Raw genomic sequence first — 56,338 nt, 5'->3', positions numbered from 1 at the left:
AGCTGCCTACCTAAACTCTATCGGCACCGTCAGTACCATATCGACGGGCTGCCCGCCGCGCTTGCCTGGTGTGAAGGGGAGCAACCGGCTCACCGCCGCTACTGCCGCGGCATCGTAGGCCGGGTTTAGGCCCCGGCCCAGCACTACGCCGATGCCAGATAAGGCCCCGGATGCCAATACCGTAAACTGCACCAGTACCGACCCACGCTTCCGTGGGCCGGCGGGCCTTTTCAGGTTCTTGCTTATAACTGTGTACATGGCCTGCGTCCCGCCTAGAAAGCTGGGCATCGTTTCCACCCGTACATACTTGCCCGTAGTAAGCGCCACCGAATCGGGGGCAGCGGAAGTTGGCGGGGTAGGCTTCCTGTCTGTTGGCTGCCGGTTTGTTTTCGGGGGCAATGGCACTATGGGCGCGGCCGGTCGGGCATCCCAGCGGTTGTAGGAGTTCTGTGCTATGGCCGCTGCCGGGAGTAGCAGCCAAACAAGCAGCAGGAGCGGGTGTTGGGTTCTCATGCCAGGGAAGATACGAAGTTGGGCGGAGCACTGCTTCCCACAACCCGCCGTACCTTTCCCTGCTCAATCTGACCCCTGCATGGACCTTTCTTTCTTCACCGATAAACTCACGGCCGGCCTCGCCGACCTGCGCTACGGGCAGGAGCCGATCAGCCTCTACGAGCCCATCCGCTACATCATGGGCCTCGGCGGCAAGCGCATCCGGCCGGTACTCACGCTGATGGGCGCCCACCTGTTCACCGACGAGCTGGCGGCCGTGGTGAAGCCCGCGCTGGCCACCGAGGTATTCCACAACTTCACCCTGCTCCACGACGACCTGATGGACCAGGCCCCGCTACGCCGCGGCCAGCCCACGGTACACGAAAAATGGAACCCCAACGTGGCCATCCTGAGTGGTGATGTGATGCTGGTGCGGGCCTACGAGCTGCTGTTTGATGTGCCGCCGGCCCTGCTGGCCCCGCTGCTGCGCCGGTTCTCGCAAACGGCCGCCGAAGTCTGCGAGGGCCAGCAGTGGGACATGGAGTTTGAGACCCGCACCGACGTCAGCATCGCGCAGTACCTGGATATGATCCGGCTGAAGACGGCCGTGCTGCTGGGCTTTGCGTTGGAGCTGGGCGCCCGGCTTGGGGGCGCTTCGGAGGAGGATGCCGACCACCTGCGCCAGTTCGGGGTGGACGTCGGCCTGGCTTTTCAGCTGCGCGACGACCTACTCGACGTGTACGGCGACGCGGCCACCTTCGGCAAGCGCGTGGGCGGCGACATTCTAGCCGACAAAAAGACCTTCCTGCTACTCACTGCCCAGGCCCAGGCTGGCCCCGCCCAGCAGGCCGTGCTGGCCCAACACATCAGTCAGCCGGTACCCGATGAGGAGGCCAAAATAGCGGCCGTGCGCGCCATCTACGACGAGCTCGAAATCCGCCCCCAGACCGAGGCGCTTATCAACGATTACTTCGTGGACGCCCTCCAGCACCTGGAGCGTGTGGCAGCCCCCGAATCGCGCAAAAAGCCCCTGCACCAACTGGCCCTGCAGCTACTGGAGCGCGAGCAGTAACAAGGAATAGCCGAAAACTAGTAAGGAAACCCGGTGTCATGCTTCATCTGGCGTCCGCGCAGCGGAGTGGAGTCGAAGCATCTCTACCGCTTCGTGGCAATGGCAATCCAACGACAGGGTTAGCCTTGCAGTAGAGATGCTTCGACTGCGGCTCCGCCTTTGCTCAGCATGACACCGTTCTTTTTCCAACCCTCCCATCCATCATCCAATCCTTTTCCATCACCCCTAATTCCCCTAAATGGAAATTTCCGCCACCCTGGTGCTGGCCGTGCTCACGGCCGGCATCTCCCTCTACGCTTGGTCGAACCCGGAATTCCTGGAATCCTGGATTCTGGAGCCCTACGTGGTGCAGCGCCGCAACGAGTGGTACCGCTTCCTCACCTCGGGCTTCCTGCACGCCGATTTCACGCACCTGCTCTTTAATATGATTGCCTTCTACTCGTTCAGCCGGGTAGTCGAAACCATTTTCGGGTACGCCTTCGGGCCCACGATGGGGCTGCTGTGGTATCTGCTGCTGTACCTGGGCGGCATTGTTGTGTCCGATATCCCCACGTACCTGCGTCACCGCAACGACCCCGGCTACCGCTCGCTCGGAGCCTCGGGCGGCGTGTCGGCGGTGGTGTTCTCGGCCATTCTGTTCAACCCGGCGGCCGGCCTCTACATCTTCCCCATTCCCTTCGAAATCCCGGGCTTCATCTTTGGCTTCCTTTACCTGGGCTACTCCTACTACATGAGCCAGCGCCAGGGCGACAACATCAACCACGACGCCCACTTTTACGGCGCGCTCTACGGCGTTGTGCTCACGCTGATACTAATTCCGCGAGCGGCTGGTATTTTCCTGGAGCAAATCCAGTTATATGTAGGTAAATACTTGTGAATCAAGTAGTTAATATATATTATCGTGACTTTTAGATATCTATTTTGAGTTCATTGCGTAAAGGGGCCCATAACTCTCCAAACCTAACCTTTCCCTGCCATGAACGCCCTCAACACGCTTACCAAACGCCTGCCCGGTGCCGGCCTGCTTCTTTCGCTACTCACGGTTTCGCTGCTCACCTCGTGCAGCCGCTTCAACAACGACGGCAGTCTGGCCACCTGGGGCTATATCATTCTCGCCCTCGACGTATTCGTGCTCTTCGACATCTTCCGCCAAGACTGGGGAATCGGCAAGAAAATCCTGTGGGCCGCCATCGTATTCCTCTTCCCGTTGGGTGGTCTGATTCTCTACTTCCTGTTCGCGGGTCGTGGCAAGTCAAGCACCTAAGCTGCCCGGTTACTCATCAGCCAGCAAGCAAAAAGCCCCGCTGTACTTCGGTACAGCGGGGCTTTTTGCTTTAAGTGATATAGGGTGTGCGGGGCCTACTTGCCGCCTAGTAGCCGTCGCTTTTCCATGCGGGCCACGTGCTGCAGAACCGCGCCGGTGTTCGTGATTTCAGTGGCCTGCCAGTGGTCGCCGCGCCGGAGCATCTTCACTTCGAGCACCAGCGTGGTGTCGTAGCGGGGCTGGGTGAACTCCAGGCCCACTAGGGCCTGCTCCCCCTCTTCGCGCGAGTAGGCGATACCCCGGAACTTGCTGTTCTCGCCCACCACTTTGCCGGCCAGCCCCATCATCGATACATTGACGAGCCGCTTGGGGGCGGCGGCGCTGGCCGCTTCCACCGAGCCGGTTTCTACGTAGCGCTGCACCTCCTTTTGGGCCGCCTTGGCCAGCTGGGGCTTGAGTAGGCGCAGGGCGCCGGTCAGGGCCATGCCGCCGGGGTTAAGCACGCCCAGCGCCGAGCCGTTGTCGGCAACGTCGTCCACGAGACTGTTCGTCACGCTGCTCACGTTCACGTACTGCCCGAAGGCTTCCGGATCGTGGTTGTCGATGGCATTGTAGGCCTGCATGAGCGAGTACTCGGGCGCGGTGCGCACCTTGTAGTAGTAGAGGTAGGCCCCGACGCCCACGGCCACGAGCACAATCAGAATAAGGACTTTTTTCATGGGAGGAGGAAGTTGAGATTCGGTTGGGAGAGGGTGTTTAAGAAAGTAAAAGTAGCCCGATTTATCCATGCGCCGGCGCGGCCTGCGTAAGCAACGGGGCCAGCGCACCGCTGCGCCTGCTACGCTCACGCCTATGTTGCCTGAATCTACCCGCTTTCCCGAAGTACACGGCCATCGCGGCTGCCGGGGGCTGCGGCCCGAAAATACAGTGCCTGCCTTCCGCGAAGCCCTGCGCCTGGGCGTCGATGCCGTGGAGCTGGACGTGGTGATTTCTGCCGACCGGCAGGTGGTGGTTTCGCACGAGCCCTGGATGTCGGCCGCCATCTGCCGGCTGCCTTCCGGGGCCCCCATCCGGCCCGCCGAAGCCCGGCAGCACAACCTCTACCAGCTGCCCTACGCTCGCATCCGGGAGTACGATTGCGGCCGCACGCGCCATCCCGGTTTTCCGGAGCAGCAGCCCGCGCCGGCCGCCAAGCCGCTGCTGCGCGAAGTGGTAGCCGACCTCGAAATTCTGACCCAGCAGCTGGGCCGGCCGCCAGTGAAATACAGCATCGAAATCAAGAGCGAGCCGGCCCACGAAGGCCAGTTTCAGCCACCGCCCGCCGAGCTACTGGCGCTGGTGCTGGCCGAACTGCAAGCCCTGCAAATCCTGCCTCGCACCACGCTACTCTGCTTCGATAAACGCATCCTGCAGCTGGCCCGATTCGAGGCGCCCACGCTGCCCCTGTGCCTGCTCATCGAAGATGAATTACCCCTGGCCGCGCACCTAACGGCGCTGGGTTTTACCCCGGCCGTAGTCGGCCCCAACTTCCGGTTGCTGACGCCCGCGCTGGCTGCCGCGCTGGCCACGCAGCACATCCGGCTGGTGCCCTGGACCGTGAACGAGCCGACCGATATGCGGGCCGTGCTGGCGTTGAATCCCTGGGCCATTACCACCGATTATCCCAACCGGCTGCTGGCCCTGCGTTAGGCTTTTGTACCCCGCTGTATCATTCCTAGCGTTACTATGGGCGTTGTCAGATGTGTTACACAATAACTGTAACGTAACGAATGTAACGTAACAGAGGGGTGTGTTACAGTGTCCGATAGTTGTATCAAAATGTATAGTTGTTACGTAATGTTTCACTGTAACACAAGAACGTATCCGCGGACTTTGGTTACGTAAGATGTATTGTCCATATTTACGTACTCAACCCCGTTACACTCATTGATTATGTCACATCAGGGCGAAATGCTTCAGGAGGCCATTAAAAGCAGCGGAATCTCTATTACGCGGATAGTGGACGACTTAGGTATTACACGTCCGACGATGTATCGTAAATTCAAGGAGCAGGAACTGGATTACACCTTTGTAAAGCGTGTCGGTGATATTATCGGACACAACTTTGCAGACGAATTTACAACGCCGTCGTCGCCTGATTTATCGTTTACTGTTACACCTGTATCAAAAAGTTCGAACAGTTCAGCTGACAGCAGTGCAACACTCCGAACAGCTGTTACGGTGTCGTCCGACGCGGACAGTCTAAAACAGCTGATGACGCTTCAGCAGAAGTATATCGCCCTGCTGGAAGACTACAACGAGCTGCTGTTGAAAGTGTACGGTCCGAAATAGAACAGAATTGTTCCACGTGAAACATATTTGTTTCCGCTCCTTTCGGCCCTGCCGATACAGCTTTCGTCTGGCAGGAGCCGATCCTTTAGCCCACGCGTTCCTGGCGCCGAATGTTACTGTCCGTTGACCGGGCATAAGTGCCTGCTGGGGCGCTCATCTGTAAGCTTGGCAGAGGGGACTTCCGGTGGGCATTGTAACCCCCGGATAGTGGGGTAGGGGAAGGGCCGGACGGTGCTAGCTTTGCGGCCACACTCCCGTTCCTAACCGTCGGCCCATGCCTCCATTTGTGCTTCCCCAATACCGTCCTGTCTCTTACTCACGCGTCACGCTCACCGAGCTGATGATTCCATCGTATGCCAACTTCGGCGGCAAAATTCACGGAGGCATTTTGCTCTCGCTCATGGACAAGGTTGCCTACGCAGCATCCTCTAAGCATGCCGGTACCTACTGCGTAACTGTGAGCGTAGACGGGGTGAATTTCATGCAGCCCGTGGAGGTCGGTGAGTTGGTGTCGCTGCTGGCATCGGTGAACTACGTGGGTCGCACTTCCCTGCTGGTAGGCATTAAGGTGACGGCCGAAGATGTGCGCACCGGCCTGGTCAAACATACCAACACGAGCTACTTCACCATGGTGGCCAAAGACGACGAAGGCCAGCCTACTCAGGTGCCCGGTCTGGAGCTGGAAACCCGCGATGATGTGCGCCGCTTCCAGGAAGCCATCAAGCGCCGGCAGTTTCAACAACAGTACCGCGAACAGTTCGATAATGCCCGCAGCAGCCTGAACGTGGATGCCCAACTGGCCCTGCTGGAAGGCGAGCGTTGCCGCGTTATATACTAGCCAGTAAGCAGAGCTAAGAATTGACGTTTACAGTCTGCCTCCTGCGCCTGATGACACCGACCAGAACCTGCGCTTGAATCCGCATGCTGTGAGTGCGCCAATCTGGTGCCTCACCCGGCGCTGAGCGGTTGCCATCGGACGACACTGGGAGCGACTGATTGATTTGCTTGGTGCGCGGGGTGGGGGCGAGCCTCGCCCCGCCGTTGCCCGATTTTCGCTGGACTACACCGGCATGGATGGTCGAACTGCCTGCAGTATAAGCGGGGCCTTGCCCTCACCCGCTGGTCAACGATTGTCGTTGAACGATACCGGGCACGACTGATTCCACGGCAACCGCTCAACGGCGGGCGGGGACAAGCCCCGCTGCCTACGCCGTCTATGCGGGTGATGGGTTCGCGCTTCGTTTGCAGTAGCCGGCGTCTCTACAGGAAAACGACTTCCTTGATGATATCCTCACCGACTTCGGCGTTGAGGTTCGCCAAGACCTTGGTCTTGGCCATAACCAGTTCGTGCTTGAGAGGTGCCGACGAAAGGCGAACGAACAGCTTGTTGTTGCTCACGTAGAGCTGCTGGGTTTTCAGGGCCACAGCCTTGCCCATTACCTTCTCCCAGCTGGCCACCACCGTTACTTCGTTCAGCTTACCCTGCAGGCGGTAAACGCGGAGCATGGCGGTGATGCTGTCCTTGAGCGGGACGATATCGGCCTTGCGGGTATTCTCTGGGGTATAGGGTTTTTTGTAGGCCATTCGGGTAAGTTAACGCGCGCGAAAAGTGTCCCGCTTGCCAACTAAACAAAGGTACCCCGCCCAACGGCTACAACCGCGCCACGGTGCCGGCTTCTACCCGGAACCGGCGGATATCTTCCGACAGCTCGGCCAGTACCCGGTCAGTGCGTTCGAGGTGGGTATCGGTCAGGAATATCTGGCCGAAGGTATGGTTGGCCACCAGCTGCATGAGCCGGGTGATGCGCTTCTCGTCGAGGCGGTCGAAGATGTCGTCGAGCAGCAGCAGGGGCTTCTGGTGCTGGCGCTCGGCCAGCAGCTCGAACTGGGCCAGCTTAAGGGCAATAACGAACGACTTCTGCTGGCCCTGCGAGCCGTAGCCCTTCACTGGCTTGTCATCCATCAGGAACGTGAAGTCGTCGCGGTGGGGGCCGGTGGTGGTGCGCTGCAGCGTCAGGTCGCGGCGCTCCTGCAGGCGCAGCAGCTTGCCGAAGTCGGCACCGGGCAGCTCACTCTTATACGTAAGCGTGACTTGCTCCTGGCCGTCGGCGAGCTGAGTGTAGTGGCGCTGAAACAGCGGCTCGAACCCAACCAGAAATTCCTGGCGGCGCTGTACCATCTGTTCGCCCAGCGGAGCCAGCTGCTCATCAATCGTCAGCAGGTAGTCGCGGTCGTAGCCGGCCTGGCGGTCGGCGGCGAGCTTGAGCAGGGCGTTGCGCTGCTTAAGCAGCTGGGTATAGCGAATGAGCAGCTCCAGGTACGCGTGGTCGAGTTGCGACATGAGGCTGTCGAAATACTTGCGCCGCTCCTCGCTGCCCTGCCGGATCAGGTCGGTGTCGTAGGGGGAGATAAGCACCACCGGGTAACGGCCGATATGGTCGGACACCCGCTCGTAAGCCTGCTTGTCATGGGTGATGGTTTTCTTCTGGCCCGTGCGCAGGCTGCACTGAATGGTTTCGGCCGGGGCTTCATCGGGCCGGTCGGCAAACCGGCCGCGCACTACGAAGAATTCCTCGCCCTGCTTGATGCTCTGGGCATCGGCCTGGGTGAAGGCGCTCTTCGTCAGCGAGAGGTAGTGGATGGCATCGAGCAAGTTGGTTTTGCCGCTGCCATTGTTGCCGATGAAGCAGTTGATATGCGGGGAAAAGGCAAGCTGGGCTTCTTCGTAGTTCTTAAAGAAGAGCAGGTGGAGGTTCTCCAGATTCATGCGAGGGGTTCGGACATTGCCATCCTTTTACGTACTTTCGCCTCCCAAACGCGAACAATCGAAACGAAGATGGCGGAGACGAAAGTACAGGCTGCTACCAAGGGTTCCAATTCGGCGAAGAAAACGTCGGCTACCAAGGCAACGGCCAAGGGCAAGGCCACGGTAGAAACTGCCGAGCAACCTCAGAATGTGAAACCGGCCGCCAACAAGGCCGCGAAAGCTGCCACCGATGAGCCCAAGGCTTCGTCGCCGGCTAAGCCTGAGTACTCGAAGGAGACGTACCTGACCTGGTACGAGCAAATGGTGCTCATGCGCAAGTTCGAGGAGAAGGCTGGCCAGCTCTACGGGCAGCAGAAGATTAAAGGCTTCTGCCACCTCTACATCGGCCAGGAGGCCTGCGTAGCCGGCACGGTATCGGCCCTGACCAAGGACGACAAGCACATCACCGCCTACCGCGACCACGCCCACCCGCTGGCGCTGGGCACCTCGCCCAACGCCGTAATGGCCGAGCTGTACGCTAAGGCTACCGGTTGCTCGAAGGGCAAGGGCGGCTCGATGCACATCTTCGATAAGGAAGTGAACTTCATCGGCGGCCACGGCATCGTGGGTGCGCAGGTGCCCATGGGGGCCGGCATTGCTTTCGCCGAGAAATACAACAAGACCGGCAACCTCTGCGTGTGCTCGATGGGCGACGGCGCCGTGCGCCAGGGCGCCCTGCACGAGGCCTTCAATATGGCCATGCTCTGGAAGCTGCCCGTGATATTCGTGATTGAGAACAACGGCTACGCCATGGGCACCTCGGTGCAGCGCACGTCCAACGTCACGGAGCTCTACACGCTCGGCGAGTCGTACGACATGCCTTCCGAGCCGGTGAACGCCATGAACGTGGAAGACGTGCACGAGGCTGTGTCGCGCGCCGCCGAGCGCGCCCGCGCCGGCGAAGGCCCCACGTTGCTCGAGTTCAAAACCTACCGCTACAAGGGCCACTCGATGAGCGACCCGGCCAAGTACCGCACCAAGGACGAGCTGGAGGATTACCGCACGCGCGACTCCATCGAGGCCGTGCGCCACACCATCCTCACCCACAACATGGCCACCGAGGCCGATCTGGAAGCCATCGACGAGAAGATCAAGGCCCAGGTGCTGGAGTCGGTGGAGTTTGCCGAGAAGTCGGACTACCCGACCGCCGACGAGCTTTACCACGATGTGTACGTGCAACAGGACTACCCCTACATCCGCGACTAATCAACCGGACGATTTTTCGACCGCATTCAGCGGCCCCTTTTTCGAGCAACCCCATGTCCAAGATTCCTTTTACGGGTAAAAGCCAGCAGGCCCGCCAGCAGCAGGTCGTCAGCACCGACCCGCTCGCCCCCGCGCAAGCCTACAACCCCGAGCACCCACTGATGGAAGACCCCGACGCGCTGGCCATGCGGCTGGTTGAGTCGGAAGATTTTGTGCGCCGCAATAAGAACGTGCTGCTGGGGTTGCTGGCTGTTGTGGTGCTGGCCGTAGTGGGTGGTTTCGGCTACTACATGTGGCGTAACTCGCAAAACGAAAAGGGGCAGGCGGCCATGTTCCAGGCCGTGAGCTACTGGGAAGCCGACTCGCTGCAGAAGGCTTTGAAAGGTGATGGCCGCAACCTGGGTCTGGAGCGCGTGGCTTCGGAGTACGGTGGCTCCGATGCGGGCAACCTCGCCAGCTTCTACGCTGGTGTGGCTGCCCTCAAGGATGGCAAGTACAAGGCCGCCATTGACTACCTCGAAGATTTCAGCGCCGACGACTACCTGGTGCAGGCCCGTGCATACTCGCTGATCGGTGATGCCCACCTGGAGCTCAACCAACCCAAAGAGGCCGCCGACTACTACAACAAGGCCGCCAACTACAACGCCAACGAGTACTTCTCGCCCGCTTACCTGCTCAAGGAAGGCACGGCCCGCGAAGCGGCCAAGGATTACGCCGGCGCTATTACCGCCTACGACAAAATCCTGACGGCCTACCCCGCCGCCGCCGAAGCCAATGAGGCCAAGCAGTATAAGTCCCGCGCCGAAGGTTTGAGCGTTAAGTAACTGACCGTAAACGGCTTAAAGCAAAAGAGGCAGCCAATTGGCTGCCTCTTTTGCTTTACTGCCAGAAAGCCAAGGAGTTACTAGTGCTCCAACACCAGGCTCCGGCCCGGAAGGCTGCGTTAAGCGGGCCCGCGTATCTTTGCGGCCCATTACACCTTTAGGTTTACTCCGCGCTGCATGGCTACTTCCCTCAAAAATCTGAGCGACTACACCTCCGACCACTTTGTTGATATCTCCGAGAAGCGCTTCGGGCTGGTAGTGGCCGAATGGAACCGCGAAATCACGGATACGCTGGCCCAAGGTGCCTATGACACCTTGCTCAAGCACGGCGCCAAGCCCGAGCACATCTTCCGCAATACCGTGCCCGGCAGCTTCGAGCTGACACTGGGCGCCCAGCTACTGGCCCAGCACGACGAAATTGACGCCGTTATTTGCCTGGGCGTGGTTATCCAGGGCGAAACCAAGCACGACGACTATATCTGCCACGCCGTGGCCAGCGGCATTACCAACGTGGGCCTCAAGTTCAACAAACCCGTCATTTTTGGGCTCGTAACCACCAACACCCTGGAGCAGGCCTGGGACCGGGCCGGCGGCAAGCACGGCAACAAGGGCGTGGAGGGTGCGGTAGCCGCCATCCACATGCTCGGCTTCTAAGGCGAAGGGTTGAGAAGGCGCTGCTTCAAAGGCAATGCGGGCTAATCTGGTGGGCGTGGGCTGCTTTGGGGTAAGGCATTGTCAGTTAGACAGGGGTGGTGCGCATCCGCCGACAAACTCGTAGCTTTGCGGCCGATTACCGGTGCCGGTTACGAATGGCTGATTCCACTTCGGATCCTGGCGGGCAGTCGGACAAACTAATTTTATTGTGCTGCTGTTCAGTCTGCTCGATAGAATGGGCTGCTCCGGCAACCAGCCGGTATCATCCGCCACGTGCATCCCAATCCCACCTTTCTCACTATATCTTCCTGCAACGTCATGAGTGAAGCACCCCTACGCTATTCCAGGGAAGAACTGGCCGAGTTCGAGCAGATCATCCAAGATAAGCTTACCGCTGCCCGCAAGGAACTATCCTTCATTAAAGAAACCCTGAGCCGCAAAAACGATTCGGGTACCGATAACACGGCTTCGTCGTCGAAGGTGTTGGAAGACGGTGCCGATACGGCCGAGAAGGAGAGTATGAACCAGTTGGCTTCACGCCAGATGAAGTTCATCCAGCAGCTCGAAAACGCGCTGGTTCGCATCAAAAACGGCACCTACGGCGTGTGCATCGGTACGGGTAAGCTCATCCAGAAGGAGCGCCTGCGCGCCGTACCCCACACCCAGCATTCGATTGAGGCCAAAATGGCCCGTCGCGACTAAACTGGCGCTTAGGGCTTGGTTGGTTGTGCTTAGTTGAGGAAGAGGTTCTCTCCCCCAGGCACCAGCAACCAAGCCCTAAGCACTAAATACCCGGTAGCCCGGACCAGCTGCCTGAACTCCGCCCGGCGCGGGGTCAGGCGGTTGGTCCGGGCACTGTTTTCCCTGGGGCGTCGTTTATAAGCCCTCCCCGAATCATTCATCTGTACCGTAGCGATACGGCACGCACGCATTACCACCATGGGTAAGAAACACAACTCCGACGACGCGCCCAAGGGCCGCGGCCGCTTCTCCAGCTCCAGCCGGCCTACGGGCCGTGATGCGGGCAGCAAATTTATTCAGCCCGGCCAGGAGCGGGCCAACCGCGAGCAGAGCCGCGGTGGTGCCGGCCGCGACGACTCGCGGCGCGGCGGCGACCGGCCGGCCTTTGGCGGACGGCCTTCGGAGGGAGGCTATGGCGGCCCGCGCAAGTTCGGCAACGGCGGCGGCAACGGCGGCGGCAGCTTCGGTGGCCCCCGCAAGTTTGGCAACAGTGGTGGCGGCAGCTTTGGTGGCCGCGACGAGCGCCCGGCCCGCGACAGCCGATTTGGCAGTGACTCGCGCAATGCCGGCCGCGGCGACGACCGTCGCGACCAGCGTGAGGAACGCCGCGACGAGCGCCCCGTACGCAACTTCGAGGCCAAGCAAACCTGGAAGGGCCAGCCTTACCGCCGGGAAGATGGGGAGCAGTCGGTGCCCCGGGGCCAGCCGGGCGAGCGGAACCGCCGCTTCATCAAGGCCAACCCCAACGCCGCCGACGAGCCGCGCCCGGAGGCCCCGCGCCCCCGGCCCCAGGAAGACCAGATGGGCTCGCGCGAGTACGGCCCCGACCGCCCGGTGCGGCCGGCCCGCGCTTTCAACCCCGACCGCCGGCCCGAGGACCTCGCGCCCCAACACCCCGATTTCTCCGACGACAAAACCTACCGTGCTACCCGCCGGGCCGATGAGGCCAGCGGCCGGGAACAGCGCGATGCCGACGACCGCAAGCCTTCGGGCTTCGGGGGCGGTGCCAGCGGCGAGCGGCGCAGCAGCTTCGGCCGCGACGACCAGCGCGACGGCCGTCGTGCTGAGCGGCCCGCCCGCCGCGGCGATACGGATGCCCCGCGCGGCGCCTTCGGGCGCGACGAGCGGCGGGCGCCCCGCGAGGAGCGGCCCCGCCGCGCCTACGACGAGCGCCCGAACCGCCCCGAGTCGGCTGCCCCGGCCGCCGACTCGAACCAGGCTGGCAAGCGCAAGCGTGGCGAAGTAACCGGCGAAGCGCCCGACTACAAGAACCTGCGCCATTACGACGAGGATAAAAACCGGGGCAACAAGCGCCGCCGTGAGCAGGAGGAAGACCCGGCTGATGGCACGGTGCGCCTCAACCGCTACATTGCCAACGCCGGCGTGTGCTCGCGCCGCGACGCTGATGGGCTGATTGCAGCCGGTGAGATAAAGGTGAACGGGGAGGTTATGACGGAGATGGGCTATCAGGTGCAGCCTTCCGACACGGTGCAGTACGGCAAAACCAACCTCAGCCGCGAAAAGCAGGTGTACCTGCTGCTCAACAAGCCCAAGGACTTCCTGACTACCACCGACGACCCTGAAGGCCGTCGCACGGTGATGGAACTCATCAAGAGCGCCTCGAAGGAGCGCGTATTCCCGGTTGGTCGCCTCGACCGCAACACCACCGGCCTGTTGCTGTTCACCAACGACGGCGAAGTGGCTCAGAAACTCTCGCACCCCTCGCACCGCAACAAGAAAATTTACCAGGTGGAGCTCGACAAGCCCCTGACGGAAGAGGACCTGCGCCAGATTGCGGCCGGTGTGGAGCTGGAAGACGGTAAAGCTGAGGTAGACGACGTGGCCGTAGTGGCCGGTAACCCGCACTTCGTGGGCGTGGAAATCCATATTGGCCGTAACCGTATCGTGCGCCGCATTTTCGAGCATTTGGGCTACGACGTGGTAGCGCTGGATCGGGTACAGTATGCCGGCCTCACCAAGAAGGATTTGCCCCGCGGCAAGTGGCGCTTCCTCAACGAGAAGGAAGTTATCCGCCTCAAGTATTTCATGTAGGCAAGCAACCCCGGGAGCCTAAACTGGCTCCCGGAGTTATCAACTGCCAGAAAGAACATCATTCAGCGTGAAGCGAAGAACCCCGCTCGGCGCCGTTGCCAGAACACACCAACGGCTTCAGGCGAAACGACTTGCTTCACGCTGAATGACGTTTTTTGGCCGTTCGCTATTTTTGGCTTTCAGCTACCAACCTTTTACTTCTCCCATTGCGCACGCTCGCCCTCGATATTGGCAATACGGCCGTGAAATACGGTTGTTTTGAGCGGGATGAGCTGCTGGAATGGGCTAGCGGACAGACGTCGGCGCAGGTGCGGGCAGCTGTGTTGCGCCTGCACCCCGAGCACGTAGTGGTGGCATCGGTAGCCGGGCCGACGGCCGTTTGGGCCGCCGAGCTACGGGCGCTGGTGCCGGGCCGAGTGCTGGAGTTTGTGCCCGCCACCACACCACTGCCCCTGACCAACGCCTACGCGACACCCCAGACCCTGGGGGCCGATAGGCTGGCGGCGGCCGTGGGAGCCGCCTGGCTGCTGCCGGGCCGCGATGTGGTGATTGTGGACGCCGGTACGGCCATCAAGTTTGATGTAGTGGAAGGGGGGCAGGTGTTCCGGGGCGGCAGTATTGCACCGGGGCTGGCTATGCGGTTTAAGGCGCTGCACGCGTTTACCGGGCGGCTGCCACTGGTGGCCCCGCTGCCTGAGGTTGCCGACGAGATACCCCTGACCGGTACCGACACCGAAAGTGCCATCCGCAGTGGGGTACTGAACGGGGCCGCGGCCGAGGTAGCGGGTCTGCTGGCTGCTTACACTGCCCGTTACCCGAAGCTGGCCGTAGTGCTGGCCGGCGGCGACGCCCCATTTTTTCGTGCCCGCCTGAAAGGGGCTATCTTTGTTGTTCCGGAGTTGGTTTTAATTGGGCTCCACCGAATTTTAGTACACCATGTCGCAACTTAATTTTGCTGGTCTGGCCGGCGGTCTTTCGCTGCTGGGCCTGCTGGCTGCCACGCCGGGGGCGCTGGGCCAGAATCAGGGCTTGGGCAATTCGCCTTATTCGCGCCTGGGGCTGGGCGACGCCAGCATGAACCTGGGGGGCGTGCGGCAGATGGGCATGGGCGGTACGGGTTTGGCAGCGCCTAACAGTACCAACATCAACGAGCTAAACCCGGCGTTGCTCTACTACACCGGCCGCACTACGTTTGAGGCAGGCTACACTGGCCAGTTTAAAACCCTGCGCAGCGATGCTAGCAGCCAGCGCACTGGAACCGGCACGCTGGGCTATGTGGCCCTGGCCGTACCCATCAGCCGCACCTGGGCCGGTGCCATCGGCCTCAAGCCCTATACCACCGTCGATTACGAATCGAAAACGGTGGACAGCGGCATCGTCAACGCTACCGACCCGACGGCGCAGCTGGAACGCCAGTACAAGGGCAATGGCGGTTTGGCCGAGGCCTACATGAGCCATGCAGTGCGGCTGCGCAAAAATCTGGTATTGGGCGTATCAGCGGCTTATGTGTTTGGTAGCATCAACCAGGAAGCCAGCACCCGCGTGGGTACCGAAACCCTGCCCTTGGCCAGCGCCAGCCGTTCTATTTATGAGCAGCAGGTGCATTATTCCGATTTTGCCTTCCGCTCGGGCCTGCACTACCGCGGCAAGCTCACCGAAAAGCTCAACTACAACATAGGCGGGGTGTACAGCTTCCGCAGCAAGCTCAACGGCGACCGAAGCCGCAACATTCTGCGTGAAGACGCGAGTGGGGCGCTGATTAATGCTACCGCACTCAGCAGCGACGAAAAGGGCAAAGCACAGGTGCCTGCCCTGACGCAGTTGGGCGTCAGCTTCGACAACAACCGCAACTGGAGCCTGAACCTCGATGGCGGCCTGCAGCAATGGTCGCAGTTCAAGTCCTTCGACGAGCAGGGAGGTCTGTCGGGCATTCTGCTCAGCAACACCTACCGCGGGTCGGTGGGTGGCGAGCTGACGCCCGATCCTACGTCGGTCGACCACTATTTTAAGCGCATTACGTACCGCGCCGGCCTTAGCGTAGCGCAGCTGCCCTACCGCCCCGGCGGCAACGTGCTGCTCGACCGGGCCGTGAGCTGGGGCTTTGCCCTGCCGCTGCCCTCGGCCTCGGCCCTCGATGCTACTACTATCAGCCTGGGCTTTACGTATGGGCGGCGCGGCAACACCGACGTGCTCCGGCTCGCCGATGATGTTACGGAGCGCAATGTGCAGGAAAGCTACCTGCGGATGCAGCTGGGCGTAACGCTCAACAACCGCTGGTTTATCAAGCGTCGGATTGAGTAACTGGGGAAAGGAGCGGGGGGTGAAGGATGGAGGACGCCGGATGAATTTTCCTGTCGGTAGGCTTTTGTCCTTTACCCCCCGCTCCTTTTTCCAATTTCCTCCAGATATGAAGTCAGCAGAATGGATACCGGGGTGGCTGGTGCTGAGTACGGCACTGCTGGCTGCCGGCTGCCACAAAGCCGAGGAGGCCCCGACCAAGGTTATCGACTACCAGGGCCCCACCGTGGAAACCCGCAACGTGCTGCTTTTGTACAGCGACTCGGCCCGGTTGCGGGTGCGCCTGAAAGCCCCCTTGGAGCAGGGCTTCGAGTCGGGCGACCGGGTGTATCCCGAGGGGGTGGCGCTGACGTTTATGGATCAGGAGGGCAGGGCGGTAGCGAACACGATTACCGGCAAGTACGGCCGCTACCAGCGCAACCAGAACCTTTTTACTATTCGCGGCGACGTGCGCGTAACCAATGTGCCCAAGCAGCAGCGCATGAATACTGAGGAGGCCTTCTACGACCAAAACAAGGCCAGCATCTATACCAAGCCCGAAACTGCCATCAAGGTGACGACGCCCACCGAGGTGCTGACCGGGCGGGGCCTGACGGCCAACCAGGATTTTTCGCGCTACCGCATCCTAACGCCCACCGGCGTGTTTACGATGCAGGAGGACGCTCCGGCTCCCGCCGCCACTGTTCCGCTTTCCACCGACCCCGCCCCGCAGCCATGAAACGATTCTGGGACCCAGGTATCAGCCAGACCATTCTGTTCGTCTTCGGCGCGTTTACGTTCGTAGTGGCCGCGTTCCGCACGCTGGCTACCGGCGGCCTCGACGGCCTCTACGACAACTACTGGCTGTTTATGGTGTCGTTCGGCTGTATCATCTGGCTGCGCTACCTGCGCCAGCGTCAGAAGGAAGCTGACCTGCGGGCCGAGGACGCGCGGCTGGCCGAAATCAAGAAAGTAAACCGCAAAGTCGGCAAGCCGAACAACAAGCCCAAGAGGCGCAAATAGCGGCCCGGGGCCCGTTGTACCGGGCCGGGGCATTGCGCTTTACCTATCTGACAGAGAATGTACCAAATGACCAGCATTTTTGGTTATTTTGCGCTTCATTCACCATTTTCTACCCGCGCTTTTTTTCAAGTTCATGGCATTAATTAATACAATCCGCGAAAAATCGGGCTGGGCCGTTGGCGCTATCGTCATCGGACTGCTCCTGTTTATGGTGGGCGGCGACCTGTTTACGGGGCAGAACAGCTTCTTCGGCCGCAACGACCGCTCGGTGGGTGAAATTGCGGGGCAGAAAATCGACTACGACGAATTCAACGCTACCCTGGAGCAGGCCAAGCAGTCCTTCATCCAGCAGCAGGGCCGCCAGCCCGACGAGCAGGCCATGGGTTACCTGCGCGAGCAGGCCTGGAACCAGCTGCTCTACCGCATTGCCTTCCAGAAGCAGTTCGATAAGCTCGGCCTCACCGTTTCGGACGACGAGCTGACCGATATGGTGCAGGGTACCAATGTGCATCCCAGCATCCGCCAAGCATTCACCGACTCGACCGGCCAGTTTGATGTGCTGAAGGTGAAGGAGTACCTGCGCAACCTCGACAAGATGGACCCGCAGGCACAGGCTGCCTTCGCCTCGTTCGAGCAGAACCTGCGCCCCGAGCGCTTGGGTCAGAAATACACGAACCTGCTCAAAATGAGCACCTACGTAACTTCGGTGGAAGCCAAGCGCTTCAACGAGGGCCTGCAAGCCCAGGTGGGGCTGCGTTACCTGTACGTGCCCTACTTCGCCCTCTCCGACTCGAGCGTGAAAGTGACCGACGAGCAGCTGCAGGCCTACATCGATAAAAACCAGGGCCGCTTTAAAGTGGAAGACGGCCGCAGCCTGGAGTACGTGACCATCCCGGTAACGGCTTCGGTGGAAGACAGCACTGAAATCGGCAAAACGGTGAACGAGCTGGCTACCCAGTTCGCTTCGGCCCCCGCCGACTCGGTGTTTGTAAAGCTCAACTCCGACAACGCCACCGCCCCGGCCTACCTTTCGGCCGCCGATATGCCCGAGAAGTTACGCGAGCAACTGCCGCTGCAGGAAGGCAAAGTGTACGGCCCCTACGCCGAAAACGGCACCTACTCGCTCTATAAGGTAACGGGCCAGAAAACCGGTGCCCAAGCTGCGGCCCGCGCCAGCCACATCCTCATCAAGACCGACGGCGCTACGCCCGAAGCCGAGGCTGCTGCCAAGGCCAAGGCTACGGAAGTGCTCGGTAAGATTAAAGGCGGCGCGAACTTCGCCGATATGGCCCGCCAGTACGGCTCGGACGGCACCACCGCTACTGGCGGCGACCTGGGCTGGTTCCAGCAGGGCCGCATGGTACCTGAGTTCGAAAAGGCCGTGTTCGGCGCTTCGGCGCTCGGCCTGCTGCCCAACCTCGTGAAAACCTCGTTTGGCTACCACATCATCAAGGTAACCGCCGTGCCCACCAAGCAAACCTACCGCGTGGCTACCGTGCAGAAAACCATTCAGCCCACCGAAAGCACCCGCGACGCAGCCTATAACAAGGCCCAGGAGTTGAAAGGCCAGTCGGCCGACCTGGAGTCGTTCCGCAAGGCAGTAGCCGCCGATAAGAACCTGCAGAAAGCCGAAGCCAAGAACCTCGGCCGCGGCGACCAGGCCGTAAACAACCTGCAGGAAGCCCGCGCCCTGGTGCGCTGGGCCTACGGTGCCGACGACTCGGAAGGCCCCGGTGCCAAAGCCGTGGGCGACGTATCGCGCGTGTTCGAAATCGGCGACACTTATGTGGTGGCCGTGCTGACCGGCGAACGGAGCAAGGGTACGGCCGACCTGGCCAGCATCAAGCCCGAGATTACCGCCCTGGTGCGCAACGAGCTGAAGGCTGAGCAGATCAAGCAGAAACTGAGCGGTGCCAAGGGCACGCTCGAGCAGATGGCCCAGGCCTACGGCCCCACCGCCCAGGTAAAAACCGCCGACAACGTGGTACTGGGTCAGGGCATGATTGCCGGCGTTGGCAGCGAGCCTACCGCCGTTGGTCGCGCCTTTGGTTTGAAAGTAGGCCAGAAGTCGGCCCCGATTGCCGGCGAGCAGGGCGTGTTTGTGGTAGAGCCCACCAGCATGCAGCCTGCCCCGCCAACGACTGATGTAGCCGCCGCCCGCCAGCAGCTCACGGCCCAGCGCGTGGCCCGCACCGACGGCCTCATCTTCGAGGCCCTCAAGCAGCACGCCGACGTTAAAGACAACCGCGCCAAGTTCTTTTAAAGCGTAGAACATAGGTGACGGAGCAGCGCGAACTGCTTGTCATCCTGACGAAGGAAGGACCTTATCCTGCAAGACCGACCAGAATGCTGGTTTAGTTTTGCAGGATAAGGTCCTTCCTTCGTCAGGATGACAGTATCTTTAAGCTAGTACCCAGCGCAATTCTCAAGCCCGTACACCCTTCTGGTTCAACTGGCTCGCCCTCTCCTTTTTCGGAGAAGGGGCCGGGGGGGAGGTACCACGTGAGAACAACTATCCGAAATTCAGTTCCGGCACTTTCCCGCCGTCTCAACTCGTTAGCTCTGCATGAAGAATCAGTTGCGTGGAATGATACGCCGAGCCGGCCTGCTGGCGCTGCTGACGGCCGCCGCCCCGGCCGCCCGGGCCCAGGCGCCGGCCGAAGACAGTAGCATTCAGCTGGCCCGCGAGTACGAGCGCAAGGGCGAGCACGAGAAGGCCGCCTACCTGTTCGGCCGCCTGCGCACCGATGAGCAGACGGCCCCCAACGTGCTGCCCGACTACCTGGCCGCCCTGCAGGGCCTCAAGCGCACCAAGGACGCCGAGAAGCTGGTGAAGCGCGCCATCAAGCAGCGCCCCCAGGACCAGCCGCTGGGCGTGACGCTGGGCCTGATTTCGGCCACTGCCGGCGACTCGGCGGCGGCGGGCAAGCAGTGGGAGCGGGTCGTGCAGCAGCTCAACCCCGACCAGGTGGTGCCCGTGGCTACCAGCTTTCAGCAGGCCAACCTGCCCGCCTGGACCACCCGCACCTACCTGCGCGGGCGGCAGCTGGCGGGCAACGAAACCGAGTACGCACCCCAGCTCATCCAGCTCTATACCCGGCAGGGCCAGACCGATAAGGTGCTGGTGGAAACCCTGCGCCTGGTGCGCGATGATGAGCAGCAGCTGCCCTTCGTGCGCAACATGCTCCAGAACAATCTGCAGGACGAGGCGGCCTTCGCCACCCTCGAAAAGGAGCTGCTGACGCTGGTGCAGCGCAACCCCGACCGCGCTGTATACAGCGAGCTGCTGCTGTGGCTGCAGGTGCAGCGCCGCGACTTTACCGGGGCCCTGGTGCAGGCCAAGGCCCTCGACCGGCGGGCCCGCACCCAAGGCCGCCGGGTGCTGGAGGTGGCCGAAATTGCCCGCCGTAACAAAGACTACGAAAGTGCCATCGAGGGCTTCGAGTACGTTACCCGCGAGTACGCCGGCCAGCCCTTTTATGCCCTGGCCCGCCAGCGCCTCGTGCAGGCCCGCGAAGACCAGGTGCGCACCACCTACCCGGTAAACCAAGCCCAGCTGCGGGGTCTGCTGAAAGAGTACGAGCAGGTGCTCACCGACCTGGGCCGCACGCCCGAAACGGCCCCCGTGCTGCGCAGCATGGCCGCGCTGCTGGCCTTCCAGCTGGGCGAGCAGGCGCCGGCCATGAAGCTGCTGGAGGAGGTAATTGCCCTGCCCCGCGCCAGCAGTGATGTGGTGGACCAGGCCAAAATTGACCTGGCCGACATTTACGTGCTGCGGGCCGAGCCTTGGGAAGCCACTCTCCTGTACTCGCAGGTCGAGAAGTCGCACAAGGACACGCCGCTGGGCTACGACGCCAAGCTGCGCAACGCCCGCCTCAGCTATTTCGCCGGCGACTTCAAGCTGGCCAAGTCGCACCTCGACATCCTCAAGCAGGCTACCACCCGCGAAATTGCCAACGACGCCATGCAGCTCAGCCTGCTCATCACCGACAACACTGCCCAGGACACGGCTGGCGTGGCCCTGCGCGACTACGCTACTATCGAGCAGCTGGTGTTCCAGAACAAGCTGCCCGAGGCCCTGCGCGGCCTCGACGCGCTGCTGGTAAAATACTCCGGCCACGCCCTGCAGGATGAGGCCTGGTACCTGAAGGCCCAGCTGCTGCGCCGCACCAGCGACTACGCCGGAGCCCTCAGCACCCTGGAGCGCATTACCAGCAACCCGAAATACGATGTGCTCAGCGACGACGCCCTGTTTCTGGCCGCCAGCATTCAGCAGGAAAACCTGCAGGACCGCGAAAAGGCCCAGCAGCTTTATCAGCAGCTCATCACCAAATACCCCGGCAGCATCTACGTGGCCGAAGCCCGCAAGCGCTTCCGCCAGCTGCGGGGCGATGCGCTGTAAGACTAGGAATTCGACCGGATTCGTGCTACTCTGTGGTCGTTTGGGTACTTTTGAAGAAGGCCTGCTTTCACGGTCTGTTTATTACCCGCTGCAACGATGCTAGAGAAACGATGGATTCGCAAGCCGGCACCCGAGGCGGCGCAGGTGGCGCACCTGACCGAGGCGTTGCGCGTGAACGAGGCCATTGTGCGGCTGCTGTGCCAGCGTGAAATCGGTACTTTCGAGCTGGCCCGGGCCTACTTCCGGCCCGACCTTACCCAGCTGCACGACCCGCTGCTGATGCGCGACATGGACCGCGCCGTGGCCCGCCTCGTGCAGGCGCTGCATGGGGGCGAGCGGGTACTGGTGTATGGCGACTACGACGTGGACGGCACAACCTCGGTGGCGCTGGTCTATAGCTACCTGCTCCGGTTTTTCGGGCCGGCTCGCATCGAGTACTACATTCCCGACCGCTACAAGGAGGGCTACGGCGTGTCGGAGGCGGGTATTGATTTCGCGAAGGAGAACGACTTCCAGCTCATCATTGCCCTCGACTGCGGGGTGAAATCGGTGGACAAGGTGGCCTACGCTAATGAACTGGGCGTGGACTTTATCATCTGCGACCACCACTTGCCGGGCGCCGAGCTGCCGGCTGCCGTGGCCGTGCTCGACCCCAAGCGGGCCGACTGCGAATACCCGTTCAAGGAGCTGTGCGGCTGCGGCGTGGGCTTCAAGCTGATGCAGGCCTTCACCGAGCACCAGGGCCTGCCCGAAGACGACCTCTACGAGTTGCTGGACCTGGTAGCCGTGAGCATCGCGGCCGACATTGTGCCCATTTACGGCGAGAACCGCACGCTGGCTTTCCACGGCCTGCGCCTGCTCAATGACCGCGCCCGGGCCCAGCGGCCCGGTTTCGAGGCCCTGCGCGAGCTGGCTGGTCTGGGCAACACCGAGCTGAGCATCACCAGCCTGGTATTCGGCTTCTCGCCCCGCATCAATGCCGCCGGCCGCATGGGCGACGCCAAGCGCGCCGTGGCCATGCTGCTGGCCGACAGCGCCGAACAGGCCAAGGAAAAGGCCGGCGTAGTCGACAAGACCAATCAGGAACGCCGCGGCGTCGATACCATCGTTGCGAGGGAGGCACTGGCCATGATTGAGGACGATGCTGCGCTGCAAACCGCCAGCAGCACCGTGCTTTTCAAGCCGGACTGGCACAAGGGCGTGGTGGGCATTGTGGCCTCGCGCTGCATCGACAAGTATTACCGGCCTACCATCATCCTCACCGAGAGCAACGGCAAAGCCACTGGCTCGGCCCGCTCGGTGGTGGGCTTTGATGTGCACCAGGCCATTGAGGAGTGCGCCGAACTGCTCGACCAATATGGGGGCCACATGTACGCCGCCGGCCTCACCATGCCGCTCGAAAACGTGACGCTGTTCCAGGAGAAGTTCGAACGCATTGTGGCCGGCCGCATCCGGCCCGAGCAGCTCATTCCGCCCGTCGATATCGACTGCACCATTGCCCTCAGCGACATTACGCCCTCATTCTACAAGCTGCTGAGCCAGATGGAACCCTTTGGCCCCGGCAACGCCAACCCGGTGTTCGCCTCCGAAAACGTAACCGCCGCCCCCGACTCGGCGCGCATCGTGGGCAACTCCCACCTCAAAATCGCCCTCACCCAGGACGGGGGCCGCCACCGCCTCGAAGCCATTGGCTTCGGCATGGGCGACCATCTGGAGCGCATCCAGGGGGGCGAGCCGTTCAGCGCCTGCTACAACGTGGAAATCAATGAGTACCGCGGTGTGAAGTCCTTGCAACTGAAGTTGAAGGATATCCGCTGGGAAAGCGATTTGGTGGCTGAAGTGGCCAGTAGTCAGGAAGCTGGTTGAATTGACGAAACGAGGCGGCCGAACGACTACTCTGGAGCGTTGCTGCAGGTTAGTCGTTCGGCCGCCTCATTTTGCTGGGCCAAGCAGTACGTGAGTGAAAATGGCCTACTCAGGCGGCTAGCTGCGCAGGTCCTACTTTATCGTGGTGGGTAGGACGTATTGGGTCTTCTTCCAGCGCAAATAAGTATCAGGCAGATACTCGCCATATTCAACGGCCTGAGCGGATGCCGCGCCGGCTGCTTTGCCGGTGCTGTAGTCCAGCCGTAGATAGGTGAGCTGTCCATTCACGGTGCGCTGCTGCATGCTTTTCGTGCCGTAGGTATAGGCGATGAATGCTTCTTCGATATTCCCATTGAAGAAAAATACCCGCTTAATTTCCCAGAGAGGTCGTTTAGTGTCTCCTGCGGCGTAGCCCGTGAGGCGTTGCCGCCGCTTGCCTGCCCGCGGGGTCTGGGTTTTAATGCGGCTGGTCTGGGACTCAAGTCGCGCCCGAAACGCGGTGGCTGCCTGCAGCAACGAGTCGCGGGCAGCGGTGGTGCGGGGGGCATCCGTAACCACCTGAGCAGAAGAATGAAACGACCCCAATAGGAGCAGCCCGAAGAGTAGAGCTTTGGAAATCATAGATAAATGGAGAAAAAGGGCGGCAGATAAATGCGAACTGCGCCGCTACAAAAAAAGCGCCGTTTCTGCCCATGCCAGCGGCTCGCAACTGGCAGAATCAGCCAATTTATTGACAGATAAATAGATAAAAAACGCTATAACTGAATTTTATCCCTACCTCACCGCCGTACCCACCATACCCAGGCTATCAGCACCAGCTGCAGTGGTAGGCGCAGCCAGAGCGCCCATTCGGGAACAGTTAGGCCGGCGCCGTGGCTTTGCAGCATGTACACGTTGGCCGGAAACACGGCTACGAGCAGCGCTATGAGGCCCCAGGCGGCCCAGCGGCGGGTAGCGGGCACCAGCAAACCCAGCGCCCCGGCTATTTCAGCGGCGCCGCTAAGCTGCACCAGCAGCAGCGGGTGGGGCAGGTAAGGCGGCACGATGCGCACGAACCCGTCGGGCCGTAAAAAGTGCATAATACCCGCCGTGAGGAAAAACAGGGCCAGCAGCAGACGGCCGGTTTCTTTTAGATTCATATGTTGGAGCTACAAGCTGTCAGCCACAAGCGGCAAGCGAGGAAGGGTGTAAAGGAACGTCATTCAGAGCAAAGCGAAGAATGACGTTCCTACACTACGTACCTTCGTCAGGGCGTTAGCCTATCACTCTATTTGCTATATGAAATTCCTTCCCCTGGCCCTTGGCCTGACCCTAACGGCTGCCACTGCGGCCCTGGCCCAGCAGCCCGCCGGGTACCGCGTCAACCTCGATTTCGCTCACGTAGCCAACGACCGGGTGAAAGTGGTTATCCAGACGCCCATTATGCAGGAGGAGCAGGCCACATACGTGATGCCCTCGGTGGTGCCCGGCTCGTACTCCAAAAAGGACTATGGCCGCTTCATCACCAGCTTCAAGGCCTTCGATAAGAACGGCAAGGTCCTGAAAGTACGTAACGACGGCCCCAACCTGTTCGTCATCAGCAACGCCCGGCAACTGGCCCGCCTCGAATATCTGGTCGATGACACCTGGGATGCCAAGCAGGACGACCAGTTCATCTTCCAGCCCGGCGGCACCAACATCGACGCCGGTCGCAACCTCACACTCAATCACTACGGTTTCTACGGCTACTTCGAGGGCTACAAGCTGCAGCCCTACGAGGTAACCGTTGACAAGCCCGCCGATCTGTATGGCGCCACCGCGCTGCCCGTGCGCCGCGTGTCGGCCACCCGCGACGTGCTCACGGCGCCCGACTACGTGACGCTGGCCGACGGCCCCGTATTCTACGCCCGGCCCGATACGGCCAGCTTCAGTACCGGCGGGGCCCGCATTTCGGTGGCGGTGCTGTCGGAAACCGGGGCCGTGAAGGCGGCCGACCTGAGCCGGATGCTGCGGCCGATGTCGGAGGCGCTGACCACGTATTTTGGCCAGATGCCGGTGCCGCGCTACCAGTTTCTGTTCTACTTCCCCAGCCTGAATTCGCCGCTCAGCAGCGAAAAGGGCGGCTACGGCGCCATGGAGCACAGCTACTCCTCGCTCTACTTCCTGCCCGAAATACCCGACCCCGCCCGGCTGCAGAGCATGGTGCTGGAGGTGGCCTCGCACGAGTTTCTGCACATGCTGGCCCCGCTCAACATCCACTCGCGCGAAATCGGCGACTTCGACTTCCGCAACCCCAAAATGTCGCAGCACCTGTGGCTGTACGAGGGCATAACCGAGTACGTAGCCCAGCAGGTGCAGGTGCAGGCCGGCCTGATTTCGCCCGCTGAGTTTCAGGCGCGCATGAAGGGCAAAATTGATAAGGCCGACACCTACGGCCCGCCGGTTTCGTTTACCGAGATGAGCAAGCGCATCTTGGAGCCGCCCTACAAGGACATGTATGAAAACGTGTACAACAAAGGCGCACTGCTGGGCTTGCTGCTTGATATCCGGTTGCGCGAGCTGAGCCAGGGCCGCCAGAGCCTGCGCGACGTGCTGCTGGCCCTGCGTGAGAAGTACGGCCCCACCCGCTCGTTCGACGACGACGCGCTCATCCCCGAAATCGTGGCCCTCACCAACCCCGAAATCGGCACGTTCTTCCGCCGCTACGTGCAGGGCGCCGAGCCGCTGCCGCTGGCCGAGTACTTCGGCAAGATGGGCTGGCGCTACCAGCCCACGGCCCCGGCGCGCATCCAGGCGTTCGGCAAGCTCGGTTTCGCCTACGACCAGAGCCTGGACCAGTTCCGGGCCGCCCAAACCCAGGCCGACCAGAACGTCTTTGGCGTAGCCGAGGGTGACGTTATTGTGGCCGTGGACGGTCAGGCCCTGACCATGCAGAACGCCGAGCAGCTGCTGCGCCCCTTGGTAGAGCCCGCCACGGCGGCCGCCGTGCGCCTCAAGTTTCGGCAGGGCAAAGGCCCGGTGCAGGAGCGCGAGGCCGTGCCGCGCGAGTTCGAGGTAGAAGTGAAAAACCTGGTCGAAACTGTGCCAACCGCCACGCCCGCCCAGCAGCAGCTCCAGAACGCGCTGCTGAAAGGGTAAGGAGAAGAACCTGTCATCCTGAGCGGAGCGAAGGATCTTCGCGCGTAAGAACGGCACTCGTTGCTGCGACTTGTTCTAGCGTGAGAGGATCCTTCGCTCCGCTCAGGATGACAGTACCTTTGCCTATTCTCCTCATCATCCGTTCACACATTCCTCCCCCGATGATACTCCGCGCTGAACACCTGGTAAAGAAGTACAAGGCCCGCACGGTGGTCAACGACATGAGCCTGCACGTAGAGCAGGGCGAAATTGTGGGGCTGCTCGGGCCCAACGGGGCGGGCAAAACCACCTCGTTCTACATGACGGTGGGCATGGTGAAGCCCAACGCGGGCAAGGTATTTCTGGATGACCGCGACATCACCAAGCTGCCCATTTACCAGCGCGCCCGCCTCGGTATCGGCTACCTGGCCCAGGAGGCGTCGGTGTTCCGCGACCTGACGGTGGAGGAAAATGTGCTGTCGGTGCTTCAGATGACTGACATGCCCAAGCAGGCCCAGCGCGACAAGGTGGAGGAGTTGCTCAACGAATTCAGCCTGACCCATGTGCGCAAAAACCTGGGCCGGGTACTGAGCGGCGGCGAGCGGCGGCGCACCGAAATTGCCCGCGCTCTGGCCGTCGACCCCAAGTTTGTGCTGCTCGACGAGCCCTTCGCCGGCGTCGACCCGATTGCGGTGGAGGAAATACAGGGCATCGTGTCCAAGCTCAAGCACAAGAACATCGGCATTCTTATCACCGACCACAACGTGCAAGAAACCCTGAGTATCGTCGACCGCGCCTACCTGCTCTTCGAAGGGAAGCTACTGAAAGCCGGCACCGCCGAAGAATTAGCCGCCGACGAAATGGTGCGCCGCGTGTACCTGGGCAAGCATTTTGAGTTGAAGCGGAAAGTCTGATCAATAGAGCTTAGTGCGTCGGTGCTAGTGCTTAGGATTTGGGGGAACGTCATGCAGAGCGAAGCGAAGAATCTCGCGTGCAATGGTATAACCTGATAGCAGGAATACTGTGGCATGCGAGATTCTTCGCTTCGCGCTGAATGACGTTCTTTGCTGACAACTAGCAACTGACAACTAGCAACTGACAACTAGCCGCCAACTACTATCAACTAGGCTCTAATAACGAAGCACTAAGCACAACCAATGATTGGCACTGTTCTGACCTGGGCCGTGCAGCGCCGGCTGGCCAGCATCGAGCATTTCCGTCGCCACCCCCACGAGGTGCAGCAGCAGTTGCGCCAGGACCTGTTGCGCACGGCCCGCGCCACCGACTGGGGCCGCCGCTACGGCTACGCCGACGCGCCCTCGGCCCGCGAGTTTGCCCAGCGTGTACCCGTGAGCAGCTATGAGGAGCTGTATCCGCAGCTGGAGCGGGTGCTGCTGGGCGAGGCCGATGTGCTCTGGCCCGGCCGGGTGCAGTGGTTTGCCAAGAGCAGTGGTACCACCAATGCCCGCAGCAAGTACATCCCCGTCACCCGCGAGTCGCTGCACGAGGGCCACTACCGCGCCGGCCGCGACATGACGGCCCTGGCCACCCTGCACTACCCCGACTACGATGTATTGGGGGGCAAAACCCTGTCGCTTGGTGGCACCCACGGCCCCAATCCGCTCCGTCCCGAAGCCCCCGATTCGCGGGCCGGCGACGTGTCGGCCGTTATTATGCAGAACCTGCCCGCCTGGGCCGAATTCATCCGGACCCCGCCGCTGGAGCTGGCGTTGCTGGATGAGTGGGAGGAGAAGATTGAGCGCATTGCCCGCCACGTACTAACGGCCGATGTGCGGGTGCTGGCTGGCGTGCCTACCTGGATAATTGTGCTGCTGCGCCGGGTGCAGCAGCTGGCCGGCACCACCAATTTGCACGCCATCTGGCCCCGGCTGGGCCTGTTTCTGCACGGCGCGGTGGCCTTCGGACCTTATCGGGAACTGTTCCGCCAGCTCATCCCGAGTTCAAAAATGCACTACCTCGAAGTCTATAATGCCTCCGAGGGCTACCTGGCCCTGCAGGACGAACCGGATTCCGAAGACCTGCTGCTGCTGCTCAACCACGGCATCTACTATGAGTTTCTGCCCCAGAGCCAGTGGGACGAAGCCGCGCCCCAGGCCATCGGGCTGGATGAAGTGGAACTGGGCCGTACCTACGCGCTGCTCATCAGTACCAACGCCGGCCTGTGGCGCTATAAAATCGGCGACACGGTGCGCTTCACCAGCCTTTCGCCCTACCGCATCCGCATCTGCGGGCGCACCAAGCACTTTCTCAATGCCTTCGGCGAAGAGGTGGTGATTGAGCATGCCGACGCCGCCCTGGCCGCTGCCTGCCGGGCCACCAACACCACTGTCGGCGACTACACGGCCGCGCCCATCTACTTCGCCGAGGGGCCTGGCAGCTCGCGCGGCAGCCACCAGTGGCTCATCGAATTTACCCGCCCGCCCGCCGACTGCGCCCACTTCACAGCCGTGCTCGACGATACGCTGCGCCAGCTCAACTCGGATTACGACGCCAAGCGCCACCGCGACCTGGCGCTTACGCTGCCCACGCTTACGGTGGCCCCGGCCGGCACCTTTGGGCGCTGGTTGGCCAGCCGGGGGAAGCTTGGGGGGCAGCACAAGGTGCCCCGCCTGAGTAATTCCCGCGAGTTACTCGACGAAATCCTTTCACAACTAAATAATTAGTTGTAATTATCGGCAGGACTTCTCTTTTCCTGCTATGCTCCTTATTCCATTTTTACGCCTACTGTTGTTGGGCGCGGTCCTGAGTACCCTCGCCGGCTGTGCCCGTGCGCCCATTGGGTTCTGGTCGCGCAACCGTTTCGACCAAAGCGAGTTGCGGCATGGTCCCTGGCGCGGCTACCTCGATGCCCGGGAGCAACACCTGCTTAGCAAGGGCCGCTACCGCCATGGCCACGAGGTGGGCCGCTGGCAATATTTCGGTGCCACCGGCCTGCCCGAGCGTACCGAGCGGTTTCACGGCCGCTCCGCCGACCTTATTACACTGACCCTGTATCATCCCAATGGTCAGGTAGCCAAGCGAGGGAAGGCACGTTACCTGACTACGGCCGCCGCTGACCGGTTCTTCTGGTTCGGTGAATGGCGCTGCTACGACACAACGGGCCGCCCATTACCTTCCGAATTCTACGTGGGTGGCATCCGGGTTGGTACGCCCTTGGTGCCGCCAGGCAATTGAGCTGCCAGGCGGCAGAAGGCAGGATAGGATTATAAGTCGGCAACTGCATGGGCAGCTGCCAAGACGAGAAATCCACTAAGGTGTTACGGTACGTAAGTTAAGCCCAGCCATACCTATCCTGCCAAGCGTTATCCAGATGGCTGCTGGTTGTATTATAAGCAGATAAATGCGTATGTTTCGCTCCGCTCTCGCCCGAACTGCCATCTGAACTCCCGCCCATGTCTACTACTACAGCTGCCACCGTTGCTTCTACCAGTCGCCGTCGTCGGCGTTCTGGCAGTTATGTCCGCCTGGAAGCCGAGAAAAAAGCCGAAAGTCGTGCCAACTACGTTACGGCTGGCATATTAGGGGTAGTTATGGTAGCGCTGCTGATTAGTCTGGGCATTATTGCCTTTGGACTGGCTGGCTGATTCTCGAGTTGAATGTAAAGCAGTCGTCGCGCAGCAGCCGGGGTGCCATTACCCCGGCTGCTGCGCGACGACTGCTACGTACTAGCCTACTCCTGGAATAGACTCCCGAGTAAGCCCCCGCTTTCCTTGCCGGCGTTGCCGCTGGTCGGGGCCAGGGCCTGGATGAGTTTTTTCACGGGCATCGACTGCAGCCATACCCGACCCGTGCCGCGCAATGTGGCCAGCATCAGCCCTTCGCCCCCAAAAATCATGGATTTCAGGCCGCCGGCGCGGGCGATGCTGAAATCGATGCCCGGCTCGAAGGCTACCACGCAACCGGTATCTACGCGCAACAGCTCGTTGTTAAGGCGTTTCTCGATAATGGTGCCACCCGCATGCACAAAAGCTTTGCCGTCGCCGGTTATCTTTTGCAGAATGAATCCTTCGCCCCCGAAAAAGCCCGCTCCCAGCTTGGAATTGAGGTGCAGGCTGATCTTGGTGCCCCGGGCGGCAGCCAGAAAACCGTCCTTCTGAACAATCAGGCCCTGCGGCAACTCGCGCAGGTCGAGGGCGATGATGGTGCCGGGATAGGGAGCCGAAAAGGCTACGTGGGCCTTGCCCGTACCACCACGGTGGGTGAAGTGCGTCATGAACAGCGACTCGCCCGTGAGCAACCGTGAGCCGGCCGAAAACAACTTGCCCATCAGGCCCTGATTGACTTCTGAGCCGTCGCCCATTTTGGTCTCAAAGGCAATATCCTCGGTCATATACACCATGGCCCCGGCTTCGGCAATCACTGTTTCGTTGGGGTCAAGCTCTACTTCGAGCACCTGAATATCGTTGCCGAGGATTTTGTAGTCGATTTCGTGAGACTGCATAGCGAGGTCTGGCTGTTGGCGGAAAGAAGGTCAAGTATAGCGAAAGATGAATGAACTGTGGGCCTACTCGTCCTCGTCGTCCGTTACCTCGTCTTCATCCACCTCTTTGCCTTTTGCGTTGGCCTTAGGCTTCTTGCTCTTGGCCTCGGTGCTGCTGCGGCGCACGAAATCCTCCTCCGATTCCTCCACTTCTTCAATTGGCAGGTCGTCCTCCTCTTTCTCGCCAAAGGCCCCGTCGCGGTTCACTAGCTTTTTGTCGCGCACGTGGCGGTTCAGAAACTTGTTGATATCCTCGATGGAGTAGTTGGAAGTGATTTCGCCCAGCGGGTTCACCTTGATTTCGAAGCCCTCAAGCTCCTTATGAACCCGGGCTTTCTTCTCGGGCTCTTCTTTTTTGCTTTTCGATTTAGCGGGTTTCTTGGCCATAGTACAGGGGCGGAGGAGATAAAATGACGGGCGCGGGCTTAAGCCTTACGCCTTGTAAGTACGCAGCCGTTCGTACGAAGGATATGCCGCTGCCCTGATGAAAAAGCCCACCCGACAAACTGTCGGGCGGGCTTTTACCTGTTGGCAAACCGTAAACGCTAGGCCGCGGGCAGGGCCGCTACGGCTGCCTGAATCCGCTCGGCGGTTTCCTGCGGACCCAGGATGTGCATGATGTGCATCAGGTCGGGGCCGGCACCGGCGCCGGTTACGGCCACGCGCAACGCCTGCAACACCTGCCCGATTTTGAGGCCCTGGCTTTCCACCACCTGCGTCAGGAGTGCCTTAATCTCGTCGGGCGAGGCATCGGGGGTGGTGGGCAACTGGGTGGCGAATTCGGCCAGCGTGGCGGCTACTGCCGGGTTCCACTTCTTGCTGATAACCTGCTCGTCGTAGCTGGTGGGCCGTTCGAAGAACAGTTGGGCTTCCTGGGCCAAATCGGCCGGGAAAGTGGCGCGCTCTTTTACCAGGGCCGCAATCTGGGTGGCTTTGTCGGCCGAAACTTCCCGGCCCTGCTTCTGCAGGTCGTCGATGAGGTACTGGGCCAGTTCGGCATCGGGCTTGGCGCGCAGGTACTGCTCGTTGTACCAACGTACCTTGTTCTGGTCGAAGCGGGCCGGCGACTTGCTTACGCGCTCAATCGTGAAGTTCTCAATCAGCTCGTCCATGGTAAACAGCTCCTGGGGTGTACCGGGGTTCCAGCCCAGAAAGGCCAGGAAGTTGATAAACGCCTCGGGCAGGTAGCCGGCCTCACGGTAGCCGCTGCTCACGGTGGGCTGGCCCTCGGCGTCGGTGCCGTGGAATTCCAATGGGAACACCGGGAAACCCAGCTTGTCGCCGTCGCGCTTGCTGAGTTTGCCGGTGCCGTCGGGCTTGAGCAGCAACGGTAGGTGGGCAAACTGCGGCATGGTGTCTTCCCAACCCAGGTAGCGGTACAGCAGCACGTGCAGCGGCGCCGAAGGCAGCCACTCCTCACCCCGGATAACGTGCGTGATTTCCATCAGATGGTCGTCCACGATGTTAGCCAGGTGGTAGGTTGGCATGCCATCGGACTTCATCAGCACCTTGTCATCAATAGCCGACGAATGCACCACCACCCAGCCCCGGATCAAATCCTGGAAGCGCACTTCCTCCTTGCGGGGCACTTTCAGGCGGATAACGTAGGGCGTGCCGGCGGACAGTAGCTGCTCGGTTTCTTCGGCGGGCAGCGTGAGCGAGTTGCGCATCTGGGCCCGCGTAATGCTGTTGTACTGCGGGTTGGGCACTTTGGCGGCCGTCAGGCGGGCGCGCATGGCGTCCAGCTCTTCGGGCGTATCGAAGGCATAATAGGCGTACCCGTCCTTGATGAGTTGGTCGGCATACTGGCGGTACATGGGCTTCCGCTCGCTCTGGCGGTAGGGCGCGTGGGGGCCGCCCTGCTCGATACCCTCGTCAATCTCGATACCGCACCAGCGCAGCGCGTCCATAATATACTGCTCGGCGCCGGGCACAAATCGGTTCTGGTCGGTGTCTTCGATGCGCAGCAGCATCTTACCGCCCAGCTTGCGGGCCAGCAGGTAGTTGTATAGCGCGGTGCGCACGCCGCCGATATGCAGCGGGCCGGTGGGGCTGGGCGCAAAACGCACCCGTACTTCTCTTTCCATACGTTCGTTGTGCGGCTTTATTCAGATTGAGAAACCGCGCTGCAAAGGTACGAAAGGTGAGTTGGTGAAATAGCGAAAGAACTGTCATTCCGACGGCGGAGGAATCTGGGCCGACATTACCGAACGATTTTGTTCAATGGCTGCACTCAAATTCCTCTCTCCTTTCAAGTCGCGTAATGGCAGGATGACAACTCTTTCACCGGTTCACTCCACCACTAATCCGAATTTCGTCAGCAGGCCCGGTAGGCTTTCGAGGGCGAAGCGGGTGCCTTTCACTTCGTTGAGGGCCGGGTCGAGTTGGAGGTGGCGGGCGGTGCATAGGTCGGCACCCGCCAGCTTTGTGTTCTCAAACAAGGTGCCTGTCAAGTCGCAGTCGGCAAAAACGCTCCCGGTTAAGTCGGTATCGGCGAAATCTGCCTCTCGTAGCGAGCAGCCTTCGAAGCGCGTACCGGCCATCTGTTTGCCCCCGAACAAGGCGTAATCGAGCTGACAACGGTCGAAATGCACCCCGAAAAGCAGGTCGCGGCAGGCGGTGAACTGCAGGCCCAGCAACTTGCAACCATCGAAAGCCACATTTTGCAGACTGGTATTGGCCAACGAGGCCCCGGCCAGGTTACAGGTCTCGAACAGGCAGTCGGTGAACCGCCGGCCAGCCAGATCAGCCTGGCTTAAATCGAATCCAATAAAATGAAATTGCTCGAACTCGCTCAGCCCCACCAGCGCTGGCGGCAGTGCTCTGGTAAGCACGTTTTCGAGCGGAAAGTAGTCGGGCCGCACCAAGGCTTTGGCTGGTTTACGGGCAGTAGGGCGGCGCATTATTCCCGATTTCTGAAGCCCAGCCAGAGCCCCAGGCCCAGCAGTACCGCGCCACCCTTAATAGCCCAGGCCACCGTTGGGCCCCAGGTATACATCCAGTCGAGCAGCGGAAACCGGAAGTTGGCTGGTAGCAACAGGGGCGCTATCATGGCAACCAGCCCCGCGCAGAATAGAAAGATGCCCAGCTCGCGCATGAGGTGAACTATCGAATTAATGAAACGAGAGATTGGCTATTCGGTAAAACAGCCTGACCTGGTAATTCGGCGAACCGAAGGTGCAGGTAAAAAAGGATTTCTGAGCCGTTTGGGCCGCGGGGCTTTCAGAACGTCAGCTCACTGCCTCAGCACTTTAGCCCTCCACCGCCACGCATGAAATTTCTACCTGCACATCTTTGGGTAGGCGGCTCACTTCCACGGTTTCGCGGGCAGGAGCGTAGTCGGCGTTGAAGTAGCTGCCGTAGATGTCGTTGATGAGGCCGAAATTGCCCAGGTCCTGCACGAAGATGGTACACTTCACAATATGGCGCATCGAAAGGCCAGCGGCCATCAATACGGCCTGCAGATTGCGCATTACCTGGTGCGTTTCAGCTGCCACGTCGCCGTTGCCCACCAGTTGGCCGGTGGCCGGGTCGAGAGCAATCTGACCCGAAACGTACACGGTGCCGCCAGCCCGGATAGCCTGGCTGTAAGGACCGATAGGAGCGGGGGCCTGGGGTGAAAAAACGACGGTATGAGCCATAGGTAAGGTAAAAACGAGGTGGGTAAACGAAAGAACTATCTTTGGGCTAAAGTAAGCCGAAAATCTATGCATCTGTTTATCGTGGGCGGCGAAACCGTCGAAACCGAGTTGCGCCGTAAGTTTGGCGAGGCGCACCACTACGACTTCTGCCCCGCCACCGCGCCCGACCTGACCGGCCGCCTCGCCGCCGCCGATGCGGCTTTCGACCTGCGCAGCTGGCCCGAACTGCACTACGAACAGCCTCGCCAGCCCCTGTTCTACGATACTACCGCCCGCAGCCTGGCCCAGCTCTTCCACGACGAAGAGCCGCCCTTCGGCCCCGTATTCGGCCTCTGCGCCCTGCCCACGCTCCTCGACCGGCCCCTGCTGGAAGTAACGCTCCTCGATCCCGCCACGGCCACCGTGCTGGCCGACCTCTGCGCCAACCTGGGCACCGAATACCGCCTCGTAGCCGACCGTGTGGGCCTAGTAACGCCGCGCATTGTGTGCATGATTATCAACGAAGCCTGCTACACGCTTCAGGAGGGTACGGCTTCGGTACAGGACATTGACCTGGGTATGAAGCTGGGCACCAACTACCCGCATGGCCCCTTCGAGTGGGCTAATGCCATGGGCATAGCGCGGGTGTACGAAACGCTGGAAGCCCTCTACCAGGACACTCATGAGGAGCGCTACAAGGTATGCCCGCTGCTGAAAACGATGTATCTGCGCGGCGAGCCATTCACGCTGTAAGACGAAGCTACATGGCTTCCCCAACGCAAACTGCCGCTCCGGAAGCTTCCGGAGCGGCAGTTTGCATATAGTCAGGCTGCGGGCATTCATGCTCGCAACCAACACTTCAATAATACTATTCTACTGTTACCGACTTAGCCAAGTTACGGGGCTGGTCGACGTTGCAGCCGCGCAGTACGGCAATATGGTAAGAAAGCAGTTGCAGTGGAACTACCGACACGAGCGGCATCAGTACTTCGCTGGTAGCAGGCACCTCAATCGTAAACTCGGCCATGGCCGGGATGATGGTGTCGCCCTCGGTTACCACGGCAATAATACGGCCTTTGCGGGCTTTTACCTCCTGAATATTGCTCACTATCTTCTCGTAAGAGCTGTCCTTGGTGGCAATTACCACCACCGGCATGTTCTCATCGATGAGGGCAATGGGGCCGTGCTTCATCTCGGCGGCAGGATAACCCTCGGCGTGGATATAGCTGATTTCCTTGAGCTTAAGCGCGCCTTCGAGAGCCACCGGGAAGTTATAGCCCCGGCCTAGGTACAGGAAGTTGGTAGAATCCTTGAAGATTTCCGCAATCTGCATGATTTCGGTATTCAGTTCCAAGGCCTTTTCTACTTTGGCTGGAATGGTTTCCAACTCCACCATCAGCTCGCGCAAACGGGTGTCGGTAAGCGCGCCACGCTTATGGCCCACAATCATGGCCAGCAGCGTGAGCACCGTTACCTGGGCCGTAAAGGCTTTGGTCGAGGCTACGCCAATTTCGGGGCCTGCGTGGGTGTAGGCACCTGCGTCGGTGGCGCGAGCAATGCTACTGCCCACCACGTTACAAATGCCGAAAATGGTGGCACCGCGGCTCTTAGCCAAATCGAGGGCAGCCAGCGTGTCGGCCGTTTCACCGCTCTGCGAAATAGCAATTACGATGTCGCGCTCCGTAATAACGGGGTTGCGGTAGCGGAATTCGGAGGCGTACTCCACTTCCACCGGCACCCGGGCCAAGTCTTCGAGCAGGTACTCGGCCACCAAGCCGGCGTGCCACGAAGTACCGCAGGCTACAATCAGGATACGGTCGGCATTCACAAACTTGCGCTCGTAGGCCCGCACGCCCCCCATGTTCAAATGGCCGGCTTCCAGTTCCAGGCGGCCGCGCATCGAGTCGAGGATGGAGCGGGGCTGCTCGAAAATCTCCTTTAGCATGAAGTGCTCGTAGCCGCCCTTCTCAATGCGGTCCAGCTCCAACTCCAACTTCTGGATGTAGGGCGTCTGCTTCACATCCTCGCGGCTACGCAGGTCCATTTCGCCGTCCTTGATAACCACCAGCTCGTAGTCGTTCACATACACCACATCGCTCGTGTACTCGATGATTGGCGTAGCGTCGGAGGCCAGGAAAAATTCGTTCTCGCCGATACCTACTACCAGCGGCGAGCCTTTGCGGGCCGCGATGAGCTGACCAGGGTTATCCTTGCTCAGTACCACAATAGCGTAGGCACCTACTACTTCGTGGAGGGCTAGCCGTACAGCCTGCTCCAGCGAGCCTTGGTTTTTCTTCTGAATCTCCTCAATCAGATTCACGAATACTTCCGTGTCGGTATCAGAGTGAAATACATGGCCCTGCTGCTGCAAATGCTCTTTGAGAGCAGCATAGTTCTCAATGATACCATTGTGAATGATGGCGATGCGCTCCGAAGTAGAGTAATGCGGGTGGGCGTTCACGTCGTTTGGCTCGCCGTGGGTAGCCCAACGGGTGTGGCCCATACCGATATTAGCATGCGTATTTTTCTCCGCAATGAAGCCCTCCAACTCGGCTACTTTGCCTTTCTTTTTATATACGCTAAGCGTTTCGCCATCAAGTAGCGCCACGCCAGCCGAATCGTAGCCGCGGTATTCGAGCCGATGCAGGCCTTTAAGAATGATGGGGCAGGCCTCGCGGTACCCGATATAAGCAACAATTCCGCACATAGTGGTTGACGGTATTCTGAGCCGGAGCTCGAAGAGAAAAAAGTTTGAGACAAAAGTAGGGCGACACTGGCAAAGGCCGTGCCGCCCTAAGGCCGATGAAGGACTATTACTCCTTACTGAAGTTTGGAATAGTATACGCGCAACCGGATGTTGTTGGCATCGAGCTGGGCACGGTTCAGGTTTAGGTTAGCTACTGTACCACTTTGCTGCGGTAGCAACAGCCCTTCGCTGTTGCGCAGGGCTGGTGAGAGTAGCAAGCCCGAAGGCCGGTCCTCTCCCGTGTTGAAGCGGTTCTGCAGGAAAACCTGCAGGTATTTGGTGATGCTGACCGTATAGAACTGGGTTGGATTTTGTCCGAATGGAACCAGCACTGGCGCTGGATAGCCCACTCCAGTAGAAGAGGGCAATACGAGCGCGCCACTGCTGAGCTGAACCGGCTCATCCTGCTGCACCAAGCGGTCGATGGTTGAAGCTCCGCTCTGGCGCGTCAGAATCTGGTTGGTGTCATTGACCTCATACAGGTAGAGGGCAGAAGGGTAGGGGAACAAGCCGTTACTGAGCTGCCGAACCGGAATAAGTAGTTCGGCCCGGTTGATGACCAACGTGGGGTTGTTGCGTAGGGAATCCAGCTCTGGGCCTGTAAACTCCAGCCGGGTGTTCAGCCCCGTGCCTTCCTGCACGTATGTCAGGCCGTTGGTTCTTGCGGCTGTCAGCGGATTCTGGGGCGTTAGGCCAGCCAGCGCACCCCCGGTAAAATCGGTAGTGAGTTGGGTGAAATAGCGCCCATCAGTGAAGGAGCCAGCCTGCGTCGGGGGGGCAATGTTAGCCAAGTAGATGGAGTAGCTGCGCCGCTTTCCTTCAGTACCAGTACGGAAGTAAAACGTAATCACATTAATTGTCCGACTGGCCGCACGCGGAATGCCTATTATGTTACCCGAATGGCTCGCGCTGGGCTGTAGCAGCACCCCTTTCCAGAGCCCGTCGAGCGTACTCTGGTTGAAGGCGGCGTTCGAGGTCATGGCGGCAAAAACCGAACTTACCAGTGGCGCAGTACCACCCGGTTTAAGCAACGGAATCCGAATAGTACGCTGGGGCGAAGCCACGGTGATGACATCCGGGGAGTTACTAGTCGGTAGCTGTATGATATTGTCGCGGTTGAGCACGGCTGCAAAGCTGCTCACCAGCGGCGCATTCGTTTCTACCGCAGTAGTCGAATTATACACCGTCCGTTCATCAAGCGCCTGCTTTAAAGGCAGTACATCAAGCACCAACGGCTGGGTGGCCGAACCATACACTTGGTCGAATGTAAGGCTGAACACCGCCGAATCGAGGCGGGCATCAGTGAATTTGGCCGGCAAGGAATCCAGCGGCGAAAGTGCTGGCAGCACCAGCAGGTTCAGGGCGGCGGCGGCGGTGGTAGTGCCCACAAATGAGTCGCGTATGCGGCCCACCAGTGCGCTGTTGGCCTTCACGGTTTGTACCACTGGCTGGCGCACCGTAGAAGCCTTGACCGACAAATCGAGGTAAGTAGCCGAAATGGGCGACGTGCCGGGTAGTTCTAAACCCAGGTCGGTAGCTTTTTCGCAGCCGCTGGTCAGGCCCAGCAGTGTAATCCCGAGCAGGGAAACCGACGCAAGTCGGCCGGCGCTAGTTGGCCAGTTCATTATAGAGCGCGTAGTAAGAGGTCAGCAGGTCGTCGTCGGCGGCAACCTGTTCAATTTGCTTGTTGGTTGAATATTCGGTGAACAGCGCTTCCATGTTTTCGCTGAAATCTTCGTCTGATTTCACCACCATATCGGCGTATTCCATACCCATTTTGATGAAGCCGCCGAAATCGGCCGTCTTCAACGACGCGAGCATGTCGTCATCGATATCGAGCATCTTGGCCTTCTCCACAATATCGGCGTCGAATTTGAAGTCAAATTCGTTGCTGTAAATCGTGAACACTGACTTGGCATCCTTGAAAATCGGGTCCTTTTTGTAGGTCGTTTTCAGATACATCGGAATCAGGCCCGTCATCCAGTCGTTGCAATGCACGATATCGGGCGCCCAGCCGAGTTTTTTAACCGTTTCGAGTACACCTTTGCAGAAAAAGATGGCTCGTTCGTCGTTGTCGGAATGAAATTTATCGTTCTTGTCGACCAGTACCGATTTGCGGTGGAAATAATCCTCGTTATCAATAAAGTATACCTGCAGCTTGGCGTTGGGGATAGAAGCTACCTTAATAATGAGGGGCTTTTCGTCTTCGCCCACGGCAATATTGATGCCCGAGAGGCGTACCACTTCGTGCAGTCGGTTTTTCCGCTCGTTGATAATGCCAAAACGGGGTACAAAAATGCGGATTTCCATCCCCATTTCCTGCATTCCCTGCGGCAAGCGCCGCAAAAACTCCGCTACCTTGGTGGTCTGCAAAAACGGATCAATTTCCGTGGCAGCATAGAGTATTTTCAACTTCGACATAAATGGTCAGTTGGAGTTATTGAAGGAAGGCAACACTTTGGGATGCACAAAATTAAGCATTTTTGAGGGAAATTTCATTCTAGTCCGCCTTCCTACCCCTGGCTAGGTCGCCTTTGCTTTATGGAGATACTCACTACCGCTGCCGCGTTGCAAGCCTACACCGAAAACTGTCGGCGTACCGGCCAACAGATTGGCTTGGTGCCTACTATGGGTGCGTTGCACGAAGGCCATTTGCAACTAGTACGGGCCGCCGCCGCCGAGTGCGACGTGGTAATAGCGAGCATTTTCGTCAATCCAACCCAGTTCAACAACCCCGACGACTTCCGCCTTTACCCGCGCCTGCCCGAGGCTGATGCCGTTATGTTGGCCCCAGCCGGCTGCACGGCGTTGTTTCTCCCATCGGTAGCCGAAATGTACCCTCGCCCGGCAGTTGTGCAGTTCGATTTTGGGGCCCTGGAACGAGTTATGGAGGGCGAGCACCGGCCCGGCCACTTCAATGGGGTAGCTACAGTGGTCAGCAAGCTGTTTCACCTGAGCCGACCTCACCGTGCGTATTTCGGGCAAAAGGATTTCCAGCAAGTTGCCATTGTACGCCAGCTTATCAGCGACCTGACTTTCGACTTGGAACTAGTGGCCTTTCCCACGGTGCGCGAACCCGACGGGCTGGCCATGTCGTCGCGCAACCGGCGGCTGAGCCCCGAGGCCCGGGCGCAGGCTCCGCGTCTCTATGAGTGCTTGCAAGCGGCCGCACAGTTTGTGCGGGCCGGCCAGACCGGCCCGGCAGTGCAGGCTGCTGTGCGCGGGCACTTGGCGGCCGTGCCCGACCTGGAGCTTGAGTACATAGCTGTGGCCGATGCCGATACGCTACAGCCTCTCACTGAGAATTACACCGGCCGATCCGTGGTGCTGTGCCTGGCCGCCCATCTGGGCGGCGTCCGGCTGATTGATAACGTGGTAGTTGGAGTGGAATAAAGTGCCAGCGAATTGACGGGATACTGTGCTTGTGTTTGGGCGACTTGGGGCCCGGATGGTATAAGCAAGGACATTCAAACGTCAAACTGGCCATTTCAACAATTCACTGTTTCCCTGTCCGTATCTTTGGACCCCAAACAGTATCTGTTGCTTTCGCACATGCATATCGAAGTTCTCAAGTCGAAAATTCACCGCGTTAAGGTTACCCAGGCCGAGTTGCACTATGTGGGCAGCATCACCATTGATGAAGACCTGCTCGACGCGGCCAACATGGTGGAAAACGAAAAGGTGACCATTGTCAATATCAACAACGGTGAGCGGTTCGAAACCTACACCATTAAGGGTGAGCGGGGCTCGGGCATGATTTGCCTGAACGGCCCGGCTGCCCGCCGCGTAGCCGTAGGCGATATTGTCATTATCATCTCCTACGCTCTGATCGACTTTGCTGAAGCTAAAGCCCACCAGCCCACCGTTATCTTTCCCGACCAGCACAACCGGGTAGCCTAGCGGTGCGCCCGATTGTTCCGGTAACGGCTGGCTGTTCTTCTCGCGGAATGGCCAGCCTTTTTTTGCTGGCGTGCCCTTATAACGGTAGCATAGCGCACGACAGGTCCAATACAGTCTATGAAGCAAGTTCTCAACGTCGTAAAATATACCCTGTTGCTATCTGTATCGGCGCTGCTGATGTGGTATGCGCTGCAGGGGCAGGACTTAAGCCGTATTGGGCAGTACGTGCGCGAGGCAAACTACTGGTGGCTGCTACTCACGCTGATATTGTCGGCATTTGGTTACTTCAGTCGGGCCTACCGCTGGAAAATGCAGATTGAACCCACCGGCCACCACCCGAAATACTGGGACGTGTACCACGCCATGATGGTGGGCTACCTGGCTAACCTGGTGCTGCCGCGCATGGGTGAGGTTATCCGCTGCTCGGTGCTGCGGCGCACCAGCGGCGTGCCGGTGCAGGTGGCGCTGGGCACGGTAGTAACCGAGCGGGTAATCGACGTGCTGGTGTTGCTGGGTTTGCTGGCCACTGTTCTGCTCCTCGATTTCAACACCTTTTGGAATTTTGTAACTGAGAAACTGCTGGCCGGCAAATACGATGAGCTGGCCCGCAACCGCACGCCCCTGCTGGTGGCGCTGGGCATTGCGCTGCTGCTGCTGCTGGGCCTGGGCTACGCCGTATTCCGCAACCTGGAGCGGCTGCGCCAGAACGCGCTGTTCAGCAAGGCCGTGGGCTTCGTGAAGGGGGTGCTGGCCGGGGCGTTCAGCGTGCTGAAGCTGGAGAACAAGGGGCTGTTTCTGTTCCACACCTTCTTCACCTGGGCCGTGTATTACCTGATGGATTACCTGGCCTTTTTCGCCTTCCCCGAAACCTACGACCTGGGCATGCGCGCGGGCTTGGCGGTGCTCACGTTCGGGGCGTTGGGCATGGCTGCGCCGGTGGCCGGTGGCATCGGGCCCTTCCATATTATGGTGCAGAGCGTGCTGCTGGTGTACGGCGTCAGCCGGGAGGCCGGCATTGCCTACGCGCTGGTGGTGCATGGCTCTCAAACGCTGCTGGTGGTGCTGATGGGTGGTATCAGCTTTGCTGCCAGCATGATTAAGTCGGGCAAGGGAGCTAAACGCCGGGGGGTGTCCGAAGTAGCGCTGGAGAGCGAGGCATTATAGCAGCAGTAGATTTACAGTAGAACGTTATAGTGCCCTTCGCGCTGCATGAGGTTCTTTTCAACTTATAAACTCCCGGAGCCATGTGGTCGAAAGATAAAATCCTGAGTCGCGAAGACCTAGTGGCCGCCGTGGCTGGCTGGCAGGCGGCTGGCGAGCAAGTGGTGTTCACCAATGGCTGCTTCGATTTACTACACCTGGGCCACGTCGATTACCTCGAAAAGGCCCGGCACCTGGGCCAGCGACTGGTGGTTGGCCTGAACACTGACGCTTCGGTAGGCCGTCTCAAGCCCGGCCGGCCGTTGCAGGACGAAGTGTCACGCGGCCGGGTTCTGGCCTCTCTTTTGTTTGTTGATGCCGTGACGCTCTTCGACGAGCAGACCCCGCTGGCTCTCATCGAAGCCGTGCAGCCCGATATTCTGGTGAAAGGTGACGATTACGCCATCAGCCAGATTGTGGGCCACGAAACAGTGCTGGCCCGCGGCGGCCGGGTGCTCACGGTGCCGCTGGTACCAGGCTACAGCACCACCCGCATCGTCGAGCGCATCAGCCAGACCCCGTAGCGCCGGCCGGCACGAAATCCGGCGGCCCATTGTTTTACCAGCACACCCGACTTTCTGCCATCATGTTCCAAATGACTCCCGCTTATATTATCGTGCTAATTGCCATGGTGGCCAGCTGGATCATCCAGCGCCGCCTCAAGAGCAAGTTCGAGCAGTACTCCCAGGTTGGCCTTCAGAACGGCCTCTCCGGCAAACAAATTGCCGAATTGATGCTCGCCGACAACGGTATTACCGATGTGCGCGTCATCAGCACCGAAGGCCGCCTGACCGACCACTACAACCCGGCCGACAAAACCGTGAACCTGAGCGAGGCCGTGTATTCGGAGCGCAGTGCTGCTGCTGCTGCGGTAGCCGCCCACGAGTGCGGCCACGCCGTGCAGCACGCCACGGCCTACAGCATGCTGAAATTCCGTTCGGCTATGGTGCCGGCGCTGGGCTCAGTTTCGCGCTTCATGCCCTGGATTCTGCTGGCCGGCATCCTGATGATGCAGACGACTAAGGTGCCGCTGGGCATCGGCATTGTGCTGTTCTCGCTTACTACGCTGTTCTCCTTCGTCACGCTGCCCGTCGAGTTTGATGCCTCGAAGCGGGCCCTGGCCTGGATTGATAAGCGCGGCATTGTAACGCCCCAGGAGCACGCCATGGCCAAAGACGCGCTGTGGTGGGCCGCCATGACCTACGTAGTGGCCGCCCTCAGTTCCCTGGCGACGCTGCTTTACTATGTGAGCCTATTCCTGGGTGGCCGTCGCAACAACTAATCCGGATTAGCCCAATACAAAAAGCCGCTTCCAGGCTCCTGGAAGCGGCTTTTTATTTGCCAATGCAAGCAGAGTAGGAGTGGCCGTCAACTCTTTGCCTAGGTTTTGTGTTAGAACGCTACTGCCCAACGCCCGATTGCGTAATTTTGTCCGGCCGCGGCTTATCTGCGCCAAATCAACTATCAGATTTTCCCACCCCACCCACCTTACTGCATGGATTTCCAGCTTACCGAAGAACAATTGGCCGTACAGGCCGCTGCCCGCGAATTTGCCCAAAGCGAGCTGTGGGCCGGTGTAATTGAGCGCGACGAGCACCAAAAATTCCCCGCCGAGCAAATCAAGAAGATGGGCGAGCTGGGCTTAATGGGCATGATGGTAAGCCCCGAGTACGGCGGCGGCGGCATGGACACCGTGAGCTACGTGCTGGCCATGGAAGAAATCAGCAAGGTTGATGCTTCCTGCTCCGTTATCATGAGCGTGAACAACTCGCTGGTGTGCTGGGGCCTGGAGAAGTATGGCAACGAGGAGCAGAAGCGCAAGTATCTGCCCGGCCTGACCTCCGGCGAAATCATCGGCGCCTTCGCCCTTTCCGAGCCCGAAGCCGGCTCCGATGCCACCATGCAGCGCACCACCGCCGAAGACAAAGGCGACCACTACCTGCTCAACGGCACCAAAAACTGGATTACCAACGGCACCACGGCCTCGGTATACCTTGTGGTAGCCCAAACCAACCCCGAAGCCAAGCACCGCGGCATCAACGTGCTCATCGTGGATAAGGGTATGGATGGTTTCGTAACCAGCCCCAAGGAGAACAAGCTCGGCATCCGCGGTTCCGACACTTGCTCGCTGCAGTTTACCGATGTGAAGGTGCCCAAGGAGAACCGCATCGGCGACGACGGCTTCGGCTTTAAGTTTGCCATGCAGGTACTGGCCGGCGGCCGTATTGGTATTGCTGCCCAGGCGCTGGGCATTGCCTCGGGTGCCTATGAGCTGTCGTTGAAGTACGCCCAGGAGCGCAAGGCGTTCGGCGTGCCGATTTCTCAGCACCAGGCCATCCAGTTCAAGCTGGCCGACATGGCTACCAATATCGACGCCGCCCGTTTGCTCTGCCTGCAGGCTGCCCACGACAAGGACGCCCACCAAGATTACGCCAAGTCGGGCGCTATGGCCAAGCTGTTCGCCTCGAAGGTGGCCATGGACACGGCCGTAGAGGCCGTTCAGGTGCACGGCGGCTACGGTTTCGTGAAGGAATACCACGTGGAGCGGATGATGCGCGACGCCAAAATCACCCAGATTTATGAGGGAACTTCCGAGATTCAGAAAATTGTAATCTCAAGGGAAATTCTCAAATAGAAACTGAATTGCCTATTATTCAGAACTATTGCACAAAACCCAGCCTAATTTAGGCTGGGTTTTGTGTTTTTGTGAATTTTTATATCTTATTTTGCATTAGATAAACCTAGGATACTATTTCTTGGTTTACCTTTCTCAACTTTTTCGCTCTGTTTACCGATGGAAGATTATAATAAAGTAATAGAGTCGCTGGGTGTTCGGTACATTAAGGCGAAGAATTTGGTGCTGCAACAGCCCTTCACGGTGCGCAACTCCTACGATGTTGGTAACAACCTCATTCTGTTGCATAAAGGCCACATTTCCTTTGGCGACGAAGAGCAGGTGGTAGAAGAGGGCGAAATGCTCTTCATTCCCGGCGGCCGCGCTACCAAGGTGACCTACGGTGAGCTTTCGAGTAAAAGCATTACCAACGACGACCTCATCACCAACAAGGATAAGTTCTTCCACTCCAACTCTGACCTCGACCTGATCGGCGACGCCGAGGAGAGCCACTCTTTTGTGAGCTTCGAGGCCAAGGTATTCGACTCGGTGAATTTCTTCGCCTCGCTCGATGTGCCGGCCTTCCTCATCACCAACAACTCCAAACTGGCCAACCTCATCATCAAGGTGGTAGAGGAAAGCCTGCAGGAGTTGCCCGGCCGCGAGCGGCTCATCACAATCTATACCGAGAACATTGTGGTGGAAATTGTGCGTTACATCCTGAAAAACAAGATGTTCGTGGAGCAGCTGGCAACCAATAGCACCTACTTCAAGGACCCGCGCCTGATCGACCTGTTCAACTATATCAAGGAGAACATCGGCGGCGACCTCTCGAATAAGGTTCTCTCGGGCGTAGCCAACGTGAGCGAGGATTATGTGGGACAGTATTTCAAGATGCTCACTGGCATCAACCCTCAGGACTACATCGAGTACCAGCGCATGGAGCGCGCCGTGTTCCTGCTCCGCACCACTAAAAAGAGCATTCGCGACATCGGCAAGGAGGTTGGCTACAAGGACACGGCGTACTTCTGCCGCCGCTTCAAAATGATGTTCGGTATTCCGGCTGGCAAAATGCGCCGTCGCGAGTCGGCTATGAATATCTAATCACAGGTTTTGCAGGTGCCGTAGATAACGCAGATTCGTTCTGCGGCGTTTGTAGAGTGGTAAAACCGAAACGGCCTCGATTGTACATTGGTACAATCGAGGCCGTTTCGGTTTGGAGGTCGGTGATGTCAGTTAATGTCAGTTCTTAGGCCGATAAGATGCTTTTGTGCGTGGGAGCAGTGTCGTTTTCTTCACTACCGAACGCATCTGCGCTATTTGCAGCATCTGCAAAGTCTGTAATTACGCGGGCAACTTCAGCCAGGAAGTCGGGATTTTTCTCAATATGGTTACCAACAACGATAATGTCGGCGCCGGCCTGAAGGGCGGCGCGGGCTTTTTCGGTGCTGTTGAGGCCGCCGCCCACAATAATAGGCAAGTCAACGGCCTGGCGTACGGCCCGGATCATGGCCGGAGAAACGGGGTACAGGGCGCCGCTACCGCCATCGAGGTAAATGAGGCGCAGGCCGAGCTGTTCGCCGGCCATGGCAGTACAGGCCGCAATGGCTGGCTTGTCGTGGGGCAGGGGCGTGGTGCCGCTAACGTAACTCGCCGTGGTCTGGCGGCCACTATCGACCAGCATGTAGCCAGTGGGCAGAATCTGGAGGCCACTTTCGCGCAGCCGCGGGGCCGCAACTACATGTTGGCCAATTAAAAACTCCGGGTTGCGGCCCGAAATCAACGACAGCAACAATATGCCATCAGCCTGCGAGTCGAGGTGCATGCTGTGGCTGGGAAAGAGCAGCACCGGTACGTTGGAACGGTCCTTGATAAAACGGATGAGGGCAGCCTGGTGCGAACTTAGCACCAGACTGCCACCCACAAAAAAGTAATCTATCTGATGCTGCTGGCCCAGCTCCAGCAGCCGCTGGCAGCCGGGCTCATCTATATTGTCGGGGTCCAGCAGAACAGCCAGCGACTTCCGGCCTGATTGGCGGTTATGGCTGAACGTATCATGCAGGCTGGCTGGGCGCATCCGCGTCGTCGTCGTGGTAAGTGAACTCAATATCCCGGGTTTCCGGCTCTTTGCGCGGCTCATCCGAGGATGCAAGGTCGGTATTTTTAAGGATTGGCAAATATTCACCGGCCTTCTTAGCGACAAAAGCCAGCGCTACGGCCGTAGCCTGGGCCACCAACATCTTGCCTGTATCCGACTGCATGAAGGCGTTGAAGGTGGAAGCCATAATGGATGATGCGTCGTTGTGCTGCTGCGCGGAGCCGTTGTGCGCGTCCTGCGGCTGCTCCTGCTCCGATTGGCGGGTAGCCAAACTGGTCGGTTGCGCGACGGCATTGTAGTCCGTGGCAGGCTTAAAAGGATCCGTTTCGGGAGTAGAATTGCCAGTAGCTGGCATGCTGCTCCGAAGCCGGCGCCCTCCAAAGCCCAAGTCGTCGGCCACAGCAGTATCGACTGTGGTGGAGGCAAAAGGCCGGCCCGAACTAGCTTTAAGCTTCTTCGAGACGTTTTTTCCGGCAGATTTCAGCGCCTTGGCTTCCTTCTTCTCAGATTTTGAGCTGCCGAATACTTTTGAAACCAGCCAGATACCGCCCATTATTCCGGCCCCGACGGCGGCGTATTTGCCCAACTGCCGGGTTTTCTGCTTGATATCCTGAACATCACCCATCAGGGCGCGCTCATATTCAAGCTTCTGGCGCTCCAAAAACTCTTTCTCGTCTTCAAACAACGGGTTGTGTAGCTCGGTCATCGGTCGGGTTAGGCTTGGCGTTTATCAGAATTATAAATGGTGTTGCTCAGCGTTTTGTCAGCCAAAGTCTGGAAGGCAGCCTTGTCAACGCCCATAACAAATACGATCAGCAAAACAAGGTAGAAACCGGCTATAATTCCGAAGCCCCAGAAATTGCTGTCGAGCAAATCGTTGAATAGAAACGCCAGGAACAGATTTAGAAATAGAAAAAAGAACAAGCCAATAACAGCCATTGTAAGGCCATGGGCAACGTTTACAAAGGCGTGCTTTGCTTTTTCCTGTACTTCCAGTCGTACCAAGTCGAGGCGGGTGTCGAGGTAGCCCTTCAGATTACCTATCAGGCTATCATTCTGGGGTGTTTTGGAAGTGTCTTCTTCAGTGGAGAACAGGCCCATGGGGGAGACTTTTGCGGGAGAACAATGTTACAGAGTTGGGCGGCGGCAACCAGGGCTGCTACCCATTATATGGTAGTCGTTGCATACGGAAAAGGCGGCGGCGTGTCTGAAATTGGTTTATTTTTACGCTCTACTGCCCTACTTTGAGCCAGAATCATTACCAAGTACTAGGTGTATCGCCAACAGCTTCGATGCCTGATATCAGATTGGCATACAGGCGCTTAGCAGTATTGTATCATCCGGATAAGCATGGCGGCAATACCCTCTATGAAGAGCTTTTTAAGACCGTAGCCGCAGCATACCGGGTGTTGGGCAACGAGGCTCGGCGCGCCCATTACGACCAGCAATTGCGCGCCGAAACCCGACGATTTGAGGAGGCCCGACGGCAGCAGGACTTTCGCCAACAGGGGCAACACATTTACGGAGCCCCCATGCCCGTACCGGTTCAGCCACTGCGTACCCGCCGGCCTGCCGGAGCCCAGGAACGACATTACCGCTCCATTCCGCGCCGCAAGGTGAAGTTCACGCGCCGCGACTATTGGCTCACGGCTCTGCTGGGTCTGACCCTGTTGCTGTTCATGGCCTCCGTCAAAATTACCATGGATTACGTGTCGGGCTCGCGCAATTATGCACGGGGGCTGCAGGCGTATGCGAGTGGCAACTGGGCCGGGGCGCACAGCTATTTCACCGATGCGCTGCAATTCCGGCCCGGCTACAACCCGGCTCTGCGGCGGCGCGCCGAGGCTGCTCAGCTAGGTTTGCACGACTATGCTGCCGCCCGCGCCGACTTGCGAGCTGCTTTGCCCGAGGCTCCAGTCGCGCTCCAGGGCCAGCTGTGGCTGCGCCTGGGCCAGTGCGAAGCGGCGCTTCAACGGCCCGTTCTTGCCCAGGCGGCCTACCAAAAAGCGCTGGCCCTCGATAGTACGCTGGCCCGGGCCTGGCTATGGCAAGGCGAAGCCGCCCTGTTTCAGCATCGACACTTCGCAGATGCTGTTCGCATATTATCGGGTGGGTTGCGCCATGCCGGCGGTCCGTCGCGGTTGCGGGGGCAACTGCTGACGTTCCGGGGACTAGCGTATTTCAAGCTGGGCCGCTACGAAGCTGCCCAGAACGATTACTGGGAGGTGCTCGATATTACGCCTCGTAGCGGGCAGCTTTATTTTTTGCTGGCCCGCGTGGCCCAACAGCAGCAGGATGCCCCCCGTGCCTGCGACCTGCTGCAGCGGGCCGTGCTACAGGGCTACGATTTTGCGCGGGCCGCCCGCGACACGGTCTGCGCCGTGCAGCCGGCTAGCCGGCGGGCAGGTGCTGCTAAGTAAGCCGCCGCAAAATAAAAAAGTCCGATTCTGAACCAGAATCGGACTTTTTTGTGGTAATGATTGGAATCGAACCAACGACACCAGCATTTTCAGTGCTGTGCTCTACCAACTGAGCTACATTACCAGCTCGTGGTTCCCGGCAGGCCCTATTGGCCGTTGGGGAGCACAAAAGTAGCAAAGCATTTCTAACCTGCAAACCAGAATCGAAAAAAATGTTGATTGTGGAAACTATCTGCCTTCAAAACGGTAAATTGTTATGCATACCGAGTATATTTCGGATCCAACCCTAAACTTACCTTTTTCCCGTGCATTTCTCTATCCAAAACATCATCTTCCTGCTGGTGGCGCTGGCGGGCTTCGGCCTGTTTGCCTGGCAGGCCAGCCGTATCCGGGCCAATGTGTTGCAGGGGCGCGAGCGGGACATGAGCGGCCATGTGAACGAGCGGCTCTGGAAAACGCTGCTCGTGGCCTTTGGTCAGCAAAAGATGTTCAAGCGTCTGACGCCGGCCTTCCTGCACCTGATTGTGTACGTGGGCTTTATCGTCATCAACATCGAGGTGATTGAGATTATGGTGGACGGCCTGTTCGGCACCCACCGCTTTCTGCAGTTCGCCGGGCCGGCCTACTCGGCCCTCACCGGCACCAACGAGGTGCTGGGCGCACTGGTAATTGTGGCGGTAGCGGCCTTTTGGTGGCGCCGCAACGCAAACGTGGTCAAGCGCTTCACCGGCCCCGAAATGCGGGCATGGCCCAAGATGGACGGCAACATCATTCTGTATGTGGAAGTGGTGCTGATGGCGGCGCTGTTCCTAATGAATACGGCCGACCTGAAGGCGCATCAGCTCCAGAACCTGAGCATGCCGGGCGCGTTCCCGGTCAGCCAGTTCCTGACTGGGCTGCTGCCCGACAGCGTACCGGTGCTGCACATGCTGGAGCGCGTGGGCTGGTGGGCGCACATTGTGGGCATTCTACTGTTTCTGAATTATCTGCCCAGCAGCAAGCACTTCCACATTATCATGGCTTTCCCGAACGTGTTTTTCTCGCGGCTGATTCCGCAGGGACAGTTCTCGAACGTGGAGAGCATCACCCACGAGGTGAAGGCCATGATGGACCCCAACTACGCGGTGCCGGCTCCGGCCACCAACCCCGATGGCTCGGTGGTAGCGCCCACGCCCTTCGGCGCCAAAGACGTGGACGACTTGGCTTGGACCAATCTGCTTAATGCGTACTCGTGCACCGAGTGCGGCCGTTGCACCTCGGTGTGCCCGGCCAACATCACCGGCAAGCTCCTCTCGCCCCGCAAAATCATCATGGACACGCGCGACCGGATGGAGGAGAAGTACAACGCGCCGCTTATTTTCAGTCCGGCCCTGTACGGCGCAGAAGCCAAGCACGACCCCCAGGAGCAACTCGACAAGGAAAACCACACGCTGCTTCGCGGCTACGTAACGCCCGAGGAGTTGTGGGCCTGCACCACCTGCAATGCCTGCGTCGAGGCCTGCCCAGTGAACATCAACCCGCTGGACAGCATTATCGAGATGCGCCGCTTCCTGGTGCTCGAAGAATCGGCCGCTCCCAACGCGCTGAACGCCATGTTCAGCAACATCGAAAACAACGGCGCGCCCTGGGCCTTCTCACCCTCCGACCGTTTCAATTGGGCCGACGACCTGTTCGTGGCCGAGAAAGGGGAGGTAGAAGTTGGGCACTAGAGGATGAAATGCCGCGCGCATTTTTTCTTCCTCAACTCTACCTCTTTTTCCCTGGAATCTGCATTTCACGCCCCAGATTCTGTCTCTTAACTACTATCTCCTAGCTTCTCAAGTAATGGCTGAGCAAACTGCCAAGCGTCCTGTTTCTGTTCCTGTAATGGCCGATTTGGCGGCCCGGGGCGAAAGTCCTGAAATCCTGTTTTGGGTGGGTTGCGCCGGGGCCTTCGATGACCGGTACAAGCGCGTGACGCGCGCCTTTGTGCGCATCCTCGACCATGTAGGCGTGAACTACGCCGTGCTGGGCAAGGAGGAAAGCTGCACCGGCGACCCGGCCAAGCGCGCCGGCAACGAGTTTCTGTTTCAGATGCAGGCCATGGCCAATATTGCCACCCTCGACGGCTACGGCATCAAGAAGGTGGTCACGGCCTGCCCGCACTGCTTCAACACCATCAAAAACGAGTACCCGGCCCTGGGCGGTGAGTACGAAGTAATCCACCATAGCACGTTTCTGCAGCAACTCATCAACGAGGGCAAAGTGAAAGCCGAGGGCGGCGAGTCGTTCAAGGGTCGCCGCATCACGTTCCACGACTCCTGCTACCTGGGCCGCGCCAACGACATTTACGAGGCTCCGAGGGCCGTGCTGGAGGTGCTTGACGCCGACCTGGTGGAAATGAAGCGCTGCAAAACCAACGGTTTGTGCTGCGGCGCCGGCGGTGCCCAGATGTGGAAAGACGCCGAACCCGGTAACAAAGAAGTGAACATTGAGCGCACCGAGGAAGCCCTGGCGACCCTCGACGGCACCGCCGCTGTACTAGATAACCTGCGCGGTGTGGAAAGCAACGCCCCCGCCGGTCCTGCTTCGGCCAAAGCAGCCGGCGGCAGCGTTATTGCCGTAGCATGCCCTTTCTGCATGACCATGATGGCCGACGGCGTAAAAAACAAGGAGCGCGAGCAGGATGTGCAGGTGTTCGACCTGGCCGAGCTGATTGCTTCCGCCGAGGGCCTGAACGCGTAGGTTGCGGCCTGCATCTACCCGAATCAAAAACAGCCCCGCCCGGAACTTCCGGCCGGGGCTGTTTCTTTGTAGTAGCGCGAAGCTCCCACTTCGCGCACCGTTGCTGATGTTGTAACAGTACCGTTCAACGAAACGCGAAGCGGGAGCTTCGTGCTATACCCCTTACTATGTACGTTCCCTTCGAGCAACTGCCGCCCACGGCCCGCATCTGGATTTATCAGGCCAACCGCCCCCTCACGGCCGATGAGCAGGCTGCCGTGCAGCCCACGTTGCACCACTTCGCCAACGACTGGACCAGCCACGGCCGGACCCTGGCCGCCTCGGCCGTTATCCTCCACGACCAGTTTCTGGTAATCGGGCTCGATGAGGGTGTGGCCGACGCCAGTGGCTGCTCAATTGATGCCTCGGTTCGTTTCGTGCAGCGCGTGGAGCAGCAGTTGGGCGTAGAGTTGCTCGAAAAGTCGAAGCTGGCCTTTTGGGTGGATGGCCATGTAACATTGCTCGACCGTAAGCAACTCGGTCCGGCTATTGCTGCCGGTACGCTCTCGGCCGAAACGCCTTATTTCGACAACACCATTGCCCAGCGCCAGCAACTGCTGGAGCGGTGGCCGGCCCCGGCCGCCGATACCTGGCTTACCCGTTACTTCGCCTAACAAACAGCAGAAACGCTGAAACCGGCTTTTTCGCCGGAAAACTTGCATCTTAGCCGCACTATCCACGCATTATCTGCACATAGGTAGTCCCGCCGCGGCCTGCTCCTGGTTCCTTTCTTCTTCTGCCTGCTATTATGAGAAACGCTATTCTGATGTGGACTGCTGTGGGTTCGGCCACCCTGTTGGCGGGCTGCGCTACCACGGGGGGGCTGAGCAAGGCCGACAAGCGGTTTGCGCGCGGCGAATACGAATCGGCGCTTACCTTATATAAGGCCGATGTGGCAAAGGGCAAGAATGTGGCCCAGGGCAACTACCAGATTGCCGAAGCCTACCGCCTGTCCAACCGCGTCGACCAGGCCGAACCTTACTATAAAGCTGCCCTCGATGGCGGGGCCCGGAAGGCCGATGCCAGCTACAACTACGCCCTGGCACTGCGGGCCAATGGTAAGTTCGAGGAAGCCGCCGAGCAGTTCACCAAGTATGCTGAAGTAGGCAGCAACCGCACGCTCGCGGCCCAGGCCGAAGCGGAAGCCCGCAATGCCCGCGCTTCTAAAGCCCTGCTCGACCAGCGCACCAGCAGCGAGGTAATGCCACTCGACGAGCTGAACACACCCGCCTCGGAGTTCGGCGGCACCCGTATTCCCGGTACTCTGGAGCTGGTATTTGCCTCGGGTCGCGAAGGGAAGGTGTATCCCGGCAACGGTGAAGGCTTTAACGACCTCTACGCTGTGCGCTTCGCCGACGACCAGAAGCTTGCTGGTGCTACTGTGCGCAAGCTGGAGCCGGTAATCAACTCGGTCAACCGCCACGAGGCCAGCGCCACCTACTCGCCCGATGGCAAGACAATGGTGTTTGCCCGCTCCAACGACGGCTCTAAAAAGGGCCTGCTGAGCGTGGATTTGTGGATTTCCTACTTCCGCGAAGGCGCCTGGACCGAGCCCGAAATCCTGCGCGGCGTAAACAGCAGCACCGCCGACGAATACTCGCCGTTTTTCTCGCCCGATGGCCAGACGCTTTACTTCGCCTCCACCCGTAAGGGCGGCTTCGGTGGCAGCGACCTGTATAAGGCAGCCATGGAAGGCCCCGGCCGCTTCGGTGCTCCCGAAAACCTGGGCGATAAGATAAACACCGTAGGCAACGAGAGCTTCCCGGCCATTTCGCCCGAAGGCGTGCTGTATTTCTGCTCCGACGGCCACCCCGGCCTGGGCAAGCTCGACATCTTCAAGCTCGATAAAGGCAGGGTCCAGAACCTGGGTAGCCCCATCAATAGCAACGGCGACGACTTCGCACCCTACTTCCTAGGTAAGCAGGGCGGTATTTTTTCCTCGAACCGGGCCGGCGGCAAGGGCTCCGACGACCTGTACCAATTCCGCGAAAACACTATTAAACTGGTCTTCTTTGTGGCCGATGGTACCGTTGTGGAGCGCAACAGCCAGACCGGCACCACCACCGTTGTACCCAACCAGCCCGTGGCGCTGCTCGGCTCCAATGGCCAGCAGCTCCAAACCACCACCAGCGGCCCCGACGGCAAGTTTCTCTTCAAGCTCGACTCGGCTGCCGCTACCTACGCCCTGCTCGCCAACCGCGACGGGTATTTCACGGCCCGCAGCCCGCTTACTACCGTGGGCCGTAAGCCCGCGCAGGAGCTGCTGCCCGACCCCGTGAATGAGGTGCGGATACCCGTGACGCTCACCCTCACCAAAATTGTAAAGAACAAGGCCATCGTAGTCGAAAACATCTTCTATGATTACGACAAGTCCAATATTCGTCCCGATGCAGCCCTGGAGCTCGATAAGCTGGTCGAAACGCTCAATGACAACCCCCGCATCACCATCGAGCTGAGCTCGCACACCGACTCGCGCGGCAAAGACGCCTACAACCAGGCCCTCTCGCAACGCCGTGCCCAGTCGGCCGTCGAGTATATTATCTCCAAAGGCATTGCTCCCGGACGCATTACGGCTAAAGGATATGGCGAATCGCGCCCGGTAGTGCCAAATGCCAAAACCGAGGAGCAATACCAGCGTAACCGCCGCACCGAGTTCAAAGTGACCAGAATTGCGGAGTAAGCCCCGATTGCCCGCCTAACCCTACCGCCCGGTTTGCATTCAGCAGGCCGGGCGGCTGTTTTTATGCGGGTGCGGATAGGAGGGAAGCTACTTGGCATAATCCTTGGCTTAGGCCCGGTATACCACTTTACTCCCCAGTTCCGTGAAAAGAATCCTACTTCTGCTACTTGGTGGCCTGCTGCTGGCCTTGGGCTCTGTGCAAGCGGCTCCCGTTACGGCCAGTATCGCCGGCGAGCGGGGTCTTATCTTCCGCCTCTCCCTCGATGGGCAGTCCGTCAGCCACGGTGCTCGCCCACAGGTGTACCTCGACCAACTGCGCCCCGGCTACCACTGGGCCGACTTCTTTATTCCGGTAGGCCGCGGCCGGGGAGTTAACTACCGCACCCAGATCTTTCTGGCCGACGGCTTCGAAACGAACTTCGTGCTGCTTGCCCGTCCGGGCTCTCCGCCGGTGCTCCGTACTATAAGCACCGTGCCACTGGCTCCGCCAGTCGTAGCCTATCCGCCCGCCCCGGTTCCTTATCCGGGCACCTACCCGGCCCCGAGCTACCCCGCTTACCCGGCACCGGTCTACCAGCTGGCTCCCGCCGAAGTAGACAATTTGCTTCAGGCAATCCAGCGCCGTCCCTTCGATGATGCCCGCATGGCCATTATGCGAGATGCCCTGCGCGATTCATTCATTGAGTCGCAGGACGCCCGCCGCTTGGTTAAGTCCTTGTCTTTTGACGAGAACCGCATCGAAACCGCCAAGTACTTATATAGCCGCGTCGCCGACCGGCACAATTTCTACCAGGTATACGACGCGCTGGTATTCCCTTCCAGCATCCGCGAAGTACAGGAATACGTGCAATCAGTCCGTTAAAAGCAGCTTTATTCCATAACCGGCTTGCTCCGCTCTCTTATATATAGAGGTGGAGCAAGCCGGTTGTTAGTAAGCCTGGAAAAACAAAGTCGCTGATAGTGTGGGCCGAAGCGGGCCTTTTACGGCTATTTTACCTACCGGGTTTGCATAATCCGGTCCGATACCCCACTTTTGCATCCCCAACCGGAACGCGGCGGGGACGGCTACTTCTTCGGAAAAAGCCACTTGAAAAAAAGTTGCCCCTGGCAGTTGCGAAAGTGAAAAGGAATTTCTTACCTTTGCACCCCGCTTCAACCGGAAGCACTACCAGGTTCGCTGTTTGACTCGCTTAAAAAGGCGGCCAGAACAGCGGGAAGGCCGAAAAAGAAGAAAAACTTTTTTTGCTTCCGGGCTTGCACCAACCGAAAAGCTGCTTACCTTTGCAGCCCGCTTCAACCGGAAGCGACCAGAGGAAACAAAAAAAGAAACGCTTCGAAGTTCGCTTCAAAAAAAGTTTTCTTCTTTTGCTTGCAGCAATCAAAAAGCTGCTTACCTTTGCAGCCCGCTTCAACCGGAAGGGGTTCAACACCAACACGACTTCGCTTACAACCGGAGTCCACGGCACACGCCAAACGCGGCGTCTGCACACGTTCTTTGAATGACTGGAAAAGACAATATAGGTAAGGCCTGAGGCAGCAATGTTTCGGGCAGATAAGACAAGCGAATCAGTCTGGCCTTCGGGTCAGGCAAAATGAGGGTCGGATCAGCACTTGACATCAGCCATAGTTCGCTATGGTGTAGAGAAATCTTACAATGGAGAGTTTGATCCTGGCTCAGGATGAACGCTAG

Annotated in this window: 55 protein-coding genes and 1 tRNA gene; 37 read left to right on the top strand and 19 right to left on the bottom strand. The window is 59.5% G+C overall.

Features of this window, described 5'->3' with window-relative positions:
- Positions 1-6: 6 nt before the first annotated feature.
- Complete coding sequence (locus BLW21_RS08655; protein WP_092739059.1) at positions 7-513, bottom strand: energy transducer TonB family protein; 507 nt, start codon at positions 511-513, stop codon at positions 7-9.
- 79 nt (positions 514-592) lie between these two features.
- Between BLW21_RS08655 and BLW21_RS08650 the strand changes: the two genes are divergently transcribed.
- From BLW21_RS08650 to BLW21_RS08640, 3 genes are all read left to right on the top strand, one after another.
- Complete coding sequence (locus BLW21_RS08650; protein ID WP_092739058.1) at positions 593-1,564, top strand: polyprenyl synthetase family protein; 972 nt, start codon at positions 593-595, stop codon at positions 1,562-1,564.
- A 238-nt stretch (positions 1,565-1,802) separates the two neighbouring features.
- Entirely contained in the window at positions 1,803-2,441 is a 639-nt protein-coding gene (locus BLW21_RS08645; RefSeq protein WP_175470908.1) for a rhomboid family intramembrane serine protease, read from the top strand.
- A 99-nt stretch (positions 2,442-2,540) separates the two neighbouring features.
- Positions 2,541-2,828 carry a PLD nuclease N-terminal domain-containing protein gene (locus BLW21_RS08640; protein WP_092739057.1) on the top strand — a complete coding sequence of 96 codons (288 nt, stop codon included), beginning with the start codon at positions 2,541-2,543 and terminating at the stop codon, positions 2,826-2,828.
- A 95-nt stretch (positions 2,829-2,923) separates the two neighbouring features.
- Here BLW21_RS08640 and BLW21_RS08635 read toward each other — a convergent pair whose 3' ends face one another.
- Positions 2,924-3,547, bottom strand: coding sequence for a hypothetical protein (locus BLW21_RS08635; protein WP_092739056.1), 624 nt, complete (start codon positions 3,545-3,547; stop codon positions 2,924-2,926).
- Positions 3,548-3,680: 133 nt separating this feature from the next.
- Here BLW21_RS08635 and BLW21_RS08630 point away from each other — a divergent pair, with 133 nt between their 5' ends.
- From BLW21_RS08630 to BLW21_RS08620, 3 genes are all read left to right on the top strand, one after another.
- A complete protein-coding gene (locus tag BLW21_RS08630) occupies positions 3,681-4,517 on the top strand; it encodes a glycerophosphodiester phosphodiesterase family protein (RefSeq protein WP_092739526.1) in 837 nt (278 codons plus the stop codon).
- A 243-nt stretch (positions 4,518-4,760) separates the two neighbouring features.
- Positions 4,761-5,159, top strand: coding sequence for a DNA-binding transcriptional regulator Fis (locus BLW21_RS08625; RefSeq protein ID WP_092739055.1), 399 nt, complete (start codon positions 4,761-4,763; stop codon positions 5,157-5,159).
- Between the two features lie 274 nt (positions 5,160-5,433).
- Positions 5,434-5,997: an acyl-CoA thioesterase gene (locus BLW21_RS08620; RefSeq protein WP_245711850.1), complete on the top strand. Its 564-nt coding sequence runs from the start codon at positions 5,434-5,436 to the stop codon at positions 5,995-5,997.
- A gap of 422 nt (positions 5,998-6,419) precedes the next feature.
- On the opposite strand, the gene BLW21_RS08615 is transcribed toward BLW21_RS08620, so the two are convergent.
- Together BLW21_RS08615 and recF are read right to left on the bottom strand one after the other, a co-directional pair.
- Complete coding sequence (locus tag BLW21_RS08615; protein ID WP_092739053.1) at positions 6,420-6,743, bottom strand: DciA family protein; 324 nt, start codon at positions 6,741-6,743, stop codon at positions 6,420-6,422.
- A gap of 67 nt (positions 6,744-6,810) precedes the next feature.
- Positions 6,811-7,926, bottom strand: coding sequence for a DNA replication/repair protein RecF (gene recF, locus BLW21_RS08610; protein WP_092739052.1), 1,116 nt, complete (start codon positions 7,924-7,926; stop codon positions 6,811-6,813).
- A 69-nt stretch (positions 7,927-7,995) separates the two neighbouring features.
- On the opposite strand from recF, the gene pdhA reads away from it, so the two are divergent.
- The 12 genes from pdhA (at position 7,996) to recJ (ending at position 23,010) form a co-directional block, all read left to right on the top strand.
- Positions 7,996-9,171, top strand: coding sequence for a pyruvate dehydrogenase (acetyl-transferring) E1 component subunit alpha (gene pdhA / locus BLW21_RS08605; protein ID WP_092739051.1), 1,176 nt, complete (start codon positions 7,996-7,998; stop codon positions 9,169-9,171).
- A 53-nt stretch (positions 9,172-9,224) separates the two neighbouring features.
- Positions 9,225-9,995 carry a tetratricopeptide repeat protein gene (locus tag BLW21_RS08600; RefSeq protein WP_092739050.1) on the top strand — a complete coding sequence of 257 codons (771 nt, stop codon included), beginning with the start codon at positions 9,225-9,227 and terminating at the stop codon, positions 9,993-9,995.
- 177 nt (positions 9,996-10,172) lie between these two features.
- A complete protein-coding gene (gene ribH, locus BLW21_RS08595; protein WP_019948742.1) occupies positions 10,173-10,649 on the top strand; it encodes a 6,7-dimethyl-8-ribityllumazine synthase in 477 nt (158 codons plus the stop codon).
- 318 nt (positions 10,650-10,967) lie between these two features.
- The gene (locus tag BLW21_RS08590; protein WP_092739049.1) at positions 10,968-11,351 is read left to right on the top strand and encodes a TraR/DksA family transcriptional regulator; all 384 of its coding nucleotides are present in this window, start codon (positions 10,968-10,970) and stop codon (positions 11,349-11,351) included.
- Between the two features lie 237 nt (positions 11,352-11,588).
- Positions 11,589-13,442 carry a pseudouridine synthase gene (locus tag BLW21_RS08580; protein WP_245711849.1) on the top strand — a complete coding sequence of 618 codons (1,854 nt, stop codon included), beginning with the start codon at positions 11,589-11,591 and terminating at the stop codon, positions 13,440-13,442.
- Positions 13,443-13,648: 206 nt separating this feature from the next.
- The gene (locus BLW21_RS08575; RefSeq protein WP_092739047.1) at positions 13,649-14,392 is read left to right on the top strand and encodes a type III pantothenate kinase; all 744 of its coding nucleotides are present in this window, start codon (positions 13,649-13,651) and stop codon (positions 14,390-14,392) included.
- Positions 14,379-15,743 (top strand): BamG family beta-barrel-assembly machinery protein, encoded by a 1,365-nt coding sequence (locus tag BLW21_RS08570; RefSeq protein ID WP_092739046.1) that lies wholly within the window; start codon positions 14,379-14,381, stop codon positions 15,741-15,743. Before BLW21_RS08575 ends, BLW21_RS08570 begins: the two co-directional genes overlap by 14 nt.
- Before the next feature lie 106 nt (positions 15,744-15,849).
- Positions 15,850-16,458: an LPS export ABC transporter periplasmic protein LptC gene (lptC, locus tag BLW21_RS08565; RefSeq protein ID WP_175470907.1), complete on the top strand. Its 609-nt coding sequence runs from the start codon at positions 15,850-15,852 to the stop codon at positions 16,456-16,458.
- Positions 16,455-16,742 (top strand): hypothetical protein, encoded by a 288-nt coding sequence (locus BLW21_RS08560; protein ID WP_092739044.1) that lies wholly within the window; start codon positions 16,455-16,457, stop codon positions 16,740-16,742. The genes lptC and BLW21_RS08560 overlap by 4 nt, the downstream gene beginning before the upstream one ends.
- 133 nt (positions 16,743-16,875) lie before the next feature.
- Positions 16,876-19,005 (top strand): peptidylprolyl isomerase, encoded by a 2,130-nt coding sequence (locus BLW21_RS08555; protein ID WP_245711848.1) that lies wholly within the window; start codon positions 16,876-16,878, stop codon positions 19,003-19,005.
- Positions 19,006-19,329: 324 nt separating this feature from the next.
- Positions 19,330-21,144 (top strand): tetratricopeptide repeat protein, encoded by a 1,815-nt coding sequence (locus BLW21_RS08550; RefSeq protein ID WP_092739043.1) that lies wholly within the window; start codon positions 19,330-19,332, stop codon positions 21,142-21,144.
- Between the two features lie 96 nt (positions 21,145-21,240).
- Positions 21,241-23,010 (top strand): single-stranded-DNA-specific exonuclease RecJ, encoded by a 1,770-nt coding sequence (gene recJ / locus BLW21_RS08545; protein WP_092739042.1) that lies wholly within the window; start codon positions 21,241-21,243, stop codon positions 23,008-23,010.
- Positions 23,011-23,142: 132 nt separating this feature from the next.
- Here the strand turns inward: recJ and BLW21_RS08540 are convergent, their stop codons facing one another.
- Entirely contained in the window at positions 23,143-23,631 is a 489-nt protein-coding gene (locus tag BLW21_RS08540; protein ID WP_092739041.1) for a hypothetical protein, read from the bottom strand.
- Positions 23,632-23,789: 158 nt separating this feature from the next.
- Positions 23,790-24,149 carry a DoxX family protein gene (locus BLW21_RS08535; RefSeq protein WP_092739040.1) on the bottom strand — a complete coding sequence of 120 codons (360 nt, stop codon included), beginning with the start codon at positions 24,147-24,149 and terminating at the stop codon, positions 23,790-23,792.
- A gap of 139 nt (positions 24,150-24,288) precedes the next feature.
- Between BLW21_RS08535 and BLW21_RS08530 the strand changes: the two genes are divergently transcribed.
- From BLW21_RS08530 to BLW21_RS21095, 5 genes are all read left to right on the top strand, one after another.
- Positions 24,289-26,127 (top strand): M61 family metallopeptidase, encoded by a 1,839-nt coding sequence (locus tag BLW21_RS08530; RefSeq protein WP_092739039.1) that lies wholly within the window; start codon positions 24,289-24,291, stop codon positions 26,125-26,127.
- A 161-nt stretch (positions 26,128-26,288) separates the two neighbouring features.
- A complete protein-coding gene (lptB, locus tag BLW21_RS08525; protein WP_092739038.1) occupies positions 26,289-27,020 on the top strand; it encodes an LPS export ABC transporter ATP-binding protein in 732 nt (243 codons plus the stop codon).
- A gap of 243 nt (positions 27,021-27,263) precedes the next feature.
- Positions 27,264-28,790, top strand: a complete 1,527-nt coding sequence (locus BLW21_RS08520; protein ID WP_092739037.1) for a GH3 auxin-responsive promoter family protein — start codon at positions 27,264-27,266, stop codon at positions 28,788-28,790.
- A 34-nt stretch (positions 28,791-28,824) separates the two neighbouring features.
- Entirely contained in the window at positions 28,825-29,301 is a 477-nt protein-coding gene (locus BLW21_RS08515; RefSeq protein WP_092739036.1) for a toxin-antitoxin system YwqK family antitoxin, read from the top strand.
- A 218-nt stretch (positions 29,302-29,519) separates the two neighbouring features.
- Positions 29,520-29,711: a hypothetical protein gene (locus tag BLW21_RS21095; protein ID WP_139255136.1), complete on the top strand. Its 192-nt coding sequence runs from the start codon at positions 29,520-29,522 to the stop codon at positions 29,709-29,711.
- Positions 29,712-29,797: 86 nt separating this feature from the next.
- Here BLW21_RS21095 and BLW21_RS08510 read toward each other — a convergent pair whose 3' ends face one another.
- The 6 genes from BLW21_RS08510 to BLW21_RS08485 all read right to left on the bottom strand — a co-directional run bounded on the left by BLW21_RS08510 (position 29,798) and on the right by BLW21_RS08485 (position 34,248).
- Positions 29,798-30,568 (bottom strand): TIGR00266 family protein, encoded by a 771-nt coding sequence (locus BLW21_RS08510; RefSeq protein WP_092739035.1) that lies wholly within the window; start codon positions 30,566-30,568, stop codon positions 29,798-29,800.
- A gap of 63 nt (positions 30,569-30,631) precedes the next feature.
- Positions 30,632-30,994: a hypothetical protein gene (locus BLW21_RS21495; RefSeq protein WP_175470906.1), complete on the bottom strand. Its 363-nt coding sequence runs from the start codon at positions 30,992-30,994 to the stop codon at positions 30,632-30,634.
- 158 nt (positions 30,995-31,152) lie between these two features.
- Positions 31,153-32,694 (bottom strand): glutamate--tRNA ligase, encoded by a 1,542-nt coding sequence (gltX, locus tag BLW21_RS08500; protein ID WP_092739034.1) that lies wholly within the window; start codon positions 32,692-32,694, stop codon positions 31,153-31,155.
- Between the two features lie 204 nt (positions 32,695-32,898).
- Positions 32,899-33,510, bottom strand: a complete 612-nt coding sequence (locus BLW21_RS08495; RefSeq protein ID WP_092739033.1) for a pentapeptide repeat-containing protein — start codon at positions 33,508-33,510, stop codon at positions 32,899-32,901.
- Positions 33,510-33,704, bottom strand: coding sequence for a hypothetical protein (locus tag BLW21_RS08490; RefSeq protein WP_092739032.1), 195 nt, complete (start codon positions 33,702-33,704; stop codon positions 33,510-33,512). The genes BLW21_RS08495 and BLW21_RS08490 overlap by 1 nt, the downstream gene beginning before the upstream one ends.
- Before the next feature lie 154 nt (positions 33,705-33,858).
- Complete coding sequence (locus BLW21_RS08485; RefSeq protein ID WP_092739031.1) at positions 33,859-34,248, bottom strand: RidA family protein; 390 nt, start codon at positions 34,246-34,248, stop codon at positions 33,859-33,861.
- Between the two features lie 66 nt (positions 34,249-34,314).
- Between BLW21_RS08485 and BLW21_RS08480 the strand changes: the two genes are divergently transcribed.
- Positions 34,315-34,980 carry a 3-hydroxyacyl-CoA dehydrogenase family protein gene (locus BLW21_RS08480; RefSeq protein WP_092739030.1) on the top strand — a complete coding sequence of 222 codons (666 nt, stop codon included), beginning with the start codon at positions 34,315-34,317 and terminating at the stop codon, positions 34,978-34,980.
- 115 nt (positions 34,981-35,095) lie between these two features.
- Here the strand turns inward: BLW21_RS08480 and glmS are convergent, their stop codons facing one another.
- The 3 genes from glmS to BLW21_RS08465 form a co-directional block, all read right to left on the bottom strand.
- Positions 35,096-36,934 carry a glutamine--fructose-6-phosphate transaminase (isomerizing) gene (glmS, locus tag BLW21_RS08475; RefSeq protein WP_092739029.1) on the bottom strand — a complete coding sequence of 613 codons (1,839 nt, stop codon included), beginning with the start codon at positions 36,932-36,934 and terminating at the stop codon, positions 35,096-35,098.
- A 113-nt stretch (positions 36,935-37,047) separates the two neighbouring features.
- Positions 37,048-38,598, bottom strand: a complete 1,551-nt coding sequence (locus tag BLW21_RS08470) for a DUF4270 family protein (protein ID WP_092739028.1) — start codon at positions 38,596-38,598, stop codon at positions 37,048-37,050.
- Entirely contained in the window at positions 38,582-39,394 is an 813-nt protein-coding gene (locus BLW21_RS08465) for a glycogen/starch synthase (RefSeq protein WP_092739027.1), read from the bottom strand. Before BLW21_RS08465 ends, BLW21_RS08470 begins: the two co-directional genes overlap by 17 nt.
- A gap of 120 nt (positions 39,395-39,514) precedes the next feature.
- On the opposite strand from BLW21_RS08465, the gene panC reads away from it, so the two are divergent.
- The 7 genes from panC to BLW21_RS08430 all read left to right on the top strand — a co-directional run bounded on the left by panC (position 39,515) and on the right by BLW21_RS08430 (position 45,791).
- Positions 39,515-40,366, top strand: a complete 852-nt coding sequence (gene panC / locus BLW21_RS08460) for a pantoate--beta-alanine ligase (protein WP_092739026.1) — start codon at positions 39,515-39,517, stop codon at positions 40,364-40,366.
- Positions 40,367-40,525: 159 nt separating this feature from the next.
- On the top strand, positions 40,526-40,873 hold the full coding sequence (gene panD, locus BLW21_RS08455; protein WP_019948715.1) for an aspartate 1-decarboxylase: 348 nt from the start codon (positions 40,526-40,528) through the stop codon (positions 40,871-40,873).
- A gap of 117 nt (positions 40,874-40,990) precedes the next feature.
- Positions 40,991-42,037 carry a lysylphosphatidylglycerol synthase transmembrane domain-containing protein gene (locus tag BLW21_RS08450; protein WP_092739025.1) on the top strand — a complete coding sequence of 349 codons (1,047 nt, stop codon included), beginning with the start codon at positions 40,991-40,993 and terminating at the stop codon, positions 42,035-42,037.
- 80 nt (positions 42,038-42,117) lie between these two features.
- Entirely contained in the window at positions 42,118-42,597 is a 480-nt protein-coding gene (gene rfaE2 / locus BLW21_RS08445; RefSeq protein ID WP_092739024.1) for a D-glycero-beta-D-manno-heptose 1-phosphate adenylyltransferase, read from the top strand.
- A gap of 71 nt (positions 42,598-42,668) precedes the next feature.
- Entirely contained in the window at positions 42,669-43,355 is a 687-nt protein-coding gene (locus tag BLW21_RS08440) for a zinc metallopeptidase (protein ID WP_092739520.1), read from the top strand.
- Positions 43,356-43,568: 213 nt separating this feature from the next.
- Positions 43,569-44,708, top strand: coding sequence for an acyl-CoA dehydrogenase family protein (locus BLW21_RS08435; RefSeq protein WP_092739023.1), 1,140 nt, complete (start codon positions 43,569-43,571; stop codon positions 44,706-44,708).
- Between the two features lie 159 nt (positions 44,709-44,867).
- Complete coding sequence (locus BLW21_RS08430; protein ID WP_092739022.1) at positions 44,868-45,791, top strand: helix-turn-helix domain-containing protein; 924 nt, start codon at positions 44,868-44,870, stop codon at positions 45,789-45,791.
- Positions 45,792-45,936: 145 nt separating this feature from the next.
- On the opposite strand, the gene BLW21_RS08425 is transcribed toward BLW21_RS08430, so the two are convergent.
- The 3 genes from BLW21_RS08425 to BLW21_RS08415 are packed head-to-tail and all read right to left on the bottom strand — an operon-like array spanning position 45,937 to position 47,886.
- On the bottom strand, positions 45,937-46,764 hold the full coding sequence (locus BLW21_RS08425) for a phosphoglycerol geranylgeranyltransferase (protein ID WP_245711864.1): 828 nt from the start codon (positions 46,762-46,764) through the stop codon (positions 45,937-45,939).
- Positions 46,742-47,491, bottom strand: coding sequence for a hypothetical protein (locus BLW21_RS08420; RefSeq protein WP_092739021.1), 750 nt, complete (start codon positions 47,489-47,491; stop codon positions 46,742-46,744). Before BLW21_RS08420 ends, BLW21_RS08425 begins: the two co-directional genes overlap by 23 nt.
- 8 nt (positions 47,492-47,499) lie before the next feature.
- Entirely contained in the window at positions 47,500-47,886 is a 387-nt protein-coding gene (locus BLW21_RS08415) for a phage holin family protein (RefSeq protein WP_092739020.1), read from the bottom strand.
- Between the two features lie 143 nt (positions 47,887-48,029).
- Here BLW21_RS08415 and BLW21_RS08410 point away from each other — a divergent pair, with 143 nt between their 5' ends.
- Positions 48,030-49,205, top strand: coding sequence for a J domain-containing protein (locus BLW21_RS08410; protein WP_262490436.1), 1,176 nt, complete (start codon positions 48,030-48,032; stop codon positions 49,203-49,205).
- 51 nt (positions 49,206-49,256) lie between these two features.
- On the opposite strand, the gene BLW21_RS08405 is transcribed toward BLW21_RS08410, so the two are convergent.
- Positions 49,257-49,329, bottom strand: a tRNA-Phe gene (locus BLW21_RS08405).
- Positions 49,330-49,510: 181 nt separating this feature from the next.
- On the opposite strand from BLW21_RS08405, the gene BLW21_RS08400 reads away from it, so the two are divergent.
- The 5 genes from BLW21_RS08400 to BLW21_RS08380 all read left to right on the top strand — a co-directional run bounded on the left by BLW21_RS08400 (position 49,511) and on the right by BLW21_RS08380 (position 55,510).
- The gene (locus BLW21_RS08400) at positions 49,511-50,914 is read left to right on the top strand and encodes a 4Fe-4S dicluster domain-containing protein (RefSeq protein ID WP_092739018.1); all 1,404 of its coding nucleotides are present in this window, start codon (positions 49,511-49,513) and stop codon (positions 50,912-50,914) included.
- A gap of 115 nt (positions 50,915-51,029) precedes the next feature.
- Positions 51,030-51,929, top strand: coding sequence for a (Fe-S)-binding protein (locus tag BLW21_RS08395; protein WP_245711846.1), 900 nt, complete (start codon positions 51,030-51,032; stop codon positions 51,927-51,929).
- A gap of 167 nt (positions 51,930-52,096) precedes the next feature.
- Positions 52,097-52,582 carry a hypothetical protein gene (locus BLW21_RS08390; RefSeq protein WP_092739016.1) on the top strand — a complete coding sequence of 162 codons (486 nt, stop codon included), beginning with the start codon at positions 52,097-52,099 and terminating at the stop codon, positions 52,580-52,582.
- A 134-nt stretch (positions 52,583-52,716) separates the two neighbouring features.
- A complete protein-coding gene (locus BLW21_RS08385) occupies positions 52,717-54,648 on the top strand; it encodes a CHU_0125 family OmpA-like outer membrane integrity protein (protein WP_245711845.1) in 1,932 nt (643 codons plus the stop codon).
- A gap of 142 nt (positions 54,649-54,790) precedes the next feature.
- The gene (locus BLW21_RS08380; RefSeq protein WP_092739014.1) at positions 54,791-55,510 is read left to right on the top strand and encodes a proline and serine-rich protein 1 family protein; all 720 of its coding nucleotides are present in this window, start codon (positions 54,791-54,793) and stop codon (positions 55,508-55,510) included.
- Positions 55,511-56,338 lie beyond the last annotated feature (828 nt).

The organism is Hymenobacter psychrophilus, assembly GCF_900107135.1.
GTDB lineage: Bacteria > Bacteroidota > Bacteroidia > Cytophagales > Hymenobacteraceae > Hymenobacter > Hymenobacter psychrophilus.
The sequence above is the reverse complement of the archived record's forward strand: the minus strand, read 5'-3'. Positions and strand labels throughout refer to the sequence as shown.

Coding starts and splice junctions, on each gene's coding strand:
- BLW21_RS08655 (WP_092739059.1), bottom strand. CDS start 513: ATGAGAACCCAACACCCGCTCCTGCTGCTTGTTTGGCTGCTACTCCCG.
- BLW21_RS08650 (WP_092739058.1), top strand. CDS start 593: ATGGACCTTTCTTTCTTCACCGATAAACTCACGGCCGGCCTCGCCGAC.
- BLW21_RS08645 (WP_175470908.1), top strand. CDS start 1,803: ATGGAAATTTCCGCCACCCTGGTGCTGGCCGTGCTCACGGCCGGCATC.
- BLW21_RS08640 (WP_092739057.1), top strand. CDS start 2,541: ATGAACGCCCTCAACACGCTTACCAAACGCCTGCCCGGTGCCGGCCTG.
- BLW21_RS08635 (WP_092739056.1), bottom strand. CDS start 3,547: ATGAAAAAAGTCCTTATTCTGATTGTGCTCGTGGCCGTGGGCGTCGGG.
- BLW21_RS08630 (WP_092739526.1), top strand. CDS start 3,681: ATGTTGCCTGAATCTACCCGCTTTCCCGAAGTACACGGCCATCGCGGC.
- BLW21_RS08625 (WP_092739055.1), top strand. CDS start 4,761: ATGTCACATCAGGGCGAAATGCTTCAGGAGGCCATTAAAAGCAGCGGA.
- BLW21_RS08620 (WP_245711850.1), top strand. CDS start 5,434: ATGCCTCCATTTGTGCTTCCCCAATACCGTCCTGTCTCTTACTCACGC.
- BLW21_RS08615 (WP_092739053.1), bottom strand. CDS start 6,743: ATGGCCTACAAAAAACCCTATACCCCAGAGAATACCCGCAAGGCCGAT.
- recF (WP_092739052.1), bottom strand. CDS start 7,926: ATGAATCTGGAGAACCTCCACCTGCTCTTCTTTAAGAACTACGAAGAA.
- pdhA (WP_092739051.1), top strand. CDS start 7,996: ATGGCGGAGACGAAAGTACAGGCTGCTACCAAGGGTTCCAATTCGGCG.
- BLW21_RS08600 (WP_092739050.1), top strand. CDS start 9,225: ATGTCCAAGATTCCTTTTACGGGTAAAAGCCAGCAGGCCCGCCAGCAG.
- ribH (WP_019948742.1), top strand. CDS start 10,173: ATGGCTACTTCCCTCAAAAATCTGAGCGACTACACCTCCGACCACTTT.
- BLW21_RS08590 (WP_092739049.1), top strand. CDS start 10,968: ATGAGTGAAGCACCCCTACGCTATTCCAGGGAAGAACTGGCCGAGTTC.
- BLW21_RS08580 (WP_245711849.1), top strand. CDS start 11,589: ATGGGTAAGAAACACAACTCCGACGACGCGCCCAAGGGCCGCGGCCGC.
- BLW21_RS08570 (WP_092739046.1), top strand. CDS start 14,379: ATGTCGCAACTTAATTTTGCTGGTCTGGCCGGCGGTCTTTCGCTGCTG.
- lptC (WP_175470907.1), top strand. CDS start 15,850: ATGAAGTCAGCAGAATGGATACCGGGGTGGCTGGTGCTGAGTACGGCA.
- BLW21_RS08560 (WP_092739044.1), top strand. CDS start 16,455: ATGAAACGATTCTGGGACCCAGGTATCAGCCAGACCATTCTGTTCGTC.
- BLW21_RS08555 (WP_245711848.1), top strand. CDS start 16,876: ATGGCATTAATTAATACAATCCGCGAAAAATCGGGCTGGGCCGTTGGC.
- BLW21_RS08550 (WP_092739043.1), top strand. CDS start 19,330: ATGATACGCCGAGCCGGCCTGCTGGCGCTGCTGACGGCCGCCGCCCCG.
- recJ (WP_092739042.1), top strand. CDS start 21,241: ATGCTAGAGAAACGATGGATTCGCAAGCCGGCACCCGAGGCGGCGCAG.
- BLW21_RS08540 (WP_092739041.1), bottom strand. CDS start 23,631: ATGATTTCCAAAGCTCTACTCTTCGGGCTGCTCCTATTGGGGTCGTTT.
- BLW21_RS08535 (WP_092739040.1), bottom strand. CDS start 24,149: ATGAATCTAAAAGAAACCGGCCGTCTGCTGCTGGCCCTGTTTTTCCTC.
- BLW21_RS08530 (WP_092739039.1), top strand. CDS start 24,289: ATGAAATTCCTTCCCCTGGCCCTTGGCCTGACCCTAACGGCTGCCACT.
- lptB (WP_092739038.1), top strand. CDS start 26,289: ATGATACTCCGCGCTGAACACCTGGTAAAGAAGTACAAGGCCCGCACG.
- BLW21_RS08520 (WP_092739037.1), top strand. CDS start 27,264: ATGATTGGCACTGTTCTGACCTGGGCCGTGCAGCGCCGGCTGGCCAGC.
- BLW21_RS08515 (WP_092739036.1), top strand. CDS start 28,825: ATGCTCCTTATTCCATTTTTACGCCTACTGTTGTTGGGCGCGGTCCTG.
- BLW21_RS21095 (WP_139255136.1), top strand. CDS start 29,520: ATGTCTACTACTACAGCTGCCACCGTTGCTTCTACCAGTCGCCGTCGT.
- BLW21_RS08510 (WP_092739035.1), bottom strand. CDS start 30,568: ATGCAGTCTCACGAAATCGACTACAAAATCCTCGGCAACGATATTCAG.
- BLW21_RS21495 (WP_175470906.1), bottom strand. CDS start 30,994: ATGGCCAAGAAACCCGCTAAATCGAAAAGCAAAAAAGAAGAGCCCGAG.
- gltX (WP_092739034.1), bottom strand. CDS start 32,694: ATGGAAAGAGAAGTACGGGTGCGTTTTGCGCCCAGCCCCACCGGCCCG.
- BLW21_RS08495 (WP_092739033.1), bottom strand. CDS start 33,510: ATGCGCCGCCCTACTGCCCGTAAACCAGCCAAAGCCTTGGTGCGGCCC.
- BLW21_RS08490 (WP_092739032.1), bottom strand. CDS start 33,704: ATGCGCGAGCTGGGCATCTTTCTATTCTGCGCGGGGCTGGTTGCCATG.
- BLW21_RS08485 (WP_092739031.1), bottom strand. CDS start 34,248: ATGGCTCATACCGTCGTTTTTTCACCCCAGGCCCCCGCTCCTATCGGT.
- BLW21_RS08480 (WP_092739030.1), top strand. CDS start 34,315: ATGCATCTGTTTATCGTGGGCGGCGAAACCGTCGAAACCGAGTTGCGC.
- glmS (WP_092739029.1), bottom strand. CDS start 36,934: ATGTGCGGAATTGTTGCTTATATCGGGTACCGCGAGGCCTGCCCCATC.
- BLW21_RS08470 (WP_092739028.1), bottom strand. CDS start 38,598: ATGAACTGGCCAACTAGCGCCGGCCGACTTGCGTCGGTTTCCCTGCTC.
- BLW21_RS08465 (WP_092739027.1), bottom strand. CDS start 39,394: ATGTCGAAGTTGAAAATACTCTATGCTGCCACGGAAATTGATCCGTTT.
- panC (WP_092739026.1), top strand. CDS start 39,515: ATGGAGATACTCACTACCGCTGCCGCGTTGCAAGCCTACACCGAAAAC.
- panD (WP_019948715.1), top strand. CDS start 40,526: ATGCATATCGAAGTTCTCAAGTCGAAAATTCACCGCGTTAAGGTTACC.
- BLW21_RS08450 (WP_092739025.1), top strand. CDS start 40,991: ATGAAGCAAGTTCTCAACGTCGTAAAATATACCCTGTTGCTATCTGTA.
- rfaE2 (WP_092739024.1), top strand. CDS start 42,118: ATGTGGTCGAAAGATAAAATCCTGAGTCGCGAAGACCTAGTGGCCGCC.
- BLW21_RS08440 (WP_092739520.1), top strand. CDS start 42,669: ATGACTCCCGCTTATATTATCGTGCTAATTGCCATGGTGGCCAGCTGG.
- BLW21_RS08435 (WP_092739023.1), top strand. CDS start 43,569: ATGGATTTCCAGCTTACCGAAGAACAATTGGCCGTACAGGCCGCTGCC.
- BLW21_RS08430 (WP_092739022.1), top strand. CDS start 44,868: ATGGAAGATTATAATAAAGTAATAGAGTCGCTGGGTGTTCGGTACATT.
- BLW21_RS08425 (WP_245711864.1), bottom strand. CDS start 46,764: ATGCGCCCAGCCAGCCTGCATGATACGTTCAGCCATAACCGCCAATCA.
- BLW21_RS08420 (WP_092739021.1), bottom strand. CDS start 47,491: ATGACCGAGCTACACAACCCGTTGTTTGAAGACGAGAAAGAGTTTTTG.
- BLW21_RS08415 (WP_092739020.1), bottom strand. CDS start 47,886: ATGGGCCTGTTCTCCACTGAAGAAGACACTTCCAAAACACCCCAGAAT.
- BLW21_RS08395 (WP_245711846.1), top strand. CDS start 51,030: ATGGCTGAGCAAACTGCCAAGCGTCCTGTTTCTGTTCCTGTAATGGCC.
- BLW21_RS08390 (WP_092739016.1), top strand. CDS start 52,097: ATGTACGTTCCCTTCGAGCAACTGCCGCCCACGGCCCGCATCTGGATT.
- BLW21_RS08385 (WP_245711845.1), top strand. CDS start 52,717: ATGAGAAACGCTATTCTGATGTGGACTGCTGTGGGTTCGGCCACCCTG.